This is a genomic window from Arthrobacter caoxuetaonis (genome assembly GCF_023921125.1).
Classification (GTDB): Bacteria; Actinomycetota; Actinomycetes; order Actinomycetales; family Micrococcaceae; genus Arthrobacter_B; species Arthrobacter_B caoxuetaonis.
Genome location: NZ_CP099466.1, coordinates 1,946,566 through 2,004,236 on the forward strand (window position 1 = coordinate 1,946,566; position 57,671 = coordinate 2,004,236).

General features: G+C 64.7%; 47 protein-coding genes (2 of these 47 only partly in view). 13 read left to right on the top strand and 34 right to left on the bottom strand.

What is annotated here, in order from left to right; translation table 11 throughout:
* The 8 genes from NF551_RS08900 to NF551_RS08935 all read right to left on the bottom strand — a co-directional run.
* A protein-coding gene (locus tag NF551_RS08900) for an isoprenyl transferase (protein ID WP_227895788.1) crosses the window boundary here: on the bottom strand, window positions 1-119 show its 5' end (the start). Its footprint begins 682 nt before the window's first position; only the first 119 of its 801 coding nucleotides appear in the window; its start codon is at window positions 117-119; its stop codon lies off the left edge, out of view.
* Between the two features lie 2 nt (window positions 120-121).
* The gene (recO, locus tag NF551_RS08905; protein ID WP_227895787.1) at window positions 122-874 is read right to left on the bottom strand and encodes a DNA repair protein RecO; all 753 of its coding nucleotides are present in this window, start codon (window positions 872-874) and stop codon (window positions 122-124) included.
* 83 nt (window positions 875-957) lie between these two features.
* A complete protein-coding gene (gene leuA / locus NF551_RS08910; protein ID WP_227895786.1) occupies window positions 958-2,709 on the bottom strand; it encodes a 2-isopropylmalate synthase in 1,752 nt (583 codons plus the stop codon).
* A 179-nt stretch (window positions 2,710-2,888) separates the two neighbouring features.
* Window positions 2,889-4,415, bottom strand: coding sequence for an LCP family protein (locus NF551_RS08915; protein ID WP_227895785.1), 1,527 nt, complete (start codon window positions 4,413-4,415; stop codon window positions 2,889-2,891).
* A gap of 96 nt (window positions 4,416-4,511) precedes the next feature.
* Window positions 4,512-5,441 (bottom strand): GTPase Era, encoded by a 930-nt coding sequence (era, locus tag NF551_RS08920; protein ID WP_227895784.1) that lies wholly within the window; start codon window positions 5,439-5,441, stop codon window positions 4,512-4,514.
* Window positions 5,434-6,744 carry a hemolysin family protein gene (locus NF551_RS08925; protein ID WP_423721696.1) on the bottom strand — a complete coding sequence of 437 codons (1,311 nt, stop codon included), beginning with the start codon at window positions 6,742-6,744 and terminating at the stop codon, window positions 5,434-5,436. The genes era and NF551_RS08925 overlap by 8 nt, the downstream gene beginning before the upstream one ends.
* Before the next feature lie 20 nt (window positions 6,745-6,764).
* The gene (ybeY, locus tag NF551_RS08930) at window positions 6,765-7,238 is read right to left on the bottom strand and encodes an rRNA maturation RNase YbeY (RefSeq protein ID WP_227895782.1); all 474 of its coding nucleotides are present in this window, start codon (window positions 7,236-7,238) and stop codon (window positions 6,765-6,767) included.
* Window positions 7,238-8,272, bottom strand: coding sequence for a PhoH family protein (locus tag NF551_RS08935; protein WP_252604960.1), 1,035 nt, complete (start codon window positions 8,270-8,272; stop codon window positions 7,238-7,240). Before NF551_RS08935 ends, ybeY begins: the two co-directional genes overlap by 1 nt.
* A gap of 406 nt (window positions 8,273-8,678) precedes the next feature.
* Between NF551_RS08935 and NF551_RS08940 the strand changes: the two genes are divergently transcribed.
* Entirely contained in the window at window positions 8,679-9,590 is a 912-nt protein-coding gene (locus NF551_RS08940; RefSeq protein ID WP_227895780.1) for a GerMN domain-containing protein, read from the top strand.
* Window positions 9,591-9,625: 35 nt separating this feature from the next.
* On the opposite strand, the gene NF551_RS08945 is transcribed toward NF551_RS08940, so the two are convergent.
* The 3 genes from NF551_RS08945 to hrcA all read right to left on the bottom strand — a co-directional run bounded on the left by NF551_RS08945 (window position 9,626) and on the right by hrcA (window position 12,661).
* The gene (locus tag NF551_RS08945) at window positions 9,626-10,405 is read right to left on the bottom strand and encodes a 16S rRNA (uracil(1498)-N(3))-methyltransferase (RefSeq protein WP_227895779.1); all 780 of its coding nucleotides are present in this window, start codon (window positions 10,403-10,405) and stop codon (window positions 9,626-9,628) included.
* Window positions 10,406-10,422: 17 nt separating this feature from the next.
* Window positions 10,423-11,559: a molecular chaperone DnaJ gene (dnaJ, locus tag NF551_RS08950; RefSeq protein WP_227895778.1), complete on the bottom strand. Its 1,137-nt coding sequence runs from the start codon at window positions 11,557-11,559 to the stop codon at window positions 10,423-10,425.
* Window positions 11,560-11,647: 88 nt separating this feature from the next.
* Window positions 11,648-12,661 (bottom strand): heat-inducible transcriptional repressor HrcA, encoded by a 1,014-nt coding sequence (gene hrcA, locus NF551_RS08955; protein ID WP_227895777.1) that lies wholly within the window; start codon window positions 12,659-12,661, stop codon window positions 11,648-11,650.
* Between the two features lie 166 nt (window positions 12,662-12,827).
* On the opposite strand from hrcA, the gene NF551_RS08960 reads away from it, so the two are divergent.
* Both NF551_RS08960 and NF551_RS08965 read left to right on the top strand, forming a co-directional pair.
* A complete protein-coding gene (locus NF551_RS08960; RefSeq protein ID WP_227895776.1) occupies window positions 12,828-13,670 on the top strand; it encodes a DUF3097 domain-containing protein in 843 nt (280 codons plus the stop codon).
* Between the two features lie 152 nt (window positions 13,671-13,822).
* The gene (locus NF551_RS08965) at window positions 13,823-14,251 is read left to right on the top strand and encodes a DUF4870 domain-containing protein (RefSeq protein ID WP_227895775.1); all 429 of its coding nucleotides are present in this window, start codon (window positions 13,823-13,825) and stop codon (window positions 14,249-14,251) included.
* A 120-nt stretch (window positions 14,252-14,371) separates the two neighbouring features.
* On the opposite strand, the gene hemW is transcribed toward NF551_RS08965, so the two are convergent.
* Complete coding sequence (gene hemW / locus NF551_RS08970; protein ID WP_227895774.1) at window positions 14,372-15,601, bottom strand: radical SAM family heme chaperone HemW; 1,230 nt, start codon at window positions 15,599-15,601, stop codon at window positions 14,372-14,374.
* Window positions 15,598-17,451, bottom strand: coding sequence for a translation elongation factor 4 (gene lepA, locus NF551_RS08975; RefSeq protein WP_227895773.1), 1,854 nt, complete (start codon window positions 17,449-17,451; stop codon window positions 15,598-15,600). The genes hemW and lepA overlap by 4 nt, the downstream gene beginning before the upstream one ends.
* Window positions 17,452-17,647: 196 nt before the next feature.
* Between lepA and NF551_RS08980 the strand changes: the two genes are divergently transcribed.
* The 3 genes from NF551_RS08980 to NF551_RS08990 all read left to right on the top strand — a co-directional run bounded on the left by NF551_RS08980 (window position 17,648) and on the right by NF551_RS08990 (window position 19,758).
* Complete coding sequence (locus tag NF551_RS08980) at window positions 17,648-18,199, top strand: type II toxin-antitoxin system PemK/MazF family toxin (protein ID WP_227895772.1); 552 nt, start codon at window positions 17,648-17,650, stop codon at window positions 18,197-18,199.
* 199 nt (window positions 18,200-18,398) lie between these two features.
* A complete protein-coding gene (gene rpsT, locus NF551_RS08985) occupies window positions 18,399-18,659 on the top strand; it encodes a 30S ribosomal protein S20 (protein WP_227895771.1) in 261 nt (86 codons plus the stop codon).
* A 115-nt stretch (window positions 18,660-18,774) separates the two neighbouring features.
* Window positions 18,775-19,758: a Rossmann-fold NAD(P)-binding domain-containing protein gene (locus NF551_RS08990; RefSeq protein WP_227895770.1), complete on the top strand. Its 984-nt coding sequence runs from the start codon at window positions 18,775-18,777 to the stop codon at window positions 19,756-19,758.
* Between the two features lie 39 nt (window positions 19,759-19,797).
* Here NF551_RS08990 and NF551_RS08995 read toward each other — a convergent pair whose 3' ends face one another.
* Both NF551_RS08995 and holA read right to left on the bottom strand, forming a co-directional pair.
* On the bottom strand, window positions 19,798-20,457 hold the full coding sequence (locus tag NF551_RS08995) for a pentapeptide repeat-containing protein (protein WP_227895769.1): 660 nt from the start codon (window positions 20,455-20,457) through the stop codon (window positions 19,798-19,800).
* A gap of 23 nt (window positions 20,458-20,480) precedes the next feature.
* Window positions 20,481-21,500 (bottom strand): DNA polymerase III subunit delta, encoded by a 1,020-nt coding sequence (gene holA, locus NF551_RS09000; RefSeq protein ID WP_227895768.1) that lies wholly within the window; start codon window positions 21,498-21,500, stop codon window positions 20,481-20,483.
* A gap of 298 nt (window positions 21,501-21,798) precedes the next feature.
* On the opposite strand from holA, the gene NF551_RS09005 reads away from it, so the two are divergent.
* Window positions 21,799-23,157: a TetR/AcrR family transcriptional regulator gene (locus NF551_RS09005; RefSeq protein ID WP_227895767.1), complete on the top strand. Its 1,359-nt coding sequence runs from the start codon at window positions 21,799-21,801 to the stop codon at window positions 23,155-23,157.
* Between the two features lie 36 nt (window positions 23,158-23,193).
* Here the strand turns inward: NF551_RS09005 and NF551_RS09010 are convergent, their stop codons facing one another.
* Both NF551_RS09010 and NF551_RS09015 read right to left on the bottom strand, forming a co-directional pair.
* Window positions 23,194-25,725, bottom strand: coding sequence for a ComEC/Rec2 family competence protein (locus NF551_RS09010; RefSeq protein WP_227895766.1), 2,532 nt, complete (start codon window positions 25,723-25,725; stop codon window positions 23,194-23,196).
* Window positions 25,726-25,897: 172 nt separating this feature from the next.
* Window positions 25,898-26,779 carry a ComEA family DNA-binding protein gene (locus tag NF551_RS09015; RefSeq protein WP_227895765.1) on the bottom strand — a complete coding sequence of 294 codons (882 nt, stop codon included), beginning with the start codon at window positions 26,777-26,779 and terminating at the stop codon, window positions 25,898-25,900.
* Between the two features lie 605 nt (window positions 26,780-27,384).
* Here NF551_RS09015 and NF551_RS09020 point away from each other — a divergent pair.
* A complete protein-coding gene (locus tag NF551_RS09020; protein WP_227895764.1) occupies window positions 27,385-30,060 on the top strand; it encodes a LysM peptidoglycan-binding domain-containing protein in 2,676 nt (891 codons plus the stop codon).
* A 469-nt stretch (window positions 30,061-30,529) separates the two neighbouring features.
* On the opposite strand, the gene NF551_RS09025 is transcribed toward NF551_RS09020, so the two are convergent.
* The 3 genes from NF551_RS09025 to leuS all read right to left on the bottom strand — a co-directional run bounded on the left by NF551_RS09025 (window position 30,530) and on the right by leuS (window position 36,536).
* Window positions 30,530-31,948 (bottom strand): hypothetical protein, encoded by a 1,419-nt coding sequence (locus tag NF551_RS09025; RefSeq protein ID WP_227895763.1) that lies wholly within the window; start codon window positions 31,946-31,948, stop codon window positions 30,530-30,532.
* 1,000 nt (window positions 31,949-32,948) lie between these two features.
* On the bottom strand, window positions 32,949-34,031 hold the full coding sequence (locus NF551_RS09030) for a DegV family protein (protein ID WP_252604961.1): 1,083 nt from the start codon (window positions 34,029-34,031) through the stop codon (window positions 32,949-32,951).
* Between the two features lie 3 nt (window positions 34,032-34,034).
* Entirely contained in the window at window positions 34,035-36,536 is a 2,502-nt protein-coding gene (gene leuS, locus NF551_RS09035; protein WP_423721694.1) for a leucine--tRNA ligase, read from the bottom strand.
* A gap of 390 nt (window positions 36,537-36,926) precedes the next feature.
* On the opposite strand from leuS, the gene NF551_RS09040 reads away from it, so the two are divergent.
* Window positions 36,927-37,982 carry a sigma-70 family RNA polymerase sigma factor gene (locus tag NF551_RS09040; protein ID WP_227895761.1) on the top strand — a complete coding sequence of 352 codons (1,056 nt, stop codon included), beginning with the start codon at window positions 36,927-36,929 and terminating at the stop codon, window positions 37,980-37,982.
* 78 nt (window positions 37,983-38,060) lie between these two features.
* Here NF551_RS09040 and NF551_RS09045 read toward each other — a convergent pair whose 3' ends face one another.
* The 5 genes from NF551_RS09045 to NF551_RS09065 form a co-directional block, all read right to left on the bottom strand.
* Window positions 38,061-39,011, bottom strand: a complete 951-nt coding sequence (locus NF551_RS09045; protein WP_227895760.1) for an SDR family oxidoreductase — start codon at window positions 39,009-39,011, stop codon at window positions 38,061-38,063.
* A complete protein-coding gene (locus NF551_RS09050) occupies window positions 39,008-39,943 on the bottom strand; it encodes a bile acid:sodium symporter family protein (RefSeq protein ID WP_227895759.1) in 936 nt (311 codons plus the stop codon). The genes NF551_RS09045 and NF551_RS09050 overlap by 4 nt, the downstream gene beginning before the upstream one ends.
* Entirely contained in the window at window positions 39,943-41,304 is a 1,362-nt protein-coding gene (locus NF551_RS09055) for a flavin-containing monooxygenase (RefSeq protein WP_227895758.1), read from the bottom strand. The genes NF551_RS09050 and NF551_RS09055 overlap by 1 nt, the downstream gene beginning before the upstream one ends.
* A gap of 149 nt (window positions 41,305-41,453) precedes the next feature.
* Complete coding sequence (gene glpK, locus NF551_RS09060) at window positions 41,454-42,980, bottom strand: glycerol kinase GlpK (RefSeq protein ID WP_227895748.1); 1,527 nt, start codon at window positions 42,978-42,980, stop codon at window positions 41,454-41,456.
* A gap of 48 nt (window positions 42,981-43,028) precedes the next feature.
* Window positions 43,029-43,772: an MIP/aquaporin family protein gene (locus NF551_RS09065; RefSeq protein ID WP_227895747.1), complete on the bottom strand. Its 744-nt coding sequence runs from the start codon at window positions 43,770-43,772 to the stop codon at window positions 43,029-43,031.
* Window positions 43,773-44,013: 241 nt separating this feature from the next.
* Here NF551_RS09065 and NF551_RS09070 point away from each other — a divergent pair, with 241 nt between their 5' ends.
* The 3 genes from NF551_RS09070 to NF551_RS09080 are packed head-to-tail and all read left to right on the top strand — an operon-like array spanning window position 44,014 to window position 46,897.
* A complete protein-coding gene (locus NF551_RS09070; RefSeq protein WP_227895746.1) occupies window positions 44,014-44,850 on the top strand; it encodes an aldo/keto reductase in 837 nt (278 codons plus the stop codon).
* On the top strand, window positions 44,850-45,776 hold the full coding sequence (locus NF551_RS09075) for an alpha/beta fold hydrolase (protein ID WP_227895745.1): 927 nt from the start codon (window positions 44,850-44,852) through the stop codon (window positions 45,774-45,776). Before NF551_RS09070 ends, NF551_RS09075 begins: the two co-directional genes overlap by 1 nt.
* Window positions 45,773-46,897: a glycosyltransferase family 4 protein gene (locus NF551_RS09080; RefSeq protein ID WP_227895744.1), complete on the top strand. Its 1,125-nt coding sequence runs from the start codon at window positions 45,773-45,775 to the stop codon at window positions 46,895-46,897. The genes NF551_RS09075 and NF551_RS09080 overlap by 4 nt, the downstream gene beginning before the upstream one ends.
* Here NF551_RS09080 and NF551_RS09085 read toward each other — a convergent pair.
* A complete protein-coding gene (locus NF551_RS09085) occupies window positions 46,894-47,907 on the bottom strand; it encodes an NADP-dependent oxidoreductase (protein WP_227895743.1) in 1,014 nt (337 codons plus the stop codon). The genes NF551_RS09080 and NF551_RS09085 overlap by 4 nt on opposite strands.
* A 167-nt stretch (window positions 47,908-48,074) precedes the next feature.
* On the opposite strand from NF551_RS09085, the gene NF551_RS09090 reads away from it, so the two are divergent.
* Window positions 48,075-48,518 carry an Hsp20/alpha crystallin family protein gene (locus tag NF551_RS09090; RefSeq protein WP_227895742.1) on the top strand — a complete coding sequence of 148 codons (444 nt, stop codon included), beginning with the start codon at window positions 48,075-48,077 and terminating at the stop codon, window positions 48,516-48,518.
* 4 nt (window positions 48,519-48,522) lie between these two features.
* Here NF551_RS09090 and NF551_RS09095 read toward each other — a convergent pair whose 3' ends face one another.
* The 8 genes from NF551_RS09095 to carB form a co-directional block, all read right to left on the bottom strand.
* The gene (locus NF551_RS09095; RefSeq protein ID WP_227895741.1) at window positions 48,523-50,691 is read right to left on the bottom strand and encodes a primosomal protein N'; all 2,169 of its coding nucleotides are present in this window, start codon (window positions 50,689-50,691) and stop codon (window positions 48,523-48,525) included.
* A gap of 5 nt (window positions 50,692-50,696) precedes the next feature.
* Window positions 50,697-51,920 (bottom strand): methionine adenosyltransferase, encoded by a 1,224-nt coding sequence (gene metK, locus NF551_RS09100; protein ID WP_227895740.1) that lies wholly within the window; start codon window positions 51,918-51,920, stop codon window positions 50,697-50,699.
* 90 nt (window positions 51,921-52,010) lie between these two features.
* Window positions 52,011-53,255, bottom strand: a complete 1,245-nt coding sequence (gene coaBC / locus NF551_RS09105; protein ID WP_227895739.1) for a bifunctional phosphopantothenoylcysteine decarboxylase/phosphopantothenate--cysteine ligase CoaBC — start codon at window positions 53,253-53,255, stop codon at window positions 52,011-52,013.
* Window positions 53,256-53,294: 39 nt separating this feature from the next.
* The gene (gene rpoZ / locus NF551_RS09110; RefSeq protein ID WP_055241005.1) at window positions 53,295-53,555 is read right to left on the bottom strand and encodes a DNA-directed RNA polymerase subunit omega; all 261 of its coding nucleotides are present in this window, start codon (window positions 53,553-53,555) and stop codon (window positions 53,295-53,297) included.
* Window positions 53,556-53,594: 39 nt separating this feature from the next.
* On the bottom strand, window positions 53,595-54,164 hold the full coding sequence (gmk, locus tag NF551_RS09115) for a guanylate kinase (RefSeq protein ID WP_227895738.1): 570 nt from the start codon (window positions 54,162-54,164) through the stop codon (window positions 53,595-53,597).
* A gap of 60 nt (window positions 54,165-54,224) precedes the next feature.
* Window positions 54,225-54,542 (bottom strand): integration host factor, actinobacterial type, encoded by a 318-nt coding sequence (gene mihF / locus NF551_RS09120; RefSeq protein ID WP_227895737.1) that lies wholly within the window; start codon window positions 54,540-54,542, stop codon window positions 54,225-54,227.
* Window positions 54,543-54,680: 138 nt separating this feature from the next.
* Window positions 54,681-55,547 (bottom strand): orotidine-5'-phosphate decarboxylase, encoded by an 867-nt coding sequence (gene pyrF, locus NF551_RS09125; protein WP_227895736.1) that lies wholly within the window; start codon window positions 55,545-55,547, stop codon window positions 54,681-54,683.
* Window positions 55,540-57,671, bottom strand: partial view of a carbamoyl-phosphate synthase large subunit gene (gene carB / locus NF551_RS09130; protein WP_227895735.1) — the 3' portion only. 1,165 nt of this gene lie beyond the right edge of the window; only the last 2,132 of its 3,297 coding nucleotides appear in the window; its start codon lies beyond the right edge, outside the window; the stop codon is at window positions 55,540-55,542. Before carB ends, pyrF begins: the two co-directional genes overlap by 8 nt.

The window sequence follows — 57,671 nt, forward strand, 5'->3', positions numbered from 1 at the left end:
TTGCCGTCCATGACGATTGCCACGTGGGCAGGGACGAGTTCCCGCGGAAGCGGCGGGGGAACCGCACCGGAGGGGTGCGGCCAGGGCGCAGCGGCCGGACTCTTGCGGGAAGACCTCAAAGCTATACACGCTCCACATGTTGAAGGGATTTCACAACGCGTTCCAGGTGCCACTGAAGGTAGCTCGCTACCAGCCCGGCCGATTCGCGCCTTGGTTGTGGTCCTGCCGCATCCGCCGACTCCCAGTCTCCGGTGAGCAGCGCAGACAACAGCGACATGGTTTCGGCCGACGGGGAAGCCGAGCCGGGCGGCCGGCAGGCCGGGCAGACCGCTCCGCCCAGCGGGGCCGAGAACGCCGTATGCGGTCCCGCTGCGCCGCAGCGGGAACAAGCCGTGAAACTTGGCGCCCAGCCGGCAGTGGACAGTGCCCGCAGCAGGTAGGAGTCCAAAATGAGTTCTGGAGCGTGCGCTCCCCTGCCCAGTGCTGCCATCGCACCGATCACCAGGTGGTAGTGGGCGTTGGCTGATTCGCCGTCGACGTCCGTCAGCCGCTCCGCTGTCTCGGCGATGGCGGCCGCTGCCGTGTAACGCGCGTAGTCTGCTGCGATTCCGGCACCGTAGGCACCTTTGGTCTGGGCCTGGGTAACGATGTCCAGGCTACGCCCGTGGGAGAGCTGCAGGTCCACCACCATAAAGGGCTCAAGCCGCGCACCGAATTTGCTCGAGGTACGCCGGACCCCTTTCGCGACGGCCCGGACCTGCCCGTGGTTGCGGGTCAGCAGGATTACGATCCGGTCCGCTTCACCCAGTTTGTGGGTGCGCAGGACAACGGCTTCGTCCCGGTAGGTCCGCGAAGCGAACGATTTGGTGGCCACTTCCCTATTTTCCCACGCACAGGCGCGCCCGGGTGCAGTTGCGGCCGGGCGCGCCCTTTCCGTGCGGTGCGAGAAGAATAAGGCTAGGCGCCGGCGCTGTCGCGGATCGCCCGGTTGACCGCAGAGATCACTGCCTTCAGGGCAGAAAGGGTGGTGTTGGAGTCGATGCCAACACCCCACAGCACGCGCTCACCGACGGCAAGTTCAACATAGGCCGCAGCCATGGCGTTGCCGCTGGCAGACAGGGCGTGCTCGCTGTAGTCGAGCAGGCGCACGTCCACGCCGTCCTGGCTGAGGATCTGCAGGAGCGCATCGATCGGACCGGTGCCCGAGGCAACCCGGCGCTGCGGGATGCCGCCGCCTGCGCGAAGGCTGGCGGTGAGCAGGAACGACCCGTTCTCAGCGGTGTCTGCAGTGACGGAGGTGAGTGCGTAGTGCCCCCAGGCCTCGCCGTCGGATTCGGGCGTGATCGGCAGGTACTCATCCTGGAACACACGCCAGAGCTCGGCTCCGGTGACTTCGCCGCCCACGGTGTCGGTGCGGCGCTGGATGACACCGGAGAACTCGATCTGAGCCCGGCGCGGCAGGTCCAGGTTGTGCTCGCTCTTGAGCAGGTAGGCAACGCCGCCCTTGCCGGACTGGGAGTTTACGCGGATCACGGCCTCGTAGCTGCGGCCAATGTCCTTGGGGTCGATGGGCAGGTAGGGGACGCCCCACTGCAGCTCGTCAACAGACTTGCCGGCCGCAGCGGCATCCTTCTCCATGGACTCAAAGCCCTTCTTGATGGCGTCCTGGTGGGAGCCGGAGAAGGCAGTGAAGACCAGGTCTCCGCCGTAGGGCGAGCGTTCCGGCACGGGCAGCTGGTTGCAGTATTCGACCGTACGGCGGATCTCGTCCATGTTGGAGAAATCGATCTGGGGGTCGATTCCCTGGCTGAACATGTTCATGCCCAAGGTGATCAGGTCAACGTTGCCGGTGCGTTCGCCGTTCCCGAAGAGGCAGCCCTCAATCCGGTCGGCGCCTGCCAGATAGCCCAGTTCTGCCGCGGCTACTCCGGTGCCCCGGTCATTGTGCGGATGCAGGGAAAGGATGATGGAGTCGCGGTTGGCGAGGTTGCGGTGCATCCACTCGATGGAATCTGCGTAGACGTTCGGAGTCGCCATCTCCACCGTTGCGGGGAGATTGAGGATCATCTGCCGGTCAGGGGACGCTTCCAGCACCTCGGCGACGGCGTTGGAGATCCGCAGCGCGAAGTCCAGTTCGGTGCCGGTGTAGGACTCAGGCGAGTACTCGTACGTGACGTCGATGCCGCGCAGCTGCTCTTCGTACTTCTTGCAGAGCCGTGCACCGGTGAGCGCGATGTCCACGATGCCGTCCTGGTCGGTGTTGAAGACCACTTTGCGCTGCAGGACGGAGGTCGAGTTGTAGAGGTGGACAATCGCCCGGTCGGCGCCTTCGAGCGCATCGTAGGTCCGCTCGATGAGGTGTTCGCGGGACTGGGTGAGGACCTGAATGGTGACATCGTCCGGGATCCGGTCGCCTTCGATCAGCTGGCGGACGAAATCAAAGTCGAGCTGGGACGCGGACGGGAAACCGACCTCGATTTCCTTGTAGCCCATGTTCACCAGCAGGTCGAACATCTTGTGCTTGCGCTCGGGAGTCATGGGGTCGATCAGCGCCTGGTTGCCGTCGCGGAGATCCACCGCGCACCAGCGCGGAGCCTTGGTGATGGCCTTGTCCGGCCAGGTGCGGTCCGGAAGGTCCACGACAATCTGGTCCTGGAAAGGAACGTACTTGTGGATCGGCATGCCGGAGGGCTGCTGTGCGTTTCGCATAATGTCTGGGGTGGCCTTTTCTTTGGAGAGCTTCAGAAATGGTGGCCGGGCAACACAAACTCCGCAGCGAGGGTTCGGCCTAAACAGTTGTTTGTGTGGCCTCGCCGCGGCAGCTAAGAAGGAGGATCTCTGCGCGCACGTGCCCAGACTAACACGGTGGTGCCGGGGCTACTGAAAGCTCAGTAACCGAAGGCGCTCTGGCACGTAACCTGCGCCGCCGTCTGTCCCGTGAGTCCGCCAAGGTCGCCGGTCTCATCCATGGCGGTGCCGGTCGTGAAGTCCGCACCAACCTGAACGACGACGCCGCTCACCACGGCACTGAGTGCCACCTGGGAAGCTGGGATGTTCAGCTCTGCGGCAACCTGGTTGGCCATTTCCTCGTAGCCGTAGGCGTAGAAGATCTGGGTTCCGGGAGTCGTGCCCTGGGAGAGCCCGCCGGCCACAGCCTGGGTGAATCCCTCGCTCAGGAGGTACCGCGCCAGCTCAGCGTCACGGCCGGTGGGCTCGCCGCTGATTCCGTCCAGGAAGGTCACCGGAATAGTTGCCGGGTCAATGGTTTCGGGTGCCTGCGCGGGCGTGGCCGAAGGGGTGCCTGGCGTGGCGGTTTCTGAAGCCGGAGCCTCAGCCTCTTCCCCGCCGGTGACCGACTGGTCCGAGACGAGCCTGTCGAAGAGCGGCTTTGCCGCCGCCTCGTCGAGTACCAGGCGGTTGGGGTCCAGCGCGTAGGGTGCCACGGGCACGGTCACGAAGGCTACATTGCCGAGGTCGACGTCCTTGAGGCGGCCGGCCAGGGCAATCAGGGTTGAAACATCGGTCAGTCCCTCGTCGACCGTCAGGTTTTTCGTCACCGTCTCCGCGATTGAGTAGAGCCGGGGAAGGTTGTTCAGCGTACCTTCGCCCTGCACCTTCCGGACCATGGAGGCCATGAAGCTCTGCTGTGCCTTGATACGGCCCTCGTCGCCGCCGTCGCCGAATCCGTGGCGGGTGCGGAGGAAGGCGAGGGCCTGGTCGCCCTGGACGCTGGACACACCCGCCGGGATGTTCAGGCCGGACAGCGGATCGTCCACCGGCTGGTTGACGCACACCTCCACCCCGCCGAGCGTGTTGGAGAGTTCCTTCACGGCATTGAAATCGGCCATCATGAAGTGGTCGACGTTCAGGCCGGTGAGTTCGTTGATCGCAGCGACGGTGCAGCCGGGTCCGCCGTTTCCAAGGGCGCCGTTGAGCTGCCCCAGGGCCATTTCCTGGTACTGCATCCCGGACTCCGGATCCGTACAGGCGGGCAGCGGCACCAGCAGGTCGCGGGGAAAGCTGACCACCGTGACGTGGGAGCGGTCCGCAGCCATGTTCACCAGCATCATGACGTCCGAGTTGTTGGAGTCCTGGCCCTCGCGGTTGTCCGTTCCGAGGACGAGGATCTGCATGGCGTCAGTGTTTGTGTCCGCCGGGAACTGATCCTGGCCCTGTCCGATGTTCAGCGGCTTGGTATCGAAGTTGCTCTGCAGCCGCATCAGCTGGATACCTGCGAACGCGAGCCCGGAGACCAGGGTGAGGGAAAGCAGCACCGCGAGGGTGGCCAGGACAGGGTGGCCTCCCCTGGCGGCGCGGCTGCCGAGGTGCCGGCTGCCGGGCACGGCCTGCCGCCGACGGCGGTTCCCTGAGGGCGCGGAGGGATGAGGACCTGTTGCGGCACGGCGTGCTGTCATGGCCGGTCCCTCCCACGGATCAGTAGTATTCGGGCAAGCGAAAATGGATGAACAAAGTGTACGGGGCGCTCCTGTGAAGAAGCTGGCTTGGTGCTTCTAGAAGCCCAGCTTCACCAGCTGCTTGGGATCACGCTGCCAGTCCTTGGCGATCTTGACGTGCAGGTCCAGGTAGACCCTGGTTCCCAGCAGTGCTTCGATGCCGCGGCGGGCGTTCGTTCCGACCTCGCGCAGGCGTGCTCCGCCCCGCCCAATGATAATCGCTTTCTGCGAAGACCGTTCAACGTAGAGGTTCACGCGCACGTCAAGAAGGGGGTTTTCCGCGCTGCGCCCCTCACGCGGCACGATTTCCTCCACGACGACGGCCAGGGAGTGCGGAAGTTCATCGCGGACCCCTTCAAGGGCGGCTTCGCGGACCAGTTCGGCCACCATGACGGCTTCGGGTTCGTCGGTGAGTTCACCGTCGGGGTACAACGGAGGCGAGGCGGGCATGTGGGAGGCCAGGACGTCGGCCACCGTGTCCACCTGGAAACCGTCAGCTGCGGAAACCGGCACCACATCGGCCCAGCCGGCCTCGCCGCGGACCTCGTTGCCCAGGGCTGTGACGGACATGAGCTGTTTGGCCAGGGCGGCACGGTCCACCAGGTCGGTCTTGGTGACCAGCGCGATGATGGGCTTGCCCTTGAGCGCGGCCAGCTGGTTCGCGATGTAGCGGTCACCGGGGCCCACTGCTTCGTTGGCAGGGAGGCAGAAGCCGATCGCATCGACTTCAGCGAGCGTGTCAGCCACGAGGTCGTTGAGGCGCTGGCCCAGCAGCGTGCGCGGCCGGTGGAGCCCCGGGGTGTCCACCAGGATCAACTGTGAATCCTCGCGGTGCACGATTCCCCGGATGGTGTGGCGGGTCGTCTGCGGCTTGGCTGAGGTGATCGCCACCTTTTGCCCCACCAGCGCGTTGGTCAGGGTGGATTTGCCGGCGTTGGGCCGTCCTACCAGGGAGACGAATCCGGCGCGGAAAGTTGGCTCAGTCATTTCGGGGTACCAGTTCTGTTGATTTCGTTCCGGCCGGATGCTTCTCCGGCGTTGAGTTCTCGGGCTGCTGCCCGTTCGGCTGCTTCCAGGCGAGGATGTGGGAGACCCGGTTGCGGCGGCCTTCCAGCCGCTCGGCGTGGAGGACGATTCCTTCGACGACTACTTCGCTGCCGACGATCGGCACGCGGCCGAGCGCCTTCGCGAGGAGACCGCCTACTGTGTCGACCTCGTCATCTTCCAGGTCCGTTTCGAAGAGCTCGCCAAGGTCGTCGATGCCTGCCTTGGAGCTGATCCGGAACCTGCCCCCGCCCAGGTTTTCGATCTCGGGGCGTTCGGAGTCGTATTCGTCCACGATTTCGCCGACGATCTCTTCAATGAGGTCCTCAAGCGTCACCAGGCCCGCGGTTCCGCCGTACTCATCGATGACGATCGCCACATGGGTGGATTCGCGCTGGAGCTCCTGGAGCAGTTCACCCACTGCCTTGGATTCGGGCACGTACCGCACGGGGCGGCAGAGTCCGTCGACCGGCTGGGAGGACGCCTCGGGTGCACGTCCGTGCAGCTGCGCCGCCACATCCTTGAGGTAAAGGATTCCGACGATCTGGTCTGCACTGTCCTCGATGACCGGCACCCGGGAGTAGCCGGAGCGGAGGAACAGTGACATCGCCTGCCGGAGGGTGGAACCGGAGTCGATGCAGACCATGTCCGTGCGCGGCACCATCACGGACCGGACCTTGGTGTCGCCGAGTTCGAAGACGGAGTGGATCAGCTCCGCCTCATTGTTCTCGATCATGTCGGCCTCGGAGGCCCGGTCCAGCAGTTCCCGGAACTCCTCTTCCGTGAAGAAGGCTGCATCCGGACCCTGGGTTCCCGGAGCCACTGCGGACCCGATCTTCACCAGCCAGCCCGGGATGGGGCCGAGGATGATGCGCAGCAGGCTCACCAGGCCGGCAGTCAGCACAACGACGCCGGTAACGTGCCTGCGCCCGATCTGGCGCGGAGAAACACCCACCAGCACGAACCCGACACCGGCCATGGTCACGGTTGCCAGGAGCCCTGCGAGCCACAGGTTGTTCACCATCAGCTGGAAAGCCATGGCAACGGACACGGCGGTCGCCATTTCGAACCACACGCGCCAGAACCGCAGGGCGTGCATGTGGGCGACCGGCGCCTTGAGGATCCGCTGCAGTGGTTTCCCGGCCCTGCCGGTCAGCAGTGCCTCGGCCTCGTGGCGGGGAAGGTAGCCGTAGGCAGCTTCGGCGGCGGTGAGGAGTCCGGCCAGGACCGTAAAGGCTATGGCCATCACCAGCAGCACGCCTACGCTCAACTGCGTGTCTCCTTCGGGGCGTCCTTGCCCAGATAGCCGGAAAGGAGCTGCCGCTGGAGACCGAACATTTCGGCTTCCTCTTCAGGTTCGGCGTGGTCGTACCCCAGCAGGTGCAGGACACCGTGCGTGGTCAGCAGGGCAAGCTCATCGTCAGTGCTGTGGCCGGCCGTCTCCGCCTGGCGGGCGGCAACCTGCGGGCAGAGGACTATGTCGCCCAGGACACCTGCGGGAGTCGGCCGTCCGGGGGAACCGGGGCGGAGTTCATCCATGGGAAAGGAGAGGACATCGGTCGGACCGGGCAGGTCCATCCATTCGATGTGCAGCTTCTCGATGGCGTCTTCGTCCACCAGGATGATCGACAGCTCAGCCTCGGGATGCACGTACAGGGCGTCCAGCAGGTAGCGGCCCAGCCGCGCGAGTGCTTCCTCGTCGGCTTCCAGGGCGGACTCGTTGTTTACTTCAATGCTCATTACTTCTTCTCCTGGCCCGCACTGCGGGAGGCTGTGCGGGAACGGCGTTCCTCGTCCCATTCGCCGTAGGCCGTGACGATGTCGCTGACAAGGCGGTGCCGGACCACGTCCGTGGCTGTGAGCTCCGAGAACTGTACGTCCTCGATCCCGTCCAGGATTCCATGGACGATCCGCAGCCCCGAAACGGTGCTGCCGGGAAGATCCACCTGGGTGACGTCGCCGGTAACCACCATTTTGGAACCGAAGCCCAGGCGGGTCAGGAACATCTTCATTTGTTCCGGCGTCGTGTTCTGCGCCTCGTCCAGGATGATGAACGCGTCGTTGAGGGTACGGCCGCGCATGTAGGCCAGCGGTGCCACTTCAATGGTGCCGGCGGCCATCAGGCGGGGAATGGATTCAGGATCCATCATGTCGTGCAGGGCGTCATAGAGGGGCCGCAGATAGGGGTCGATCTTGTCGTTCAGCGTTCCCGGGAGGAAGCCAAGCCGCTCCCCCGCTTCGACAGCAGGACGCGTGAGGATGATCCGGTTGACTTCCTTTTGCTGCAGCGCCTGTACGGCCTTCGCCATGGCAAGGTAGGTCTTGCCCGTACCTGCCGGACCGATCCCGAAGACCACGGTGTTGCGGTCGATCGCGTCAACGTAGTTCTTCTGGTTCAGCGTCTTGGGCCGGATGGTGCGTCCGCGGGTGGAAAGGATGTTCTGCGTCAGCACCTCGGCCGGACGTTCGGCGGTCTGGTCCCTGAGCATGGTGATGAGCTGTTCCAGCACCTGCGGCGTGACACGGGTCTGGTGGCGCGCCAGGACCCGGACCTCATTCACCAGGCGGACGGTCCGGTCAACGGCAGGCGCCGGGCCTGAGACAGAGAGTTCGTTGCCCCGGACGTGGAGGTTGACCTCGGGGAAGGCGGACTCGATGACTCTCAAAGCCTCGTCATTCGCGCCCAGAGACTGGACCATATGCTCCGTGGAGTCAAAGACAATCGTCTGCTGGTCCTCGCGGATGGTGCCGATTCCTGCTGAAGATTCGGTCATATATACGGCCCCTCGGCCTCTCATCGCCCCTTATCAGGTCATCTTGGTCTAAAGCTGAAAACGGAATGCTTCCCCCGGCAGGCTCCCGGAGTAATTCCGCGCGCACACCTCATTTAATCTTACTTGATCTGCGCCACGCCGTGCCGCCATGGCAGCAGGAGTGTAGCCGCAACGGGCACGGGAAGGGTCCGTGACGTGGATTACGCGGTTTGTCTCGGCTTTGCATCGGCTCGGTCTCAATCAGGTTTCAGTCCCATCCCAGAACAGTTAACTCACCGTTTTCGGGCCGCGGGCTGTGCCAAGCTGGGGGTCGTGCTGCGACCGGATCCCCGCTCCGGACGCTCCCCCACATGCACCGCCCGGTCCCCGGACTGCGGGCACTGAGCAACGGAAGGCAGGGACGGCTATGGCAAAACAACGGCAGACCCGCGTCCGTGTCCTCCTCCTCGCAGCGGCAGTTCCGTTCATCCTCCCCGGCTGCGGTGTCGTCGCAGAGCTGCCGACCACATCGATGCCCGATTCGTTCAGCAAATCCTCGGCGTCCGAGGGGCTGCCCATGGCGGTTTCGGCTCCCGCGGAGGCAACGGCGTCGAAAGTTGTCATGCCGGTCTACTGGCTGGCCCAGAACGAGTCCGACATCCAGCTGTACCGGGAATTCCTGCCGTCCGAGAACACGGGCGACCCGATTGGCGAAGCAGTACAGGCCATGACGGCGCAGGTCCCCCGTGACAGCGACTACTTCACACCCTGGCAGCCGGCGTCTGAAGTGACCGCCTCGATTTCGAGCAAGAACATCATCACCGTGGACATCACTTCCGACGCCTTCAAGGCCTCACTTGACGCAGGCATGGCCCACCGGGCCGTTCAGCAGCTGGTGTACACCGCCACCGCTGCTGCGGCCAACGCCGGGCTCACGACGGCGGGGTACAGCACCAGCGTGATTGTCCTGGTGGACGGCAAGGCAGGCTACCAGGCCTTCGGCCACGAGCTGCTGGAAAAACCGCTCGAGCGGGACAAGTTGCTGCCCGCGCCGATCTGGATCATCGATCCCCAGGAAGGCGACGGCGTCGAAACCTCCGTCACCGTCACCGGTTCCGCCGTGGTCCGGGAGGAGAAGCTTTCCTGGAGCGTCGAGCCGATCGTGAAGGGACGTCCGGATACGTCAGCCGCCACCACGGGCAGAGTCGCACTCGACGCCGCTACCGGCGAAACGGCACTGTTCGAAGTCAGCATCAAACTGGAACCGGGCGAATACAACCTGCGGGTCTTCCACGGCGATGGTGCCAACGAGGATTCGAAGCGCATTACTGTCTACTGACCCGCGCGCTCCGGCCTGCCCGGCATCTGGAGCAGTTAGGACCAGCGGCCCAGCAAATAGTTCAGCAGCACCAGTGCTGCCGGGCCGGCGCTTGAAGAGCGGAGCACGTGCGGCCCAAGGCGCACGGTGAGGGCACCGGCAGCGCGCAGGGACTCGAGTTCCGCGGGAGAGATCCCGCCCTCGGGGCCCACCACCACGGCAATGGAAACCCGGTCCCCCGGTGCACGATCCTGCCCCTGCAGCTCCAGCGACTCCACCGCGTTGACCAGTCCAGTGTCCGCCTCTTCGTGCAGGACGAGCACCAGGTCCATCCCTGCCAGCCGCTGCGGCAGCATTTTGGTATCAGCGACGTCCAGGACGACGGGCAGCCGGGAACGGCGGGACTGCTTGGCTGCTGACGTTACGACCGATTGCCACTTCGCCCGTCCCTTCGCTGCCTTCTCGGCCCGCCACCGCACAATGCTGCGTTCTGACTGCCACGGAATGACGGCGTCGACCCCGAGCTCGGTAGCTGCCTCGATGGCCTGCTCATCCCGGTCCCCTTTGGCCAGGGCCTGGACCAGGATGAACTCGTGAACCGGGGCCGGCTCGGACTGGACTTCGCTGACCTCGATCTCCAGCAGGGCAGGCTCAGCGCAGCGGACAGTTCCGCGCAGCCGGATCCCGGCGCCGTCGACAATGTCAACGTCCTCGCCCGGAGCCAGCCGCTTGACCGACACGGCATGCCGCGCCTCCGGGCCGGTCAGCGTGAAGACGCCTCCCGGTGCCGCCGCTGCCACCTGTTCGGGGTCGCCAAAAAAGATCGGGTTGGTCATGAAGTACCCGTCTGCGGCTAGTGGTTGCCGAGGCGGTCGCGGAGCTTGGCGAAGACACCCGGGCTGCTGGTGCCCCCGACGCGGCCTTCGGCGAACTGTTCGCCGCGCAGTTCGGCGAGCCGGCGGAGGAGTTCTTCCTGCTCGGCGTCGAGCTTCTGCGGCGTCTCGACCTGGACGTGGACCATCAGGTCCCCTCGGCCGTAGCCGCGCAGGTGGGTGACGCCCAGGCCCTTGAGGGTGGTCACTTCGCCGGACTGGGTGCCCGGCTTGATGCTGATTTCCCGGGCGCCGTCGAACGTTTCCATGGTGATGACCGTTCCCAGCGCTGCCGCGGTCATGGGGACGGTCAGCGTTGCATGCAGGTCGTCGCCTTCCCGGACGAACACCGGATCCGCGTTGACGCGGATTTCCACGTAGAGATCACCCTGGGGCCCGCCGGCCGTGCCGGCCTCACCCTGGCCGCTGAGCTGGATGCGGGTGCCTGTGGCCACGCCGGCGGGGACCTTGATCGTCAGCGTGCGGCGGCTGCGGACCCGGCCTTCCCCGGCGCACTCGTGGCAAGGGTCGGGAATGATGGTGCCGAACCCCTGGCAGGAACCGCAGGGAGCAGTGGTCATGACCTGGCCGAGGATGGACCGGACCGCACGCTGGACCTGACCCGTGCCGTGGCAGATATCGCAGGTGCGCGGGGAGGTGCCGGGCTGGCAGCACGAACCGTCGCAGGTTGGGCAGAGGACAGCGGTTTCGACGTCGATCTTCTTGTTGGTGCCGAAAACGGCGTCCTTCAGGTCGATGCGGACGTTGATGAGCGCGTCCTGGCCTCGGCGGGTACGCGAAGCCGGTCCCCGCCCGCCGCCGGCGCCGCCGCCGAAGAACGTGTCGAAGATGTCCTGGAAGCCGAAGCCCTGGCCGCTGAAGCCGCCGCCGAAACCGTTGTCGGTGCCGTTCTCCTGGCCGGTGGTGTCATAGATCCGCCGCTTCTGCGGGTCGGAGAGGACTTCGTAGGCGTGGGACACTGCCTTGAACTCGTCAGCGGCTCCGGGAGCGGTGTTGACATCAGGATGCAGCTTGCGGGCAAGCTTGCGGTACGCCTTTTTGATTTCCTCGCCGGTGGCATCCCGGCTGACGCCGAGTACCTGGTAGTGATCACTCACTCGTGCACATCGCTTCCTGTATTGCGTACCCCGTTATAGGGGCGGGTTTTGTCTTTTCGACGGCACCCCGAGGGGCTGCCGCTCCGGGTCACTCGTTCAGGACCCGGGAAAGGTAGCGGGCGACGGCGCGGACCGCAGCCATGGTATTGGGATAGTCCATTCGTGTGGGACCAAGGATTCCTACCATAGCGGACGCGTCCGGGCCGTACCCAGTGGCTACCACGGAGGCCTCGGAGAGAGAGCCGTAGGGGTTCTCCGAACCGATGCGGACGGAGACGCCCCTGGCGTCCTGCTCCATCTCTGAAAGCAGGCGGAGCATGACCACCTGTTCCTCAAGTGCTTCAAGGATCGGTCCGATGGTCAACGGGAAATCTCCGGTGGCACGGGCCAGGTTCGCCGTTCCTGCCATGACCATCCGGTCCTCGCGGTTGATGCCCGCAAGCTGTTCCAGGCAGCGGCCGAGCGCCCCCGCGGTGCCGCGCAGCTGCACCGGCACCGTTGCCAGGCAGTCGGCGAGGTGGCTGGTGATACGCGTCAGGGTGGTTCCGGCCAGTCCCTGCAGGAAGTGCTGGCGGAGTTCGTGCAGGGCAGGCTCGGTGACCGGGGAGGGAACGGTGATGACCCGCTGCTCAACCCGGCCCGTGGTGGAAATCAGGACTACCAGCACCTGTGCCGGTGCCAGCAGGACGAACTCGATATGCCGCACCTTGGCGTTGCCCAGATGCGGGTACTGGACGACGGCGACCTGGTTGGTCAGCTGGGCCAGCAGGCGCACTGTCCGGTCCAGGACGTCATCAATGTCCTCGGCGCCCTCAAGCAGGTTCTGGATGGCACGGCGTTCGGCGCTCGACAGCGGCTTCAGGTCCGATAGCTGGTCAACGAAGAGCCGGTACCCCTTGTCAGTCGGGATGCGTCCGGCAGAAGTATGCGGCGCAACAATCAGGCCCTCTTCTTCGAGGACCGCCATGTCGTTGCGGATGGTGGCGGAGGAGACGCCGAGCTGGTGCCGCTCTACCAGGGCCTTGGAACCCACAGGTTCCCGGGAATGGACATAATCTTCAACAATGGCCCGGAGCACCTCGAGCCGTCGTGGTTCACTCATGGTTTTCCCTCCCTCGTTGAAGCTCCTGCGGCACTTTCGCGCGGATTAGCACTCGGCATACTCAAGTGCTAAGTCTAATACGTTCCGATGCCGTTGCTAGCATTGAATCTCCCGTGCCTGCGAGACCGCCGGCGCTCCGCCCCGTGTCCAGGAACGAGGAAACCCCGTGCCGAACTTTGAATGGGGACCGAGGGATATCTCTGCCCCGGTCCGGAAAGCGCTCCGGCAGGTCGGCGCCGAGAAGGGCCTTGTGCTGGAAGATGTCCAAACCGGCTGGGTAGGCGCCGTCCTGCGGACGGAAAAGTCCGGGGGCCTGTACCTCATGGTGCTTGAAGACGCCCGGGGTCGCACTAAATCCTTTGAACTGGGTTTCGGCTTCCTCCTTGAAGGCGAACCCGTGGAAGTGGTTCCGGCAGTAAAGTCCTCAGCCCCGACAGTGCAGCGAACGGCGTCCGGCTCGGTCGCCGTCGCGAACCAGCGGGCCCGGACCGCGCGGGCCAGCCGCATCTGGGTTGAGGGCAAACACGACGCTGAGCTGGTGGAAAAAGTCTGGGGAGACGATCTGCGCGTTGAAGGCATCGTCGTCGAGCCCCTCCACGGCGTGGATGACCTGGCTGCGGCGGTGCGGGACTTCTCCCCCGGGCCAGGACGGCGGCTGGGAATCCTGGTGGACCACCTGGTGCCGGGGTCAAAGGAATCCAGGATCGCGGCCGCAGCGATGGCCGTTCCCGGTGCGGCAGCGAACGTCCTGATCGTTGGCCATCCCTACGTAGACGTCTGGCAGGCGATCAAACCCCACGTCATCGGTCTGCAGGCCTGGCCCGTGGTCCCGCGTTCGGAAGACTGGAAGACCGGCATCCTGAAAGGACTCGGCTGGCCGCACCGTGATCACACCGACGTCGCCATGGGCTGGAAGAAACTCCTGGGCGCCGTGCGGACCTATGCGGATCTGGAGCCGACCCTCCTGGGGCGGGTCGAAGAGGTCATCGATTTCCTCACCGTGCCCTAGCGCGACAGCCGTCCGCGGCGCTCTCCGCCCGCTGCGGCGCTCCGCCGCAGGTGTGTTTGCCTGTGTACGCCGCTGAACCCAGTACCCTTGATGAACAACAGGTACCCGTGGGTGCGAACCCTGCGTCATCTGAGAGTTAAAGGAATGCAACTGTGTCCAACACACGCCAGAACCATCCGCAGCGACCGGAAAACCACGGTTCCCCAGCGCGCCCGGACTACCAGGGTGCACCCGCCAATGCCCTTCCGCTGACTGCTTCCGAAGACCGTCAGTGGGCCACGCTGTCCCATTTCGGCGGCATCCTGGGCTTTGTGCCGTCCCTCATCATTTACCTGGTCTTCCGCGACCGCGGCCCGTTCACTGCGCAGGAATCCAAGGAAGCGCTGAACTTTACCCTGCCTCCCACCATCCTGGCGCTGGTGGCCTGGCTGCTGTCCTTCATCCCCGTCGTGGGCGGCTTTTTCGCGGTCTTCAATGCCCTTATCTGGATTGCCGTCGCCGTGGCTTCGGTCATTGCGGGCATCGAATGCAACCGCGGGCGTCCGTACCGCTACCGCTTCAACCTGCGCCGGATCCGCTGACGCATCCAGCGCTGACGGCTCCGGCCGCGCACTAAAAGACCCACCGCACCAAAAAGACCCGCCGTCCCTTGAGGGGACGGCGGGTCTTTGCGTTGGGCGGGCGGGCCGTGTTGGGCGGGCTTAGGGCAGCAGGCGGCGCACGACGGCGTCAGCCAGCAGGCGCCCCTTCAGCGTCAGCAGGACGGTTCCGGCTATGGCCGCCCGGGGATCAACCAAGCCGTCGGCGATGAGTCCGGCCACCGCAAGGCGGCCCTCCGGGCGCAGCCGGTCACGGGAAATTCCTTCGGCAAGCCGGGCGCGGAGCATGACGTCTTCGAGGTAACGGGTGTCCGCATCCAACGTTTCCCGGCCGACTGCAGGGGATTCCCCCGCCGCGATCCGGCCTGCGTAGGCAGTGGGGTGCTTTGCGTTCCACCAGCGGATACCGCCGACGTGCGAGTGTGCACCGGGACCTACACCCCACCAGTCATCGCTGCGCCAGTACGCCATGTTGTGCCGGCATTCATCCGACGGCGTCCGCGCCCAGTTGCTGACCTCGTACCAGCCGAGTCCAGCTGCTCCGAAGAGTTCATCGGCCAGCAGGTATTTGTCCGCATGGTCGTCGTCGTCGATGGGCGGAATCTCGCCGCGGCGGATCCGTGCCGCCAGCTTGGTGCCGTCTTCGATGATCAGGGCATAGGCCGAAATATGGTCCGGTTCGTAGCTGAGCGCTTCCTCAACGGAGTGTTTCCAGTCAGCCAGGGACTCCCCCGGTGTGCCGTAGATCAGGTCCACGCTCACCTTGAGGCCGGCGTCGCGCGCCCACTTCACGGCCTGCGGCACCCGCGACGGCGTGTGCGTCCGGTCCAGGACCGCCAGCACATGAGGGACGGCGGACTGCATCCCGAAGGACACCCGGGTGAATCCGGCGGCAGCGAGCAGTTGCAGCGATTCCGGCGTGACTGAATCCGGATTGGCTTCGGTGGTCACTTCGGCGCCCGGGGCGAGTCCCCACTGTTCGACGGCGGTGCCAAGGATGGCTGCCAGGTCTTCGGCCGGCAGCAGGGTCGGTGTTCCTCCGCCGAAGAAGACAGTTTCGATCGGCCGGTGCGGAACGCCGGAGGCCTTCAGGGCACCGGCGGCGAAACGCACTTCCTGCTGCGCCGTCGCCGCGTACTCAACCTGCGAGGCACCTCCGCCAAGTTCCGTGGCGGTGTAGGTGTTGAAATCGCAGTAGCCGCAGCGGACGGCGCAGAACGGGATATGGACGTAGAGACCGAACCGGCGCCCGGCTGCCTCGGTGGCAGCCTGGGCCGGCAGGATTCCGTCCTTTGGCGCGGGATCCCCGAGGGGCAATGCGCTGGGAGTCACTTCTTGGATTTGTCCTTGGACTCGTCGGAGGACAGTGCGGCGACGAAGGCTTCCTGGGGAACCTCGACGCGACCCACCATCTTCATCCGCTTCTTGCCTTCCTTCTGCTTCTCCAGCAGCTTGCGCTTACGGCTGATATCGCCGCCGTAGCACTTGGCAAGCACGTCCTTGCGGATGGCCCTGATGGATTCACGCGCAATGATCCGCGAGCCGATGGCGGCCTGGATCGGCACCTCGAACTGCTGCCTCGGGATCAGCTCCCGGAGCTTTCCGGTCATCATGACGCCGTAGGAGTAGGCCTTGTCCTTATGGGTGATGGAGCTGAAAGCATCCACCTGCTCACCCTGGAGCAGGATGTCCACCTTGACCAGGTCGGCCACCTGATCGCCGTCGGCCTTCCAGTCCAGCGAGGCATAACCGCGTGTCTTGGACTTCAGGATGTCGAAGAAGTCGAAGACGATTTCGGCCAGCGGCAGGCGGTACCGGATCTCGACCCGGTCCTCAGAGAGATAGTCCATGCCGCCCAGGACGCCGCGGCGGGCCTGGCACAGCTCCATGATGGCGCCAACGAATTCGTTCGGTGCCAGGATGGTCGCGGACACCATCGGCTCGCGGACCTCTTTGATCTTGCCTTCCGGGTACTCGCTCGGGTTGGTCACTGTGACCACCTTGTTGTCCTCGAGCGTCACCTCGTACTCCACGTTCGGTGCGGTGGAGATGAGGTCCAGGTTGTACTCGCGCTCGAGCCGTTCGCGGGTGATTTCCAGGTGCAGCAGGCCAAGGAAACCCACACGGAAACCGAAGCCCAGTGCCGCCGAGGTCTCGGGTTCGTATACCAGCGCGGCGTCGTTGAGCATCAGTTTTTCCAGCGCATCGCGCAGCACCGGATAGTCGGCGCCGTCGATCGGGTAAAGCCCCGAGAACACCATTGGCTTGGGATCGGCGTAGCCGGGCAGCGATTCGGCTGCCGGTTTGGCGAGGTTGGTGACCGTGTCACCAACCTTGGAGAGCCGGACGTCCTTCACGCCGGTGATGAGGTAACCCACCTCGCCGACACCCAGGCCCTTGGAGGGTGTGGGTTCCGGCGAGCTGACACCGATTTCCAGCAGTTCGTGGCTGGCGCGGGTGGACATCATCTGCACGCGTTCGCGGGGCGAGAGCTTGCCGTCAACCACGCGAACGTACGTGACCACGCCGCGGTAGGTGTCGTAGACCGAATCGAAGATCATGGCGCGTGCCGGTGCGTTGGGGTCGCCGACCGGTGCGGGAATGTCACGGACGATCTGGTCCAGCAGGGCTTCAACGCCGACGCCGGTCTTGCCGGAGACCTTCAGCACGTCCGCCGGATCACCGCCGATCAGGTGCGCCAGCTCCTCGGCGTACTTTTCCGGCTGCGCTGCCGGGAGGTCGATCTTATTCAGGACCGGAATGATGGTGAGGTCGTTCTCCATCGCCAGGTAGAGGTTGGCCAGCGTCTGGGCCTCGATGCCCTGGGCGGCGTCGACCAGAAGCACTGCACCCTCACAGGCTGCCAGTGACCGGGACACCTCGTAAGTGAAGTCCACGTGGCCCGGGGTGTCGATCATGTTCAGGGCGTAGGACGTGTCGTCCAGTTCCCAGGGCATCCGCACGGCCTGGGACTTGATGGTGATCCCGCGTTCGCGTTCGATGTCCATGCGGTCCAGGTACTGCGCCTTCATGTCGCGCTGCTGGACAACCCCGGTGAGCTGGAGCATGCGGTCAGCCAGGGTGGACTTGCCATGGTCGATATGGGCGATGATGCAGAAGTTCCTGATGATCGCCGGATCCGTCGCGGCAGGCACCGGTGAGAAGCGGGCCAGAGGTGACACTGTGGCGGTTCCTTTACTGTTTGCGCCGGCCGTCCATAAACCCCGCACTGCAGCTGTTGTGCTGCCCGGAGGGCGGGTTGTCCTGGACCTTGCGCAGGGATTGTTCGGAGTGGATTCGTTTCTAAGTTAACAGTCTCCCACGTTTGGCCTGCCGGTCCCGAACTCCGGCGCAGGCCGTGAAGCCTAAGATGCAGGCATGGCTTTTTCCTCCCGAAACCTCCTCGGACTCGCCCGCATGGCACTGCGGGCAGCACGGCACCTTTCCCCCGGTCCGACCCGCCCGGCACCGCCCGCCCCGACCTCCCGCCGCGTGCCGGCTTCGGCGCCGGTACAGGCCTCCACCAGCGCCGCCCGGAGTGGACCCGGTGATTACCAGGGCCCGCTCTCCCCCGTCTACGACCCCCACCCGGACGGGAGGCCCGATCCCGGTGAGGTGGTCTGGGCCTGGGTCCCGTACGAAGATGATCCGAGCCAGGGCAAGGACCGTCCGGTGCTTCTCATCGGCCGGCACGGGGAGAAGCTGCTGGCGCTGATGATGACCACGCGGGACCGCAACAACTCGGCGGAAACTGATCCGGACTACCTCGACATCGGATCCGGCCCGTGGGACAGCCGTGGCCGTCCCAGCGAAGTGAAGCTCGACCGGGTCCTGCAGCTGGACCCGTCAGCGATCCGGCGGCAGGGCGCCGTCGTCGACCGTGCAGTGTTCGGGAAAGTGGCTGCACGCCTCGCCGCGCGTCGCCGATAGCTTTCCTCCGTCCGGAGCCGGACTGCTGTGCGGATCACGCATCCGCGCCAAAGTTCTGCTAACATTTATTGCTGTGTGTCCGCGCAGGTCGACGGGCACTTCAGGCCGGGCGCCATTACGGTATCCCCACGCCGCTCAGTCAATGTCTGGTCTGAAATTCCCTCACCGACCAAGTCCGCAATACAAAGAGAGTTTATAAGTGGCCAATATTAAGTCCCAGAAGAAGCGCATCCTCACCAACGAGAAGGCGCGCCAGCGCAACAACTCGGTGAAGTCCGAGCTGAAGACGCTGATCCGCAACGTGGATACCGCTGTCACCGCTGCTGACAAGGATGCCGCTCAGGCAGCACTCCAGGCTGCTACCCGCAAGCTGGACAAGGCTGTCAGCAAGGGCGTTATCCACAAGAACAACGCGGCTAACCGCAAGTCGGCCATCTCCAAGAAGGTCAACGCGCTCTAAGCGGTGAATTCTTAGTCTTACCAGTGTGGCCGGTCCTTCGGGGCCGGCCACACTGCTTTAAAGTCGTGCACAACCCGCCTCCCCCACCTCAGTCCCGCAGTGCTTTACTGGCTCCATGCGCAGAGTACTGATTCTCGGAGGGACAGCCTGGCTCGGCCGGGAAATCGCCCGGCAGCTGCTGGACCGGGGCGACGCCGTAACGTGCCTCTCCAGCGGCACCTCGGGAACCCCGCCCGCCGGCGCTGAACTCATTGTTAGGGACCGCCTGCTGCCGGACGCTTACACGGAAGTGGAAGGCCAGCCATGGGACGAAGTGATCGAACTGGCGTACGAGGCCACGCTTGTCTCCGGCGCGTTGCGGGCACTCGGCCCGACGGCAGCCCACTGGACACTCGTATCCTCCGTCTCTGTCTACGCTGACGATTCGGTTCCCGGCGCGGATGAGTCTGCCGCGCTGGTGGAGTCCGTCGGGGCGGAAGACTATGCCCAGGCAAAAGCCGCCGCTGAGCGTCTCAGTTCCCAGGCGCTCGGGGACCGGCTGCTGATCATCCGGCCCGGGCTCCTTGCCGGAGCGGGAGATCCGAGCGACCGCTTTGGCTACTGGCCGGCCCGCTTCGCGCTGGCCGGCAGTGGTCCGGTCCTGGTGCCGGAACTCGATGAATTCTCGGTGCAGGTCCTGGAGGCCGGTGACCTGGCGTCCTGGCTGGCAGCTGCGGGGGCCCGCGGACTGACCGGGGTATTCAACGCCACGGGAGACAGCCACCCGTTTCGCGAAGTCCTGGAGCTCGCTGCCGAAGCCGCCGGTTTCAGCGGTGAAATGATCATCGCGCCGGAGGCCTGGCTGCTGGGCAGGAACGTAAGGTACTGGTCGGGACCGAGGTCGCTGCCGCTGTGGCTGCCCGCGGCCGACGCCGGCTTTGCCCTGCGCAGCAACAGCGCTTTCCACGCTGAGGGCGGAGAGCCGGCACTGCTCAGCCACACGCTGGACCGGGTCCTGCAGGACGAGAGGGACCGCGGACTGGACCGGCCCCGCAGCTCCGGGCTCAGCCGCGCCGAAGAGCTGGAACTGCTGGGGATGCTGGCCTCGGAGCACAGCTGAAACCATCAGCCGGCGGGGCCCTGCGGCTCTACGCCCGCGTTAGCCCTCCACCCTGATCCCCAGATGGTCGGCAAGCATGGCTGCCATCTCTTCCAGCTGCAGCGCGCTGAGAGTTGCGCCGCGGAGGAACCCAACGCCGGAGATGCCGCGGATCGCTGCCCCTCGGAGATCAACATGTTCAAGGACTGCCTGGTCCAGCACCAGGGTGTCGATCCGGGAGCCTTCAAAAGAGGCACGGGTGAGTTTGGCTCCGCTGAGATCGAGTTCTCCGATGACGCAGTCGTTAAAGGACACGTCCCTGAGCACCGATCCGCGCAGGTTCAGGAAATCGAGTTTGCTGCCGGAAATGCGGACTGAATTCCATTGCGAGGAGAAGGCCTCGGCGGAACCTATGCGGGAGCCCTCAACGGCGGCGTCGCGAAGAACCAGGCCGGGCGCGGTGAGGACGGGGGCGTTGAACCGCTCGATCCTGGTATCCAGGAACCGGGCATTCCGAAGACTGGCCTCGTGTCCATAGATGCTGACCAGCTCACACTCGCTGAAGGAAATGCCGTCAAGGACGCGTCCGCTGAGGTCACCGCCGGTGTAGCTCTCGCCGTCGTAACGCCCGTGCGGCCGGAGCCCCTCTGGATCGCCCGCTTCCAGCACGGGAAGGGTGATGCGGCCAATTCGCGGAGCGGCAAGTGCTTTCCCAGCCATGGTGTCCTTCGTTTGGGGCTGCGCTACCGGCCGGAGGCAGCCAGTGCGATGACGGTGACGGCACGCTCGACGGCGTACACCGGGTCCCGGCCGGCGCCTTTGACCTGCGCATCGGCTTCAGCCAGCACCTGGACAGCCCTAATGAGGGACTCGGAGGAGAACCGCTGGGCGTCCCGCCGGGCCTGATCCACCTGCCAGGGCGCCATGCCAAGGTCCTTGGCGAGCGATGCGGAGGAACCGCGGAGGTCCGCGACCCTGGCAACGCCGCGGACCTTCATGGCCAGTGCCGCCACCAGCGGAACGGGATCCACGCCCGTGGCCAGGGCGTGGCGCAGCATGGACAGGGCTGCGCCCGCGCGCCCGGCCAGTGCGGCGTCGGCCACTTTGAAGGCCGTAGCTTCAACCCGGCCGCCGTAGTACTTTTCGACCGTCTCTTCGGTGATCTCGCCGGGTGCATCGTTTATGAGCTGCTGGCACGCGGCCGCCAACTCGGAAAGGCTGGAACCGACCGCACTGACCAGGGCCCGCACAGCCCCGGCGTCGATTCGCCGCTTGGCAGTGCGGAATTCCTGAGTGACGAAGTCAGCCTTGTCCGCATCCTTCTTGAACGGCTGGCAGTCGATAACCGGAGACTTGGCCGCTTTCACGGCATCGAGCAGCTTCTTGCCGCGGTTGCCGCCCGAGTGGTGGAGGACTAAGACGGTGTCAGGTGCGGGATCCCGAAGGTAGGCCAGCGTGTCAATGAGGAATTCCTCGCTCATGTGGGCCAAGTTGCTGGCTTCGATGAGCTTGGCTTCACCAAAAAGCGAAGGGCTGGCAATCAGCGTGAGTTCCCCGGCAGTGTAAGCAGCGGCGTCGACCCGGATGACCTCGGTGTCAGGTGCCTGGCTGCGCTGCTGCAGCCGGATGTTCTCCATGGCGCGTCCGGCCAGGTATTCCTCCGGTCCGGTGAGCAGGACAACCGGTGCCGGAGCAGCCTGCCGCCAGGAGACTGTCCCCGCCGCCGGCTTCGCGGAAGACTTCTTGGGTACGGCCGGATTCACGGATGCACTGCTCCTGAACTGGGAACGGGGAGGGTCACTCCCAAGATTGCCATGCGGCACGCCCGGGACCAACTCTCAGCAGCGTCGTTTCAACCACACGTCGGCCGAAGCGCGGGCCGCTGGCCGGGCGGTGGCCGGCCGGTCCCGGCACTGCGGCCACGCCCGGGTCGGATTACCGGGAAGCACGCCCGGCTCGGATTACCGGGAAGTCCGGATAAACTCGGGTGGGGCCAAATCCTGGACACCATCCACTCAGCCTGCTTTTATGTCCGGGCCGCCCCCCGGCTAAGGTAGCGAAGTGATTGAGAGGAACGCGATGGGCAAGGCCGCAGACGGACATCCTGTTTCGGCACGCGTGCGCCGGCGGAAGGCGACGGACCAGGCCATCGCCGCCGCCGCCGTGGAAGCCGCCCTCGAACTTGGTTTTGACCGCGTCACGGTCGAAATGATCTGCTCGGCTGCAGGTGTTTCGCGAAGCACCTTTTTCAACTACTACTCGTCGCGGGATGCTGCGATTATCGGGCGAACCATCGCCGCACCCACCCCGGAGCAGACAGACCGCGCAATGTCGGGGCATCCGGGCTCCCCTGTCGATGGCCTGCTGGACCTGGTGGTCCCGGCCGTAGCGAGCTTCGCCACCGGTCCCGAACTCCGCACCGCCCGTGCGCGGCTGCTGGCTGGGCAGCCCGCCGCCCTCCGTCAGTATTCGGCCGGACTGATCCTGGTGCAGAACAACCTGACCGAAGCTGCGGAGGCCTGGCTCACCGCGCATCCCGAGTCAGCACGGCTGCCCGGCAGGCCGCGCGTTGAAGCGACCCTGGCGGTCACTGCTGTCTATGCAGCCATGCAGGCGGTGACCGGTGGCTGGAGCATCCCGCTGCGCGAGGTCCCGGACCCGCTGGCAGCCTGCCATTGCGTCATCGAGTCCCTGCGGACGCTGGTCGGCCTGCGGGAGCCCACCCCTCCCGGTCCTGCGGAAATCCTAAAGCTTCCGGTGCCGGCGGAGGAGGTGCCGGCCACGGGCCTGCGCGAGCGTAAACGCCGCGACACGGAGAGCCGCCTTGAACTCGCGGCAGTGCGGTTTGCCCTCGAGCGCGGTTTTGCGGGAGTGACGGTAGACGAGATTTGCCGGGAGGCGGTGGTCTCCCGCAGCACTTTCTTCAATTACTTCCCGGCCCGGGAAGCTGCGATCGTTGGCCGGCCTCTCGAAGTTCTCACCGGCGCCGCAGCGGCGGATGTGCTCGCTCCGCACGGCAACGATCTTCCGACGGGCGTGTTCGCACTCATGGCCGAGTCTTTGATGCGGGCCAGGGTGAATCCCGACGTGGCCCGCCTGCGCACTGAACTGGCGCTCAAGGAGCAGGCTGCACGTGATGCGGGGACCGCCACGCTCGTCGACGCCGGGGAAGCGCTTATGAACGTTGTGCGAGACTGGCTCATCGCCAATCCGCAGCATGCCCGGCTTCCGGGCCAGCCTGCAGCTGAAGCAGTGCTTGCTTCGAATGCGGCCTACGCCGGAGTCTCGGTTCTTCGTGCCGGCTGGCTCGCAGTTGCCGGGGATCCGGAAGCAAGTGCAGCGACGTTCGCAGCCGCCATGGACGACCTGCGTACCGTTCTCGAAGACCGCGCGCCGGACAATACCGCGGAATCTGCCTGACCTCCTCGCCCGGCACGGCCGGACTATCCGGCCTTCTCACCGCAGTTCCTCAACCACCAGCCGGGCATCGGCCAGTCGCAGGATGAACGTACCCAGGTCGTCTGTCCTGACGACGGCGCTGCCGGACGCCTCCAGTCCTGCAAGGGTTTCCGGTGCCGGATGACCGTACGTGTTGTCTTCGCCGACGGAGATCAACGCCAATGGAGCCCGTACCGCCGCCGGCACCGCTGTTCCGCCGTTGCGGGCGCCGTGGTGGGCCACCTTGAGGACGTGGACTTGCGTCCGGCCCAATATGTCGTTAGAACGCAGCATCCGCGCGGCGGCCTCCTCCTCAATATCGCCGGTGAACAGAAGGTTTATCCCCGCTGTCCTGACCAGCAGCACGGCACTGGCGTCGTTTTCAGATGGCAGTGGTGCCTGACCCGCCCGGCCCGCAGGAGGCGGCCACAGGACCTCCCAGCGCACGCTGCCGGATTCCCCCAGCATCCCCTGCTCCAGCCGCAGGGCCTGGAGCCCATGGGCAGCAGCGATCCGGCCAATCTCCGGAGGGGTCTGGCGCTCCGCCGACGAAAAAGCCAGTTCCCTCAGCAGCCGGTCCTGGCCTGCACCGGCTGCTCCCCCATAGTGATCCGCGTGGACGTGGCTGATCACGAGCAGGTCTACGGTGTCTACGTCCAGCAGGTCCAGGCAGGCATCAAGGGCAGCGGGGTCCGGGCCGGCGTCGACCAGAACGGCTGACCGCGGTCCGGACCGCAGGGCCAGGGCATCACCCTGCCCTACGTCGCAGGCCGCAGCCACCCAGTCATGAGGCACCGGTGCGGAGGAATCCGGCTGGCACCGCATCACCAGGAACACCACGGCCAGCAGCAAGGCTGCCCCGGCCCAAGCCCGTTTCCTAAACCCTGGTGCTCCTGTTTCTGTCCTTCCTCCTGCTCCTGTCTTTCCTGATGCTCCTCCCGCGGTGCGGCGCCCGTACGGTGTGCTTCCCGCCGTCCGGACCAGGCGGAACATACCAGCTGCCAGCCCAGCACTGGCGGCTGCCATGGCTGCCGCACCGCCCGGTCCGGACATCCAGGGGAGCAGCGCCCCGGGTGCTTCGGCAAAAAACCGTGCAACGGCCGCAACCCACCCCGCCCCCGCACCGGCGGTCCACACCAACGGCAGTGCCAGCCCGGGGAGAACGTGAGCAACAACGACCGCGGCCATACCGAGGACCGTGACCAGCGGCACCGCGGGCGCCGCAGCCATATTGGCCGGCAATGAGTACATCGGTACCTGGGGCTGCAGCAGGACAAGCACAGGGGCGCACGCCACTTGCGCCGCCAGCGGGATCGCAGCGAGCACCGCAACCGGGTGGGGCAGGAACCGTTCCAAGGCAGCAGAGAAAACCGGTCCGAGAACGACGAGGCCGGCGGTCGCGCAGACGGAGAGGATGAAGGCATAGCTGCCGCTAAGCCACGGATCGACAACCAGCAGGATGGCGGCACACAGGCAGAGGAGCGAGGCGGGCATTTTTCCGCGTCCGCTCAGCACGGCGGCCGTTCCAATGGTTCCCATAACGGCTGCCCTGAGCACGCTGGCATCGGGGCGGACGATGAGGACAAACGCTGCCAGTGCGCCCAGCCCTGCAGCCGCCGCCCAGAACCTGGACAGTTTCAGCATGCGTGCCAGCAGGAAAACAAACGCCAGGAGATAACTGCAGTTCGCACCTGAGACCGCCGTGAGGTGAGTGAGCCCGGTGTCCTTCATGGCAGCAGCCAGGTCCTCTGGGAGGGAGGCCCTGTCCCCCAGCACCATGCCCGGCAGCAGGCCGGCGGCATCTGTTTCACCCAGGCCGGCCGCGTGCGCGGCAAAGTTGGTGCGCAGGCCGGAAGCAACTCCGTACAGCCCGCTGGCCGGGACCACGTCAGGAGCCTGCCCCGCCCGCAGGAGAGCGGCAGCCCGGTCTCCGGGCCGCGCGGCCTGCAGCTGGCCGGAGGTGGTGAACGTGTCGCCAAGCCGAATCCCGGCGTAAGTGTCGCCGCCAATTACCAGGACGGGTGCTGCGGCGCCTGATCTCGTCCCTTCCCGGGTGAAACTGAGCAGCATCCCTTCCACGAGATAGCGTGCTTTTCCGCTGAAGCGGTCGGGGGTGCCGGCACGTGCATCGGAAAGTGCCCGGAACTCTCCGGAGATCACCGCTTCCCGGTCAATTGCTTCCCCTACGGGTCCTGCCGTCCGGTCGATCAGGCTGGTCCCGGCGCTCATGGACACCAGAACTGCCACGGCAACGGGCGGAAGCAGCATCGACAGCACCGCCCTCGCTCCCCTGCGCCGGCGGGGTTCATCCCCTGTGGCAGAGGCCGCATGCCGCGCGTGGAGAACGGCAGCAGCGGCCAGCACCACCACCAGCAGCGTCATCGCTGCGACAACTGCGGGGAGAAGGAAGGACGCAGGTAACCGGATCGCCACCGCTGCAGCCACCCACGCAGTTCCAGCCACGGGTACCAGCCGAAGTTCGATCAGCCGCGGCGGAACATCCGCCTTAGGATCCCTGTCCTTGTCCCTGTCCCGAAAGACGGCTGCCACCAGTGTTCCTGTTGCCTTGCCCCATGACTTTGCGCTGTCCGTACGGGCGTCCTCCCCAGGCCCGGGGAAAGGTCCGTCGGCCGTTTCCGGCGCACGCGGCCGCACCGCGGCTGTGATGTAACGGGACCAGGGACTGGGGCGGATCATGGCCTGGCCGGGGAGAACACGCGGCTTAGACCGTAACCAGTGGAAGGAGAGCGCTCAGCATGGCCTCCCCGATTCCGGGAACGGCGTCCAGGTCTTCAGGACGGGCAAACCTGCCGTGGTCGGTACGCCATGCGACGATGCGGGCTGCCAGAACCGGACCGATCCTGGGCAGTGTCTGCAGTTCAGCTTCCCCGGCGGTGTTGAGGTTGACCGTTCCCCCCTCGGTACCCGCATCGCCCGAAAGTTCACCGGCCATCCCGCTGCCCGGATCAGCGACGGCTCCCGCCACTCCTGTTTCTGCGGCGGGCGAGCCGCCGGCACCACCTGCCGTGTCGCCCTGTACCGGCACCACCACCATGTTGCCGTCTTCCAGCGTGGCAGCGAGATTCACTAGCCTCAGGTCGGCGTCCGGGGTGGCGCCGCCGGCAGCCTCAACGGCATCGGCGACCCGGCTGCCGGGCCGAATCCTGACGATGCCGGGCGAGACGACCGAACCTGCCACATGAACCACCAGCTCAGTTCCGGCTTGTCCTTCACCCGCATTGCCAGCGGCCGGAGTGCCTCCTGGCAGGACCTTGCCCGGAGGTTCTTCCGGATCTGTGGAAACCCCTGCTGCCGCGCTGCCGTCCCCGCTCTCTCCAGTCCCGGATGTCTCCCCGGCGTCCGGAACATCGAGCTCGATGGAGACTGCCTCATGGGGTGTGCGGTCGCCCATCAGCGGCAGTGCAATGGCTCCGACCAACAGCAGGCAGGAGGCCAGTACTGCCGCCCGAAACGGAAAACCCCACCGGCGGCGAGGCGGCTCGGCGTTGACGCCATCGGTACCGGCTGACACCGCCTCCCTCCGCGCCGCCAGACGGGTCGTCAGAGTATCCGGGGTTTCAGTGTCCCAACGGTGTGCAGCCATGCCGCTAAACCTATTGCCCGTCCGGCAACCTCGGGCAGGCCACTGGCCGCCGTTGTGGACCCGGCTAGCTGGTCGCTGCCGTCATGCCGGGTGTGAAGGGGTATTGGTCCCCAAGCGCCACGGCAGATGACCCGTCCGGCCCTCAACCGACAGCTGGAGCAATTGGCAGCCGCTACGCCTCGACCGGCGAAGCCGGTGTCGATATCTGTTTCATGATCATCGTCAGCCTCAACAGCCGGACCATTTAGCGTCGTAGGAACGCCGCGCGCCGTGGGCGTTCCCGAGGCAGAATCCGCAGCGCCGGAATCTCCGGCCCCGGCGGCGCCCGGAACCTCAACAGCGCGCGGAACCGCCACCGCCAGACGGAGAGGATACATACAAGATGATTGGCGCCCTCGCACTGGCCGTGGCACAGGGCCAGTGCGAGGGCGGGGAACTGGTTCAGCAACCCCGGCTGTCCAGGATTTGAACCACCGTCCGCGGTTGTGTATAGGTTCGGCCAGCCTGGGAGTGAAGATACGAGCTGTTCCCTATCCAACCGTTGCTCTTAGGCGTACTGTTCCTGCTGGTACTTCTTTAATAGTTCGTGGACATGTGAGACAGCCATGGCGAAAATACATGAAGTCGTAGCTGGTGATACGCTCTCCAATCTTGCGGAGAGCTACTACGGAGATGCCACTCGTTCCCTGCTTATTGCGGTCGCGAACAGAATTGATGAACCCTTCGACCTTCCTATTGGAGAAATACTCGTTATCCCGGATGTAGTTCCGGAAGGGGCCAATGGTCTGTGGTCTGCTCCAGGATTGCCACCTTCTCGTCCCCTCCCTTACGCAAGCGAACTGTTCGGCATGTATCAGCCGCTTATCGGATGGCGGAGCAGGTTGCAAATCGAGGAACTGGCCGCCGGACTGGCTAGGCGCTTTGAAAATGCGACTAGCCACTTGCGCAACGTAACTGAAGTGAACCGGGAGAGCCCTGTCCCCGACGTGCTGCGGACGATGATGACCGACCGCACCGGCTCTCGCATCGGACGCGCTATTGTGACACACGCTGGCAGCCAGTCCTTAGATGCCGAAGGGTGGCAGAGAATGCTAGTCGGTGATGACGCACCGCTGATTTCTCTGACCGGCGAACTTCTTTCTGATGTAGACCCCAAGCGTCTCCCTGGCGCAGAACTTAGCCGCGAGGTTGCTGCCGCCGGGCTCCTGCGCCATCTTGCAGAGAACTCACCCCGCGCACTTGAGTTGCTCTTTGAGCATTCGATGCAGCCATGGGAAAGATCCGCAGCCGCCATCGAGTTCCTTTCTGCTCAGCATCCTGCGCAGGATATCTTTCTCTCACCTATCGGTATCCTGCACCGCTTCCGAGAGTACTTCTTCGAACTCGGCAGCTTCCTCGGCCCACCAGTGGGCCACGTCTGGCTCAGCCCTGGAGGCACGGTCGAACTCGTCGAGGTCAACACTAGACGCACCCTAGTGGAGGAGTCTTCTGAACAATCCGTCCAAACCGTTCAAAAGACCGAGCTCAATGAAGGAGGTCAGGACGAGTTGTCAGACGCGGTGAAGGTCGAGAACATGAACGACGTCAAGCTAGGGGCTACCGCGACGGCCAGCGGCGGCGTCGCCTCAGTCTTTCAAGCAAGCGGCAGCGCAAGTTTCAACCTCGACACATCCCGGAAACAAGCGCAGGAACAAACACACAAGCACATGCGAGAGCAGAGTTCAAAACTTTCCAGCGAAGTTCGACAGGACTTCAAGACCACGTTCCGCACGGTCTCGGAGACGACCGACACCTCAAGCCGGCGTTATGTGCTGCAGAACACGACGAACAGGCTCGTCAGTTACGAACTCAGCCGCAAGATGCGCAAGGTGGCCGTGCAAGTACAGGATCTCGGTCAACAGCTCTGCTGGCAGCTCTACGTCGACAACCCTGGGGACCCTCTCGGAATCGGCGAGTTCGTTCATGAGGCGGCCGCCGCGGCTGCCGCCGGCATCAAGGAACCGGACGTGAAACCCACGCCGCAGGATCAGGACAAGACACATCAGCTCGCTGTACCTTTCATCCTTATTCACGGAGCAGACGACGAGGCCGAGAATACCTACACAACATCACCGGATCACGGAGGACATGGAATCTTCGTCCCAGATGTGGGGGCGGATGACATCATCCAGTTCGACCACACATTTACTCTGGAGGCACCGCCCGCGGGCACGGTCCCCAACAACAACACATTCCGCCTCCTGCTGACTTACGCGAACTTCGAAGGCAAACCCAATATCCCGTTCGAAGCCACCTTCATCTACAAGCCGACCCCAGCTGCGATTGCCGCAGTCGAAGCGGCGAACGATAAATCCCAAAAAGCTTATGACGACGAAGTCGCTGTAAAGAAGGAACAGCTCTTCTTCACAACACTGCGCAAGCGACTCAAGCTCTCGGGGCAGGTCACGCCGCGTAATGCCGAGCACCTGCGGGAGGAGGAACGATCAGTTATATATAGGAAAGTTGTTTCCCGTCTGTACGGCAAGCAGGAGAGTTGGGCGAGCGACGACTTTCACGTGACATCTGAACTCATCCGATACTTCTTCGACATTGAGTCGATGCTCTACTTCGTCGCACCAGACTGGTGGCGACCGCGGACGCAGAAACTTGTTCCTGTCACGAAGGCGGGAGAATTTCAGCCGACCACGATTGTCGAGCCCAAGGCTGTGGCGTTGGGAAAGGTCAAACTTGGGTCCAGCGCTACAGAGGCGACCGGGCACCGCCCCTACTATCTGATTACTGAGGAAACTGCCCCCGCTCCGTTAGGAGCCTCGCTCGGCTGGTTGATTCAGCTCGACGGTGATGTCAACCGCAACGCGTTTCTAAATTCTCCCTGGGTGAAAGTAGTTCTTCCGATTCGCCCAGGTCGTGAACGCGATGCGATCGCTTGGCTTCGCCGTCCTGAAGTCGCTGGTTCTGACGGATTGAACGAGCCATATCCGTTTGATGAGAATCAAGATCCCCCGGAATATTTAGGCCTCACGATGGAACAGGTGCTTCTGAAGATCGCGGGCAAGATCGCGAAAGACCAGGCCGACTCACTCACCCCGGTCCCTGTTGAGCCCAGCGACGTCAATTCAAAGGCCGCACTCCCTGCAGAGATGGTATTCTCTCGCGGATTCGATCCACTCGCTGGCGGTGTCGAGTTCGGGAGCAAGCCTTTTTCGGTGTTTAGCGAGTGGACCGAGATACTGCCGACAGATCAGGTGGTAGCCACCGAGTACAGGCTCGAAGGCCTCTGAGTTGCGTCCCTCCAATTCAGTCAGACCGTGAAGTACCTAAGAGGTGCTCGGAGGGGACGAACGACACCCTGCGTAGCGGCTCCAAAGGAGCGCTCATGCATTGCCCTGAAAAACTACGCTCCGCCATTCCCATGAAGCCAGAGACGTGTGGATCCGTCTCTCAGAACACGATTGATGCTGGCACTCAACGACATGCACCATGTTCTCCTGGTCCTGAATGATGCCGAAGCCGTTGCTGACTATACGGCCGAGCTAGGTCGGGGAGGGCTAACCCAAAGTACTGCACTGAAAAGTCGTGAGGCGCTGGAGCGACGGCTTCACCGGAACAACTTGCGAATACCCATGGTCGAGGTGAATCCCCCCGGCCTCTTTACCCCTGAATCAGTTCCGATTCGACTTCACGATGGTAGGAATTGACCAGATCATCTGGAAACGGCATACCATGGAGCACATGGCTGGTTCTGTCTCCTCAAGGGGTATATACGACATTTATTGGTAGTTTCTTTACATTCATAAATTCCTGGAGCATTCTCGTAGACTCAGGGTGGCTAACCGGCCATTTTATTTGTCGACCGTTCGCCACATGTACTTGAATCAGAGCCCTCTCCTCAAGCTTGGCCGCAAATCTATCAAAGGCACGCAACCCGAAATCACCTCGCATGAGCGCGACCTGCTTTCCATTATCCGTCCAGTGCTTAGCGTCCACCAATACTTTGCCAGCATTTTCCTCCCCGTCAAACTTGTAAGCTATTCCGTTGCGTTCCGCCCGATAAATCAGACCCTCATCCTTCTTGCACACCCTGGCCTCGTATTTGGAATCCTCGGTACCCGTGCGTGAGGGAAACTCCGGTTCCCACCGTCCCGGCTGCTTCGCTGCTGCGTCACTGACCGGCCGCTTTAACCCTTTGTAGGGCGGGCGCCTACCCGTGCCTGGCTCAACGTTTGCTGAACCTCCTGCAAGATAAATGAACATCTCGACCCCTTGCCATGATTGAAGGACGAAATCGAAGTTCATAACACTGATTTCAGCCAGTCTTTCCCTTTTTGCCATGACCATTCGTGGAATCGAGTTTGCCGCGAGCTGAGGTGGAAACAACAATCCTATTGTTCCGAAGTGCGAGTTCTGCAGCGCCTCGCCCTTCGACGGCCCTCCTGTGTCCAAAATTTCACGCGAGGGAACACAAAGCAGACGCTTAGGTGAAAGATCGTCATATAAAAAGATCAAAAGGGTGTCGGCATTTCCGTTTTGGTCGATGTAGGGGTGGTCTCCATAGCTGTCCGGGTGCACATAGCACTTCGTGAATGAGTCTATGTACAACTTTTCAGGAGGGACAGCAAAGCACTCCAGCGCATGAAGTACGACTTGCATCTCTTCATGCTCCGTTTTGGGAAAGTAGTTGAAGTATTCCAATAGTTTGTAGATGGTACCTTGCCCCTTTTCGGGATCCGACCATAATTCGTCGATCATGTCGTAAAGATCCACCCCAGGCAAGCCGACTATGGAATCATAAATTTTACCTGTTGAAACTTCGGCCTTGTCATAGACAGAATCGATCAGGCGTGTCTCAATTTTCTCAAATTCTCTTGTTTCCAATGGTATCCCCTTGTGCACAAGGAGGGCCACTTTATCCGTGTAGGTGAGGTTGAAAGGATTCTCAACGCCAACTAAATCCACAGCAAAACGCTGCCCAATCTGCACTTGCGGTCCACTTATATTCCACTGCTCTCGAGGCTGATCAACCGTGAGTACATAAAGGCCTACCGCAAGGTCGGTTAGTACATTCCCCCGGATCGGAGCAAACCCGTCTGTTGGCCACAGAGCAACACGCCTCGCGTCCACATCAATAGTTAACATAAAAATGACGCGGTTGGTTTTTTCTACGGTCACTGAGCTCTTACGGGGTCCGGAAGGGACTATTGTTTGGGTGGACGTACCTGGTCCGTTACGGGGCGGACGTGCAGGCGGCGCAATCTTCAATATCGGAGTGGGTCTAACGACATTCGGCGCTACGGGTTGACGCAAACTGGACTGCGTCGGCAACTTTTGAGGTGAAGGTGGGTCGACCATGTGCTCTCCTCCTGGAGGCCATTCTCTTAGAGACACTTGCACCGTGTCACCTTCGGTGACCGACACACGGTACAAACGCACTCGGTGTATAACACCGATCCGAAGCGCATATCCAGGTGTTGCTACTGCAATTGTCAGTGGACATCCGCACCCATGACAAGTATTGGTCCTGTCGGTTCATCAGCCGCACAGTTCAAAAGCTGCCTAAGTGGTGGGGCTGAGGCCGATCTTCAACTCTTCAGCATTCGGATTAGGACCCAAATCGGATCAATGCGCAGATATTCTCCAGGATCCTTGGCCGGGCCGTTGGCGGCGTACACATTGCTGTCAGGATCATCGACGGTGGCCATTTGGTGACTCCGTCCGCCGGTGACGCTCTCACACCGTGCGACAACGTACGGACTGTCAACGGCCATTCGTCTCCAAGATCGGTGCTGACCTGCAGGCCCAGCTCGCCGACCACCGCCGACTCTCGACATGGACCGGGGCTGCAGTTGCTGCACAGTTGCATAGTCTGCACAGAATCCGTCCATTGGCCGTCCCGACTCCATCTCAAGGAAACCGAGGATGACAAAGCAGACCTTGCCACCGAGCCACCGCTCCTCGGTCCAGGTGCGGGCGCCACAGACTTCCTTCTCATCCGCGACGACTGTATGCCTTCGACCGTTTGCGCTTTGTAATTTGACTGTGGGCCAGAGAGGCGGCCGCCTGGAGGCCATGCACGCCAGCGTAAGTGCCCGGAGCCTCTGGCAGCTCACGGCAGGGAGTGCTGTCCACCGGCGGCCCGGTTTCAGAAAACTGTGCAGGAAACTGTTTCCCGTCAGTCGATGTCCAGGTGACTATCAGCATCATTCAACGGCTTGGGCAGGGGGCCCGCATCGGGCGCCGGAGCCGTTTTGGCGGGGCCAAAAGCCGCACGGGGCTCTGTGCCCGCAGCGCCGGAATCCCCGGCACCGGCATCATCCGGAACGTCCACAGCGGGCGCAACCGCCACCGCCAGAACACCCAGCCCGGCATGTGCCGCCAGGACAGCCGGCAGCGGGCAGAGCATTACCTCGGCATCAGCACGGTCCCGTACAACGGCGGACGCAAGCTTTTCCGCTTCAGCTTCGTTTCCGAAGTGGTGCACTGCCACACGCACGGTCCCGGTCCGCCGGGCGATTTCCTCGCGTGAGAGCTCTTCCAGCCGGGCCAGTGCCCTGGGCGCGGTGCGGACCCGTTCCAGCGGAACCACCAGCCCGTCCCGGATCGCCAGGATCGGCTTGACGGCGAACAGGGTGCCGAACCAGCCGGCAGCAGCACCGAGGCGCCCGCCGCGGCGCAGCTGGTCGAGGCTGGGTACATAGAACAGGATGTGGGCCCCGGCAGCGCTGGAGACGGCGGCGTCAGCAACCCGCTCAGCGTCATCACCGGCCAGGGCAGCGGCTGCGGCAGCCTGCACGGCGAAGCCGAGGCCCATGGCCACCGACGCCGTATCAATCACGTGGACGGGAATGGGAGAGGCCCGCGCCGCCAGCCGGGCCGAATCCACGGTGCCGGAAAGCTTGGCAGAGAGGTGCACCGAGACAACTGCCTCAAACCCGGCAGCAGCAAGCTCGGCGTAGACGGCCTCGAACTGGCCCGGTGCAGGCCGGGAGGTGCGCACGTCCTGGCCCTGCGCCAGGGCCAGTGCAAGGGCACCGATCATCTTGTCGGTACCCTCGCCGTAGATCTGGTCACCGATCATCACCGGCATGGATACGACCCGGACCAGGCCACCCGCCGCGTCCGAAGCAACCCAGCCGTCAGGCAGGGAACAAGCGGAATCGGTGACGACGGCGACGCGCGGGCGGGGAGCTGGTTCAGCAACCCCGGCTGTCCGGGACTTGAACCACCGTCCGCGCATCGCCGCCCAGTCGACCATGGGCTAGGCAGGCACGATGTTCACGAGCTTGGGCGCCCGCACAATGACGGTTCGGATGCCGGCGCCGTCGAGCGTTTTCTGCACCTGCTCCGAAGCCAGCGCCAGTTCGCGCAGCGCGTCCTCGGTGATATCCGCCGGAACCTCCAGCCGGTCGCGGACCTTGCCCTTGACCTGGACGATCGCGGTGACGGTGTCCTGCACCAGCAGGGTCTCGTCGACCGCCGGCCAGCCTGCGTTGGCAACGGACGCCGGGTGGCCCAGCGCGTTCCACAGGTCCTCGGCCGTGTAGGGGGCGAAGAGGCTGAGGATCACGGCCACGGCTTCCGCTGCTTCACGGACGGCCGGATCGGCAGCACCGGCACCGGAATCGATGGTCTTGCGGGTCGCGTTGACCAGCTCCATCAGCTTCGCGATGACGACGTTGAACTTGCCGGCCTCGAGCAGCTCGGTGGCGTCGGCAATGGTCCGGTGCGTGACCGAGCGCAGTTTCTTGTCGCCGGCAGCGAAGTCCGCGCCAGGTTCGCTGGCAACGTCCTGGCCCAGGCGCCAGGCGCGGGCCAGGAACTTCGCGGAGCCCGACGGCGAGACGTCCGCCCAGTCGACGTCGTCCTCCGGCGGGGAGGCGAAGATCATGGTCAGGCGCACGGCATCGACGCCGTACTTATCGAGCTGTTCGCCCAGGTCGACGCCGTTGCCCAGGGACTTGGACATGGCCTTGCCGCCGTTGAGGACCTGGCCCTGGTTCAGCAGGGCTGTGAACGGTTCGTCAGCCTCGATCAGGCCCATGTCCTTGACCACCTTGGTGAAGAACCGGGAGTAGAGCAGGTGCAGGATCGCGTGCTCGACGCCGCCGACGTACTGGCCGACCGGCATCCAGTTCCGCACGGCCTCGGGATCGAACGGACCCTCGGTGTAGTGCGGGGACACAAAGCGCATGAAGTACCAGGACGAGTCCACGAAGGTGTCCATGGTGTCGGTGTCCCGCTTGGCCGGTCCGTCGCAGGACGGGCAGGAAACGTTGACCCATTCTTCAACCGAGGCCAGCGGAGAGGTTCCCTTGGGAGCCAGCGCCTCGCCCACCAGGTTCGTGGGCAGGGTGACCGGCAGCTGGTCATCGGGGACCGGAACTTCGCCGCACTTCTCACAGTGGATGATGGGGATCGGGGTGCCCCAGAAGCGCTGGCGGGAGAGCAGCCAGTCACGCAGGCGGAAGTTGACGAACTTCTCGCCCGTGCCCTTTTCTTCCAGGATGGCGACGGCGGCCGGGATGGCTTCGGACTTCGGCAGTCCGGAGAGCTCCCCGGAGTTCACCAGCGTGCCCTCGCCGACGGTGGCAGTGCCGCTGACGGCGGGGTCCTCCTCGCCGGTGTCCAGCACGGTCCGCACCGGCAGGTCGAAGGTCCGGGCGAAGTCCAGGTCGCGCTGGTCATGCGCAGGCACGGCCATGATGGCGCCGGTGCCGTAGTCAGCCAGGACGTAGTCTGCAGCCCACACGGGCAGCTTTTCGCCGTTGAGCGGGTTAACGGCATAGCGGCCGGTGAAGACACCGGTCTTGGTCCGGTCGGTGGCCTGCCGTTCGATGTCAGACAGCGCCTTGACCTGCTCGCGGTACTCTTCCAGCGCGGCGCGGTGCTCATCCGTGACCAGGTCCAGGGCCAGCGGGGCGTCCGCGGCGACAACGAAGAACGTGGCGCCGTACAGCGTGTCCGGGCGGGTGGTAAAGACCGTGACCTGCTGCTCGGGCTTGTTCCCCGCGGCTTCGATGTCGAAGCGGACGTGGGCGCCTTCGGAGCGGCCGATCCAGTTCTTCTGCATGGCCAGCACACGCTCGGGCCAGTGGCCCTTCAGCTGGTCCATGTCATCGAGCAGGCGGTCGGCGTAGTCGGTGATCTTGAAGTACCACTGGTTCAGGGACTTCTTGGTGACCTGGGTGCCGCAGCGTTCGCAGGCACCGTTGACGACCTGTTCGTTGGCCAGCACGGTCTGGTCCTTCGGGCACCAGTTGACCGGCGAGTTTTTGCGGTAGGCCAGGCCACGGTCGTAGAAGCGGGTGAACAGCCACTGGGTCCAGCGGTAGTACTCCGGGTCGGAGGTGTGCAGGCGGCGGGACCAGTCCACGCTGATGGCGTAGCGCTTGAAGGAGCCGGCCTGGGTGTCGATGTTGCGGTAGGTCCACTCGCTCGGATGGGCGTTGTGCTTGATCGCGGCGTTCTCGGCCGGCAGGCCAAAGGAGTCCCAGCCGATCGGGTGCAGGACGTCGAAGCCGAGCTGGCGCCAGTAGCGGGCAACGACGTCGCCCATCGCGAACGCCTCAGCATGGCCCATGTGCAGGTCCCCGGACGGGTAGGGGAACATGTCCAGGACGTAGCGGCGTTCCTTCGAACCGTCGTCGGCCGGAGTGAAGACGCCAAGGTCGTCCCAGACAGCCGGCCACTTCTTCTCCATGGCCGCGAAACTGTATACGGCCTCTTCCGACTGCTCAGTCTGTGACTGCGTGCTCACTATGCTTCGCCTCTGTCCTCAAAAATCCTGGTGATCCGCGGATGTCCGGCGTGCCGCCGGTTCCGCCTGCGCTGTTGACTCTTCCCAGACACACAAAAGCCCCTCGTCATATGCAAGGGGCTGCCGCGTTTGATACAAACGCGGCTATCTAAGGAGGAGCAAAGCGGTCATTTCTCCACTTTACAACAGGCAGCGCCCGACGGCAGTGCCCGCCACAGCGTTATGACGGACCGCGCCTAAGCGGCTTCCTGCGGCGATTCTGCCATGCTGCGGAACAGGTTCCGGCTGCGGCGTATCTTTGCGGGCTCCCTGTGCGTCTACCCGGTAAGAGAATGGCAAAGTGCCATGCTTATCATAGGCACCGCCGCGGGCGGGAGAGCGAGGGGAACCGCAATGACACTCGAAACGGGAACGGCTTTCGAAGCCGGCACGGCAGGCGAAACGGCGGCTTTGGCGGAGAACAGGGCGAATCTGCGGCAGGCACGCCGCGATTTCCTGGTGGCATTGGAACCGGTCCGGGCTTCGGTGTACGCGTACTGCCGCAGCCTGACGCCCACGGTGTGGGATGCTGAGGACCTGCTGCAGGAAACCCTGACGAAGGCCCTTGCGGAAGCATCGCAGCGGTATGAACCCATCCGCAATACCCAGGCATGGCTGATCCGGATCGCTACGAACACGTGGATCGACTCCCTGCGCCGCAGCAGCCGGGCGGCCCTTGAGTGGACCGATTCCGCCCCTGACTTTCCCGACGACGCGGCGCCGGATCCACTGGCAAACCTTGCGGTCGAGTCCGCGCTGCGTCAGCTGCTGCACCTGCTGCCGCCGCGGGAGCGCGCATGCGTGGTCCTCAAGGATGTGTTCTCCTATCCCCTGGCCGAGATAGCCGAGATGCTGGAGACGACTCCCGGCGCCGTGAAATCCGCCCTGCACCGCGGCCGGGCGACACTGCAGGCGGCACGTACCGCCACGGATCCTGCAGGACCATTCCCCAAAGCAGTGTCAGCGGGATCCCGGGACACCGTCCAGCCCGCCGGACACGAGGCGCTGCTGCGCCGGCTGGCCGCGGCATTCAACGCCTATGACATCGACGCCATGGTGTCCTTGTTCCTGACAAGCGGACGGTCCGAGGTGGTCGGCAACGCCACTGAAACCGGACATGAGGAAATCCGTACCGGATCCCTGACGGACACATTCGGCCCGGACGCCGCAGAAATCCACCGGTCAACCGTCCATCGATTCGACGGCGAGGACGTCATCCTGATGTGGGAGCGCCAGAAGGGTGCCCCCGGGGCATCGGAGGTCGTGTCCGACGTCCTGCGGGTTCGCCCTGCCTTCGGCGCCCCGCTGATCGCGGAATTGAAGTGGTACTTCTTCTGCCCTGAGGTCTTGGCGGAAGTGGCCGGCGGTCTGGGACTGCCGTTCAAGACCAATGGTGTGAGCTACTTCTAGCCCGGTTCAGGGTGGTTCTGCTGCCGGCTGCGTAAGCCAGTGCGGCCGGCAGCGGCGTCGTCATCGCCCCTGCCGGCCTCAAGCCTGCCTCGCCGCCCGGAACGCAAGGAAGGCCTCCCTGCTGCTGCGCGAGGGCGTGAAACCAAACTCGTCCTTCAACGCACTGTTGTCCAGGACGGGCCGGTAACGCAGGAAGCGCAGCTGCTCGGGGCCGTGGACGGTCAGCTTCAGCTTGTGCCCCAGCCAGAGACCGGCAGCCAGCAGCGGTGCGGGAACAGTGATGGTCCGTTTGCCCAGCAGGTCCGCGATCTCCCGCATGGTCAGGGCGCCGTCACCGGCTACGTTAAAGATGCCGCTGCGGCCGGTCAGCACTGCCTGCACCATGGCGTCAGCCACATCCTGGTCCCAGATGAACACAAACGGTGACTCGCTTCCGGCCACACGCAGCAGCCGGGGCGCATCAAAGAGGGCGGTGATCTGGTTGCGGACCCGCTCCCCCAGGATGGTGCCGATCCGGAAGATGGTCTGCTGCAGTTCAGGATGCTCGTCCCGGAACCTGGCGAGCTCTTCTTCAACCAATCGCTTATGGCGGGAGTAGGCGAACTCGTCGTTGCCGCGCAGCGGATCGGATTCGCGGAGCCAGTCCGGGTTGTCGGCGTGGTAGCCGTACGCGGCACCGGAGGAGGAGATCACCACGTGCTTCACACCGGACTGCGTGCACGCCGCCAAAACGGTCCGTGATCCCACCACGTCGACCTGGAACTCCTGCTCCCGGGTGGTGTCCTTGCCGGGATTCACAATCGCCGCCAGGTGGACCACGGTGTCGATCCTGTGCGCCTGCAGCAGGCGTGCGACATCGGGGGAACAAACATCCGCCAGGGCGTACTCGACGCCGTCGAGCCTGCGCTCTTCTGCCGGCTCCCGGATGTCGAGGCTGAGCACATGGCTGACACCGGGGTCTGCCGCCAGCCGCGCCACAACCGCACTGCCGAGAAATCCGTTGCCGCCGGTGACGCACACGCGGGTCACAGAGCTTCCTCCCGCTGTCCGTCCAGTCCCGCAGCCCGTTTCGCATCCCGGCGCCGCCACCACGCGGCGAGGACAAGTCCGGCCAGGATGTCCCAGATGCCCCACCAGGCCGCGACCATGGCCATTCCGCCGAGCCCGGCGAAGAACGTGAGGGTCAGACCGAGCCCCAGCCCGGTGTTGCGTGCCCCGACCTCGAAGGTAACCGCCCTGCGGCTGGGCTCATCCAGCCGGACCGCGGCCGCCGCCCAGTACCCGACGGCCAGTGCAACGGCGTCGTGCAGTAAAACGACCAGGAAAATCGTGCCGAGGTGTTCCCGGAGCGGGCCCAGGTTGCTTGCCGTTCCGGCCACGATAAACGCCAGGAGGGCGATCAGCCCGATGCGCTGGACCCAGGGCCGCAACCGGTCCGTGAGGCCGGGAAAGCGTCGGGCAAGAGGCATGCCCACCGCAAACGGAACACCGATGATCAGCAGGACCTGGATCAGCATCCCGCCCCGGTCCAGCGAGAAGTCGCGCATCAGTGTGGCCGTGGACGGACTCAGTGCCGCCCAAAACGCCACGTTGAGCGGCATCACGATGATCGCCACGAGGTTGGACACGGCGGTCATCGACGCGGACAGCGCTACGTCACCATGCGCACGGTGCGTCAGGACATTCGAGATCCCGCCCGGCGGGCAGCACGCCACCAGGATCATGCCGAGGGCGATGGAAGCCGGAACATTCAGCAGGAGGGCGATGCCGACGGTAACGGCCGGAAGGAGCAGGTACTGGGCCGCGATCCCCAGGACTACTGCTTTGGGGCTCCGCAGCACTGTCCGGAAGTCAGCCGGACGCACTTCCAGCGCAATGCCCAGAATGATGACCGCCAGCACCACGTTCAGGATGACCAGGGAGGCGGGGGAAAAATTAAGTACGACGTCGTCGATGGGCATCAGCTGTGTACCTCGCTCAGTGCGTCTTCGGGAGCGGGTTCGACAGCCAGCCGGTCTAGATGGGCAGCAAGCTCCGCGCGGTAGGCGTCCTTGTTCACGTAGTAGCTCATCCGGTCCAGCCCCAGGTAACGGTAGCCGCCCGTAACATCCGGCGACTCTCCGGCAACCAGTTCCTCAAACCTGCCGGCGGCAGCAGGATCGTCCCGCTGCGCGGCGAGGTAGGCGGCTGCGAGCTCTGCCTGCCGGTATCTGCCTTCCCAGCCAAGGCCGGAAGCTTCCACCATGCCGACCACCAGCAGGTTGCGTGCCTGCCGGCTGAAGATGTTCAGGTACAGCGACGGAGCAGCGCCGGTCCAGTCCAGCAGCTCCGGGCGGAGGTAGGGGTAGTCCAGCACATAGCCGGTAGAGCACAGGATCAGGTCGTACTCCCCCGAACTGCCGTCCCGGAAATGGACCGTGTGCCCCTCAAGCCGGTCAACGTCCGGCTTCACCGTGAGGTCGCCGTGTCCCAGATGATGCAGGATCAGTGAGTTCACCACCGGATGGGACTCATAGATGCCGTAGTCCGGTTTGGGAAAGCCGAACCGCACCGGGTCGCCCGTGAACATCCGCAGCAGCCTCTTATCGAGGAACTGCTTGAGCGGCCGGGGCAGCGGTTTGCCCTGGTTCAGTGTGTCCGTGGGCCGCCCGAAGACGTACTTGGGGACAAAGTAGTAGCCGCGCCGGACACTGATATCCACGGCGGCGGCATGGTGGACGGCATCGACGGCGATGTCGCAGCCGCTGTTGCCCGCACCGACAATCAGCACCCGCTTGCCGGCGAATTCGGCAGCGGACTTGTAACTGGCCGCATGCCGTATTTCCCCGTCAAAGCTGCCCCGGAACTCCGGCAGGCTGGGAGTGTGGAGCGTCCCTGAGGCCGCAATCACCGCACTGAACCTTCCGCTTCCGCTTCCGCCGGGAGACTCCCACTGAACGGTCCAGCCGCCGTCGTCCGGCACCGCGCTGGTGACCCGGGTGTTGAACCGGATCCGGCCGGTGAGGCCAAAAGCCCCGGCATAGTCCCGGAAGTAGCCCAGGAGGTGGCGGTGTCCCGGATAATCGGGGGTCCCGGCGGGCATGGGAAACTCGCTGAACTGGGTGGTGGTCTTCGAGGAGATCAGATGCGCCGACTCGTAGACCGTGCTGGCTGGATTCTCGATGTTCCACAGCCCGCCGACGTCGGAATGTGCCTCGAATCCCACTGCATCCAGCCCCCGCCTGGTCAGCGCCCTCATGGCCGCAAGGCCGCTCGGACCTGCACCAATGACGGCTACGGGCGCTTCCCCCCATACTGCGTCTGACTTTGATTCAAGAGACAACTGCTACCCGCTTCTGTGATCTGCATCACCCTTGATGCTCAGGGAACGCTACCGAGCGGACGGGGACCGGTCAAACACAACACACCGTTAAGACAGAAGTGCCGCCCCGGCAAGGGCGGCACTTCTGCAAGGAGACGACAGGGATCGGACTAGAGCACGTCCTCATCCACCCAGTCGAAGGTCCGGGTTACTGCCTTGTTCCACAGGCGCATCTGCCGGTCCCGTTCGGACTGCTCCATGTTTGGGGTCCAGCGCTTGCCTTCGTTCCAGTTGGCCGCCAGTTCGTCGGTGTCATTCCAGAACCCGACAGCAAGGCCGGCAGCATAGGCAGCACCCAGGGCCGTAGTCTCCACGACCTCGGGACGGACGACGTCCACACCCAGGATGTCCGCCTGGAACTGCATCAGTGCGTCGTTGGCGACCATTCCGCCGTCGACGCGCATTTCGGTCAGCGGAACTCCCGAATCAGCGTTCACGGCGTCGAGCACTTCCCGTGTCTGGAATGCCGTGGCTTCCAGGGCAGCGCGCGCAATGTGGTTCTTGTTCACGAACCGGGTGAGCCCCACGATGGCGCCGCGGGCGTCGGAACGCCAGTGCGGGGCAAACAGGCCGGAGAACGCCGGGACGATGTACACGCCGCCGTTATCCTCGACCGCGCTGGCGAGCTGCTCGATTTCCGGGGCGGACCGGATGATGCCGAGATTGTCCCGCAGCCACTGCACCAGGGAACCCGTGACGGCGATGGAGCCTTCCAGCGCGTAGATCGGCGCAGCATCGCCGATCTTGTAGGCCACCGTTGTGAGGAGGCCGTTCTCCGACATGACCTTCTCTTCGCCGGTGTTGAAGATCAGGAAGTTGCCGGTTCCGTAGGTGTTCTTCGCATCGCCGATACCAAAGGCCGCCTGTCCGAAGGTTGCTGCCTGCTGGTCACCCAGGATGCCGGCTACCGGCGTTTCGCGCAGCAGCTGGGAGCCGTGCACCTTGCCGTAGATCTCGGAGGAGGAACGGATCTCCGGGAGCATTGACGCCGGAACGCCGAAGGCGTCGAGGATGGACTGGTCCCAGGACAGCGTGTCCAGGTCCATGAACATGGTCCGGGACGCGTTGGACACGTCAGTGATGTGCACGCCGCCGTCGGTGCCGCCGGTGAGGTTCCAGGTGACCCAGGAGTCGGTGTTGCCGAACATCAGCTCACCGTTTTCGGCTTTCTCCCGTGCTCCTTCGACGTTGTCCAGGATCCATTTGATCTTGGTGCCGGAGAAGTAGGTTGCCAGGGGAAGGCCCACCGTGGCCTTGAACCGCTCAAGGCCGCCGTCCTTTGCCAGTTCGTCCACGATCGGCTGGGTACGCGTGTCCTGCCAGACGATGGCGTTGTACACGGGTTTGCCGGTGTTCCGGTCCCAGACAACTGCCGTCTCACGCTGGTTGGTGATGCCGACGGCGGCGATGTCGTGGCGGGTGAGGCTTGCCTTGGACAGTGCGGTTCCGACGACTTCGCGGACGTTGGTCCAGATTTCCATGGGATCGTGTTCGACCCACCCGGCGCGGGGGAAAATCTGTTCGTGCTCTTTCTGCCCCACGGAGACAATCTTGCCGTCGTGGTCGAAAACGATCGCGCGGCTGCTCGTGGTGCCCTGGTCGATCGCTATGACGTACTGCTGCTTGCTCTCTGACACGTTCTCTCTCCTTCGAGTGAATGTCTGGGTGAACCGGTGGGTACGGGCCTACAGAATTTCGGGCAGTGGAATATACGAGCCTATCCAGCCGCCGAGGGCACCGCCGACCAGCGGTCCGAGGACCGGAACCCAGGCGTACGACCAGTCGCTGTTCCCCTTGTTCCGGATGGGAAGCAGCGCGTGGACAATACGCGGGCCGAGGTCACGGGCAGGGTTAATGGCGTAACCGGTGGGTCCGCCCAGGGATGCACCGATGCCGACGACCAGCAGTGCGACGGCCAGCGGCCCAAGCCCCGAAGGCGTACCGGCGAAGGCCACGATGGTGAACATCAGCATGAATGTGCCGACAACTTCCGTCACGACGTTCCAGCCGTACGAACGGATCGCAGGACCGGTGGAGAAGACACCAAGGATGTTCGCGGGATCCGGCTCGTCGTCAAACTGCTTCTTGTAGGCCAGCCATGCGGCAACGGCGCCGATCATGGCTCCGAGCATCTGCCCTGCGAAGTAGACAAGCGTAGAGCCGATGGAAACCTCGACGCCGGGAACGAACTCGTCGGCGCCGCTGGTGATGATGCCTACGGTCACGGCCGGGTTGATGTGGGCGCCGGATATAGCGGCGGCGTAGACGCCGGCAAACACGCCGATGCCCCATCCCCAGTTGACCATCAAGAAGCCGCCGCCGTTGCCCTTCGTCTTGCCAAGGGCGACGTTGGCGACAACGCCGCAGCCAAGGACTATCAGTGCTGCGGTCCCCAGCATCTCGCTGAGGAATACCTGTCCAAGAGTCACCACGACTCTCCTCCGATCCGTTAGTTTCGCGCTAAGGGTGTAAGTGAGGATAAAAGCACTGCTCAGGCGGCTCTTCAAGCGAGATTCCCGATATGGGAGCCTCTCGGGGCGCACTGTAAGGCCCTATGCAATCAAGCTTTTCCCCAAAAGGCCATAAACCGGGGGAAACTCCCGTAGGGGTTTGCGACACCGGCCCGCCGCGGACGAAGTGCATGCCTGCTTCTCTCGGTAGAGTTGCAGCATGGAACCGGCAGCAAAAGTGACCCTGAACAACGGCGTACTCATGGACCAGGCAGGGTACGGGACCTACAAGGTTCCTCCGGCGGACACCGCGTCACTGGTCAGCGCGGCGCTCTCGCTCGGCTACCGGCATATCGACACGGCTGCCCTGTATGGAAACGAAGAGGGCGTCGGAGCAGCGGTCAGGAACTTTACGGACGCCGGGCATGTGGTCAGGGAAGACCTCTTCGTCACGTCGAAACTGTGGAACACCGACCAGGGATACGACGCCGCGTTCCGCGCCTTTGACACGTCCATGGAGAAACTCGGCTTCGATTACCTTGACCTGTACCTGATCCACTGGCCCTGCCCGGCCCGCGGCCTGTTCACGGAAACCTACCGTGCGCTCGAAGAGTTGTATGCGCAGGGTCGGATCCGGGCGATTGGCGTCTCGAATTTCCACCGGGAGCACCTTGAGGAGCTCATGGACGCGACCAGCGTGGTGCCCGCGGTGAACCAGGTGGAGGCTCACCCCTGGCTGAACCAGTCTGACCTGTTGAAATTCCACGACGCACATGGCATCCGCACCGTCGCCTGGAGTCCCCTGGGCCGCGGCGCTGTCCTTGAGGATCCGGTAGTCAAAGACATTGCCGTGGACACCGGGCGCTCCGCAGCACAGGTGGTCCTGCGCTGGCACCTCCAGAACGGCAACACCGTGATTCCCAAGGCCAGCAGCGAAGACCGAATGGCCGCCAACCTGGATATTTTCTCCTTCGAACTCAGTGCCGAACAGATGTCCGCGCTCAACGAACTCGATTGCGGCCGCCGCACCGGGTCTGATCCCAGCGAGGTGAACTAGTGCCCCTGCTTCACCGGCACGCAGTTTCCGGCGGAGTTCCGCTGCCCTACGAACGACAGGCCAATATCCGCACCCTTCCGGTGCAGGGAACAGCGCAGCGTTTCTGGGACTTCCCCGCTGCCGCGGACCTGGAGGAAGCCCCGGCAATTTTCATGGTGCACGGCTTCCGCGGAGACCACCACGGCCTGCTCCGCATCGTCGAGGCGCTGCCCGCGCACCGTGTGATCGTGCCGGACCTGCCCGGATTCGGCCAGGGCGCAGTCCTGCCGGGCACGCACGATGCGCAGGCCTACGCGGATTTCGTGCGCGAATCGTTCGGGTCCCTCGGACTCGGCCCGCACACCGTCCTGCTCGGCCATTCCTTTGGGTCCATCATCGCTGCCCGCCTGGCAGCCGGCTCTCCGGAGCTGATCAGTGAACTCATCCTGGTCAACCCCATCTGTGAACCCGCGCTGGAAGGTCCCAAGGGCATTACGAGCAAGATCGCCGAGCTGTACTACCTGGCCGCGGCCAAACTGCCGGAAGGCCCGGGACACGCACTGCTGACGAATCCGCTGATTGTCCGTGCCATGAGTGTGCTCATGGCAAAGACCCGCGTCCCGGGGCTCCGCCGCTGGATCCATGCCCAGCACGATGCCTATTTCAGCGCTTTTGCCTCCCGCGCCGTCGTACTGGAAGCCTTCCGGTCCTCCATTTCCGAAACGGTGCGGGATTCGGCAGCCCGGCTGGCGATGCCCGTCCTGCTGATCGCGGCGGACCGGGACGACCTCGGTTCAGTCCCGGCCCAGCAGCGCCTGGCCTCGATGATTCCGGATGCAGAGCTGGAGATCATCGAGGGAGCCGGCCACCTGGTGCACTACGAGGCACCCGATACGGCTGCGGCACTCATCACCGATTTCCTGAAGCGGAGGCACGCCACCTCATGAAAATCGTCTTCGATGCCCGGTTCACCCGAACAGACCAGCACGACGGGATCAGCCGCTACGGCGCAAGCCTCATTGAAGCGGTCTCCCGCCGCGCCGAGGTTCACATGCTCATCAGTGATGAGCGGCAGCTCGCACTGCTGCCGGACGTGCCCTGGACCAAGATCAATTCCCCGCTCTCCCCCGCCGAGCTCTTCGTGGCCCGCCAGGTGAACAAGCTGGGCGCCGACGCCGTCGTCTGCCCGATGCAGACCATGGGGTCCTGGGGCCGGCGGTATCCGCTGGTCCTGACCCTGCACGACCTGATCTACTACCAGAACCCCACACCGCCGGGTTTCCTGCCGGCACCGGTCCGCCTGCTGTGGCGGCTCTACCACCTGGCCTACTGGCCGCAGCGCCTGCTGCTCAACCGTGCCGACGTCGTCGCCACCATCAGCCACACCACAAAGGACATGATGACGCGGCACCGGCTGACCAGGCGTCCGGTGCGCCTGGTCTCCAATGCTCCGCAACCCGGCGCTGTTCCGCGGGATGCCGGCAGTCCGCCGGAGAAGATCCTGCTGTATATGGGATCGTTCATGCCCTACAAGAATGTCGAAACGATCGTCCGCGGCATGTCCGGCCTTCCCGGATACACGCTGCATCTGCTCAGCCGGATTAGTCCGGAACGGCGTGCGGAGCTGGAAGCGCTCACCGACGACCCCTCGCGCCTGGTGTTCCACAACGGCGTGAGCGACGAGGAATATGATTCCCTGCTGCGGCGGGGAACGGCCCTGGTCACGCTCTCCAAGGCGGAAGGCTACGGCCTGCCGGTGATCGAATCCATGGCCGCCGGGACGCCGGTGATTGCCAGCGACATTCCCATCTTCCGCGAGGTATCCGGCGGAGCTGCACTCCTGGTGGACCCGGACCGTCCCAAGGCGTTCGCCTCGGCAGTGGATGAACTTTCGACGCCGGAACGCTGGCAGGAGGCATCAGCCGCCGGGGTACGGCGGGCAGCCGAGTACGACTGGGACAATTCCGCGGCACAGCTGGTGCAGGCGGCGGAAGAAGCGTCGCGCCTCTTCGCCGGCAAACGCCGGGACCGGCGCCGCCCGCCGGTCCGGCTGCACCGGCAGGGCTAGGCCAGCCGGACGATCATCTTGCCCCGGTTGGCACCTTTCATCATGTCGATAAAGGCCCGGGGTGCGTTCTCCAAGCCGTCAACGAAGGTCTCGTCATAGCTGACCTTCCCGTCCCGCAGCCATCCGGCCATCAGGCCGGCGAATTCACCGGCGTACCGGTTGTAGCTGTTGGCAATGAAGCCGCGCAGCGTGAGCTCCTTGCCGATCGCCTGGAAGAGGTTCCGCGGAGCGCACTGCGGCTCGGTGCTGTTGTAGGCAGAGATTGCTCCGCACATGGCCACCCGGCCGTATTTGTTCAGGACGGAAATCGCAGCTTCCAGATGCTCACCTCCGACGTTGTCGAAGTAGACGTCAATGCCGTCCCCGGCAGCGGCTTCCTTGAGCTGCTCCTTCACGGGACCGTCGTGGTAGTTGAACGCGGCGTCGAACCCCAGTTCAAGCAGCCGCTCCACTTTCTCCGGGGACCCGGCACTGCCGATAACGCGGCCGGCACCCAGCACCTTGGCGATCTGTCCAGCCAGGGAGCCGACCGCCCCGGCAGCTCCGGACACGAAGACTGCGTCGCCCTCCTTGAATCCCGCAACCTTGGTCAGCCCTGCCCAGGCCGTGAGTCCGGTCAGCCCCAGCGCACCGAGATAGGCGCTGGCCGGTGCCAGCCCGGTGTCGATTCCCCGGGCCCTCTTCCCGTCGACCACGGCGTAGTCCCGCCAGCCGAAGCTGTGCAGCACGGTGTCCTCCGGCTTATGCGCCTCGGAACGTGATTCCACGACTTCACCAACCGCACCGCCTTCCAGCGGCTGGTCGAGCTGGAACGGCGGCACGTAGGACTTTGCGTCATTCATTCTCCCGCGCATGTACGGATCCACGGACATGAGCGTGTTGCGCACCAGAACCTGGCCGTCCTGCAGCTCCGGGACCGGCACCTCCGTGAGCCGGAAATTCTCATCGGCGGGCCACCCTTTGGGGCGCGACGCCAGCTGGATTTCACGGCTCTTCCCGGGATAGGACATGGATCTCCTTTCAGGTGTGCTCCCCCGGACACACGAATGAACTATCAGCATCCTGTCTATCACGAGCGTTTCCCCGGGCCTACGCCGACGGTTTGGCGTAACTCACACCGTTTCAATTGGGGAAGGCAGAAAGGCCGGACCTAAAATTGCTACACCAAAGAACGACTTTGCAGGAGTTGATCGACATGCCCATGGGGGACCTGCCCCGGGATCCCGAACATCTCAGGGCGGTACTGCAGGCGCGCAGCGCGGCGCGCGGAGGCACCGCCGTCGACCTTTACCGGAGCGATGGCTACCTGGTGCTCAATGCAGACCTGCCGGGAATTGATCCCGGTTCCCTCCAGGTGGAAATAGACGGACCGGCAGTCGTGATCCGTGCCTACCGCACGCTGCGGGGCATGGACCGGGATACCCGCTGGGATGTCCGTGACCGCGAAGCCGGGCAGATCCTCCGCCGGGTGATGGTCGGCGAGAGTGTTGACGCTGCCGGGATTGCACCGCATTATGCCGCCGGAGTCCTGAGCCTGTATCTCCCCGTGAAGGCAGGGCGCCGCCGGCGCAGCGTCCCGGTCGCGTTTCCCCGGCAGGAGCTCCCCGGCGAAGCTGCCTAGGCGGCTACAGGATGTCTTGTCCGTCAACCCTGATATAGACGGGATCGCCTGTGCGCCGGGCCGACAGGGCAGCCTTGGCGGCGCGCATGGCCGCGGTGAGTGCGGCGGCGTCGGCATAGGGGAAGAAGCACAGGGTGCGCCAGCGCACCGCACCGTTCAGGTTCCCTTGTTCCTCGCTGCGGTACGACGCCGTGTCCTCCACCGGCGCCGGTCCCACGATCCGTGCCGTGTCCGGCACCTCCAGCCGGGAGATGAATCCCTCGAGGCCTTCCCGGGAACCGGTGAGCTCCGCAAACCTGACCGCCGGAGGCAGGCCGAGTTCCCGGCGGAGGCCGAGCTCCCGCTCCGCTGCACCCGCCGGATCCCACCGCAGCAGGTGTCCCACGGTGGCAGAGTCGTCCGCAGTCACCACCACCACTCCCCCGTCGCCCGCAGGCCGAACCAGCGCGGCGGCAGTCAGCCAGCGCCGCAGGGTTTCTTCCTGCGCGTGCAGTGACTGTCTCGAGAGCATGGCCGTGCCGTCCAGCAGCAGTCCGGCCGCGTAACCGGACGGCGCAACGGGCTCGGCTCCCGGCGTTGCCACTACCAGCGCCGGCGCATCCGGAACATCGGTGCGGATATGGTCTCCGGCGGAGGAAATGACGGGCACCGACGGAAAGGCCCGCCCCAGCTCTTCGGCAGTGCGGCCGGCGCCGGCAGTCGAAGCACGAAGCCGGAAGCTTCCGCAGGAAGGGCAATGCCACCGCGGCTCCGGCCGCGCGCACCAGCGGCAGGCAGGCAGGGCGTTGCGGCCGGCCTGCGCCAGCGGTCCCTGGCACTGCCTGCAGCGTGCGGGTTCACGGCAATCCTGGCAGGAAAGGGCAGGTGAAAACCCGGTACGTGCCACCTGCACAAGCACCGGCCCGCGCTTGAGGCCATCCTGTGCAGCTTTCCAGGCAGCGTGCGGGATCCGGGCCCGCGCGGCAAGCGGGTCGCGTTCCATACTGAAGCTATCCGCGGTGCTCACCACCCGCGGCGTCGACTTCCGGACCAGCGGACGCTCGGCGCCGAGGGCGGCCGCCCACCCGGACTCGACAAGCCGCTGGGCTTCGGTACTGCGGGCATGGGAGGCGACGAGCATGCCTGCACCCGCAGCCTCTGCCCGCAGCAGCAGCACGTCACGGGCATGCTGGTAAGGGGCTCGCTGCTCGGCATGCAGGCCGTCAGCGTCATCCCAAATGCAGACCAGCCCCAGGTTCGCCACCGGGGCATAAGCGGCAGAGCGGGTGCCGACGGCAACAGACGCATCCCCGTAGAGGAGCTGAAGGAAGCTGCGGTAGCGCGGCGTCGGCCCGTCTTCACCGGTCAGGCGGACGGCGGTACCTTCGGGTACGCGGGCCTGCAGGGCTGCCATGACGCGCGCCAGGTCCTTTTGGTCCGGCACGACGACGACGGCACCGCGCCCGGAAAGCACAGTAGCCTCGACAGCAGCCGCGATTTCCTCCGGCCATGCGTCGGGGCCGTAACCCCGCAGCGAGGCCAGGACCGCACGCGGGCTGTGTCCGGCGGCAAGATGCCCCAGGAACCGTGGACCATGCGGGTAGAGACGGAAGGGACTGGTGGTCTCCGGGACGCTCCCGGTTTCAGCCCCGCTTTCAGAGCCGGGGGTATCGGCGCTGGTTGCGGGCCCGCTGCCGGGGAGATCGGTCTTCAGGGCCCCGTCAACTGTCCGGCCGGCGAATTCCTTCTCTACGCGGGCAACGCGGGGCGGTACTGCTACGCGCAGCACGTCGTGGACCGATCCGGCATACCGTGCCGCCACGGCCTCGGCCAGTGAGAGGATCTCCGGGCTGAGGACGGGGACCGGTGACACCACCTTGCCGAGGTACACCAGCCGGGCGGTGGTCTCGGTGGATTCCAGCCGCGCGGTGAGGAAACCGGGCAGCTCCTGGCCCCCGAACCGGACTTTAACGCGCACGCCGAGACGTGCATCGCCGTCGAGTTCCGCCGGAACCAGGTAATCGAAAGGGCGGTCCAGGTGCGGAAGCGGTGAATCCAGCAGGACCCGTGCAATCGGCAGGGCCGGTGCAGTTTGGGCCTTGCCCACCGGAGCTGCCGGCTGGGCGAAGCCGTGCAGCAGTGAAAGCTGGACGGCCTCGCTTTCCGGGGTGCCGTGGCCGGCCCGCTCTCCCATGGGGGCTAGGCGTTGAAGTAGCTGCGCAGGTCCTCGACCTTGTCGAGGCGCTCCCAGGTGAAGCCTTCCTCTTCACGGCCGAAGTGGCCGTGTGCCGCAGTCTTCTGGTAGATGGGCCGCTTCAGGTCCAGGGCGTTGATGATGCCCAGCGGACGCAGGTCGAATACGTCCTCAATGGCGGCCGCGATGCGCGCCGGGTCCACCTTTTCGGTGCCGAAGGTTTCGACGTAGATACCCACGGGATGGGCCATGCCGATTGCGTAGGCGATCTGGATTTCCACCCGGCGGGCCAGGCCGGCGGCAACCACGTTCTTGGCAACCCAGCGCATGGCGTAGGCAGCTGAGCGGTCCACCTTGCTCGGGTCCTTGCCGCTGAAGGCTCCGCCGCCGTGGCGGGAGAAACCGCCGTAGGTGTCGACGATGATCTTCCGGCCGGTCAGACCGGCGTCCCCAACGGGACCGCCGATCACGAAAGGCCCGCCGGGATTGATGATGTGCCGGACGTTCGAGGTATCCAGGTCGGTGCCGGCCAGGACCGGCTCCACCACCTGGGAAATCATGTCAGCGTGCAGCTTCTCCTGGTCCAGGTCTGCGGCGTGCTGGGTGGAGACGACCACGGAGTCTACGGAAACCGGACGGTCGCCGTCGTACCCGATGGTCACCTGCGTCTTGCCGTCCGGACGCAGGTAGGGCAGCATGCCGTTCTTGCGGACCTGGGTCAGGCGCTCGGAGAGCCGGTGCGCCAGCCAAATGGGCGTGGGCATGAGGACGCTGGTCTCGTCACTGGCGAAACCGAACATGATGCCCTGGTCGCCGGCTCCCTGCGCATCGAGGGGGTCAACGGAGGTGCCGGAGCGGTTCTCCACCGAGTTGAAGACCCTCGAGGCGATTTCCGGGGACTGCTGGCCGATCGAGACGGAGACGCCGCAGCGGGCACCGTCGAATCCGTTGGCAGACGAGTCATAGCCAATTTCCAGAATCGTGTCCCGGACCAGCTGGGGAATCTCCACGTAGCCTTCCGTGGTCACCTCACCGGCGACGTGCACCAGTCCGGTGGTCACGAGGGTCTCCACGGCTACCCGGGATTCGGGATCTGCCTTGAGCAGCCCGTCCAGGATCGCGTCGCTGATCTGGTCACAGATTTTGTCCGGATGTCCCTCCGTCACAGACTCGGAGGTGAACAGCCGGAGGGTGCGCTCGGCGCTGGCAGGCGTATTGCTGGAAGTCACGGGTTTACTCTACTTCGTTCCGGGGACACTCCCCTTCGGTGGACGTGCGGTGCGACTCGGGGCACAGCAGCGTCAGTTGTCTTCTTGCGGTTAAAGGGACGGCAGGGGCGCGTCAAGCTCGCCGGCAATGCGGTCCAGGATATGCCGGGCGATCTCTGCCTTGGTGCCGGCGACGGCAACCGGCTCGGTCCCGGGGGCGTCCTGCGGGGAGAGGATGCGCACCTCCGTGGTGTCCTGGCCGAAAACCAGCGAACGGCCCACCTGGTTCAGGACCAGCAGGTCACAGCCCTTGCGTTCCAGTTTTCGGCGGCCGTATTCCAGGACAGAGGACGTACCGTCACCGGTTTCGGCCGCGAAGCCGACGATCAGGGCCGGGCCGCTGCCGAGTTCGGCACGGCGCTGCACAGCCTCAGCCAGGATGTCGGGGTTCCGCACCAGGGTGATGACCGGATCGGCTCCGTCGTCGCGCTTCTTGATTTTGTTTTCGGCCAGCTCGCCGGGGCGGAAGTCGGCGACGGCGGCAGCCATCACCAGGATGTCCGTCTCCGCTGCGGCCTGATGCACCGCGTCCCGCAGTTCCAGGGCGGTCTCCACCTGCACCAGCTCAGCGCCGGCCGGAACGGGGACCTCCATATGGGCGGCGATCAGCCGGACGCGGGCGCCCTCAGCCAGGGCAGCTTCGGCGACGGCAGCGCCCTGTTTTCCGGAGGAGCGGTTGCCGAGGAAGCGGACCGGATCCAGGGGCTCCCGGGTACCTCCGGCGGTGACAGTTACGGTTTTTCCGGCCAGCCTGCCCGCAGCGGCCCCTACAGGCGCGGCAGCAGCCAGGGCGGCGGCAAAAATCTCCGACGGTTCCGGCAGCCGGCCGGGACCTGAATCCTTGCCGGTGAGCCGGCCCGATGCCGGTTCCATGACGACCGCCCCGCGCGACCGTAGGGCGGCCACATTTGCCTGCGTAGCGGGATGATTCCACATTTCCGTGTGCATGGCCGGGGCGAAGAACACCGGCCCGCGTGCCATCAGGAGAGTGTTGGTCAGGAGGTCGGAGGCCAGTCCTGCCGCGGCCCGCGCCAGCAGGTCCGCGGTAGCCGGTGCCACCACGATCAGGTCAGCCTCATGGCCGAGCCGGACGTGGTTCACCGTGTCCACGGCGTCGAACACCGAAGTGCTGACGGGGTGGCCGGACAATGCCTCCCATGTGGCGATGCCGACAAAACGCGTCGACGCCTCCGTGGGCACCACCTGGACGGTGTGGCCGGCTTCAGTGAACAGGCGCAGCAGCGATGCCGACTTGTAGGCGGCGATGCCGCCGCCTACCCCCAGGACAATGCGCACGCCTGCCCTACCTCCCTTGCGGTGGTTCCGCTATTCGGCTTATTCCGCGGTTTCGTTCGCGCGGACCACCAGCATGCCGTCGTTGATCTCGCGCAGGGCGATGGACAGCGGCTTCTCGTTGAGCTTGGTTTCCACCAGCGGGCCAACGTATTCGAACAGGCCTTCGTGCAGCTGGGAGTAGTAGGCGTTGATCTGGCGGGCGCGCTTGGCGCCGTAGATGACCAGGGCGTACTTGGAATCAGCGGCCGTCAGCAGGTCGTCGATCGGCGGGTTGATGATGCCTTCAGGCTGGGTAGACAAAAGATCTCCAAAGTTTTCGTGCGGATCAAGAACAGCAGCTCAGCGTTGGCGAGGGCTGATCCCCATGAGTGAAACGAGCTCTGCTGCAGCCCGCTGAACGTCATCATTGATGACAGTGTGATCGAACTCGGGCTCGGCAGCAAGTTCCAGTTTAGCGGTTTCCAGCCGGCGCTGCTGCTCTTCGGGTGTTTCCGTGCCCCGGCCGACCAAACGGCGGACCATTTCGTCCCACGACGGCGGTGCCAGGAACACGAAATTGGCCTCGGGCATGGACTCCTTGACCTGGCGCGCTCCCTGCAGATCGATCTCCAGCAGGACGGACCGGCCCTCTGCCATCGCTGCCTCGACCGTCCGCCTCAGCGTCCCGTACCGGTTATGGCCGTGGACGACGGCCCACTCCAGCATCTGGCCGTCGGCGACCAGCTGGTCGAACTCCTCGCCGCTGACGAAGAAGTAGTGGACGCCGTTTTCTTCGCCCGGGCGCGGAGCCCTGGTCGTGGCGGATACGGAAAGCCAGACATCCGGATAGTTGTCCCGGATATAGGTGGACACAGTGCCTTTGCCAACGGCGGTGGGACCTGCCAGAACTGTCAGCCGCGGTTGCGACACGTAGACCTCACTTGGTTTGTTGAAGGTCCGACGCCGCCGCCCGCGGTGCGCGGAACAGGCTCAGTCGGACTCGAGCAATTCAATCAGCGCCTTGCGCTGGTGGACACCGAGACCCCGCACGCGGCGGGTCGGGGCGATACCCACGGTAGCCATTATTCCAGCTGCGCGCCGCTCCCCCACACCGGGCAGTGCACGCAGCAGGTCCACTACCTTCAGGCGCCCCACGGCTTCCTCACTGGAACGCGAAACGATGACCTCTTCGATGGAAAGCTCACCGGACTTGATCCTGGACTTAATCTCAGCCCGCACAGTGCGGGCGGCGGTGGCCTTTTCCCGCGCCCTGGTGCGCTCTGCTTCGGTCAGTGGTTTGAGGTTCAATTGACTCTCCCGGACGAAGTCAGCCCGCCCGGTCCCTGTTTGGCCCGGCGGTCAGTCGGTTACTTGGCTAGTGTCCGAACCTATCCGCAAGGTGTCCGCTTTGCAACGGATACCGGCTTCGAAAGCCACTGCGAACCCCTACGCGCGGGGCAGCCCTTCCAGCGTCCGCTCCGCTGCGGCCTGCAGCGACGCTTTGTCCGGCCCCGCTTGGAGAATCTCCCGGCTGGAGGTGGCCAGGACGTTGCGGTAGGCGCCGCCGAACGTGGACTGCAGGTCCCGGCCAGTGGCGCCCTGGGCGCCGAGGCCCGGAGCCAGGATCGGTGCGTTGGCAGCTTCCAGGTCAATGCCCAGATCCGCCAGCGCCGTGCCGACGGTGGCGCCAACCACGAGGCCGGTGGAACCCAGCGGCAGCTCGCCGGCATTTTCGGCAGCCACGGCATCCACGATGCGCGCTGCGACCGAGCGGTCCCCGCCGACGTGCTGGACGGAGGCGCCTTCCGGGTTCGACGTCAGGCCCAGTACGAACACCCCGCGGCCGGTGGCGGCCGCCAGGTCCAGTGCCGGACGCAGCGATTCGTAACCCAGGTACGGGCTAAGCGTCACCGAGTCCGCCGCCAGGGGTGACCCCTCTCGCAGCCAGGCATCAGCGTAGGCCGCCATGGTGGAGCCAATGTCCCCGCGTTTGGCGTCGGCAATGGTCAGGACGTCCGACTCAGCGCAGGCTGCCAGCAGCTTCTCCAGCACCGCAATGCCGGCGGAGCCGTGGCGTTCGAACAGCGCCACCTGGGGTTTCAGGGCAGCAGCCCGCTCCCCCACCGCCTCCAGGACGGTGAGCGAGAAATGCTCGAGGCCGGCGGCGTCGTCGTTCAGTCCCCAGGCAGCCAGCAGGCCAGGATGGGGATCAATTCCGACGCAGAGCGGGCCGCGCGCGTCCATCGCCGCCCGCAGGCGCGCACCAAACGGTGCGCGCCTGCGGGCAGAGTTACCGGCCTGATCCTCAGGCAACGGTGGAGGCCTGGAGCTTGGCCGCGTATTCCTGGAGCGAGCAGACATCCCACTCGTAGGAACGCATCGCTTCGATGGCCTGCACGGCTGCGGTGAACTCGGACACCGTTGTGATGACCGGGCAGCCGATCGATGTCGCGGCGGCGCGGATCTCATAGCCGTCGCCGCGGGCCTGACCGCCCGAGGGGGTGTTGATGACCATGTTGATGTCCCCGGCGGTGATGAGGTCAACCACGGTGCCTTCGCCGTCCGGTCCGGTGCCCTCGCCGACCTTGCGGACGGTGGTGGCCTGGATGCCGTTGCGGCGCAGCACGTCGGCCGTGCCGCCGGTGGAGAGGATCTCGAAGCCGAGGTCGCTCATGAGCTTGACCGGCATGATGATCGCGCGCTTGTCCCGGTTGGCGACCGAGACGAAGACCTTCCCCGCCGTGGGCAGGGCCGAGTTCGCTGCGGCCTGGGATTTGGCGAAGGCGGTGTCGAAGTACTTGTCGATACCCATGACTTCACCGGTGGAACGCATTTCCGGACCCAGCAGGGAGTCGACGACCGTACCTTCCGGGGTGCGGAAGCGGCTGAAAGGCAGCACGGCTTCCTTGACCGCCACCGGAGCGTCCAACGGCAGGGCCGAACCGTCGCCAGTGGCCTTGAGCTTTCCGTCGGCGCGCAGCTGCGCGATCGTGGTGCCCATGCCGATCAGCGCTGCGGCCTTGGCCAGCTGCACGCCGGTGGCCTTGGAGACGAACGGCACGGTGCGGGAGGCACGCGGGTTGGCTTCGATCACGTAGAGCACATCCGAGGCCAGCGCGAACTGGATGTTGATCAGGCCGCGGACTCCGACGCCGGAGGCGATGGCACGGGTGGCTTCCACCACGCGGTCCACCACATCGGTGCCGAGCGTGATGGGCGGCAGCACGCAGGCCGAGTCACCGGAGTGAATGCCGGCTTCCTCGATGTGTTCCATGATCCCGCCGACGTACAGGTCGGTTCCGTCGAAGAGGGCGTCGACGTCGATCTCGATGGCGTCTTCGAGGAAGCGGTCCACCAGGACGGGGTGGTCCGGGGTGATTTCCGTCGCGTTGGCGATGTAGCGGGAGAGGTTGGCCTCGTCGTAGACGATTTCCATGCCGCGTCCGCCCAGGACGTAGGACGGTCGGACCAGGACCGGGTACCCGATCTCGTCGGCGATCTTCTTGGCGTCCTCGAAGGAGACAGCGGTGCCGTTCTTCGGGGCGATGAGCCCGCCTTCGTCCAGGACCCGCTGGAAGGCACCGCGGTGCTCTGCCAGGTCGATTGCCTCCGGGGACGTGCCCAGGATCGGGATGCCGGCGTCGGCCAGCGACTGCGCCAGCTTCAGCGGGGTCTGCCCGCCCAGCTGCACGAAGACGCCCAGGACGCCGCCGGTGCGCTGCTCGGCGTGGATAACCTCGAGGACGTCCTCAAGGGTGAGCGGCTCGAAGTACAGACGGTCCGAGATGTCGTAGTCCGTGGACACCGTTTCGGGGTTGCAGTTGATCATCACGGTCTCGTGCCCGGCTTCGCGCAGCGCCATGGTGGCGTGGACACAGGAGTAGTCGAACTCGATGCCCTGGCCGATGCGGTTCGGGCCCGAACCGAGGATGATCACGGACGGCTTGGCGTGCGCCGCAACTTCGTCCTCCTCGTCGTAGGAGGAGTAGTGGTAGGGCGTGTAGGCCGCGAATTCCGCGGCGCAGGTGTCCACCGTCTTGTACACCGGACGGATGCCCAGCACGTGCCGGACACCGCGGACCACGGACTCGGGCTGGTTGGTCAGCTTGCCGATCTGTTCGTCGGAGAATCCGTGTCGCTTGGCCAGGCGCAGCAGCTCTTCGGTGATCTGGCCGGCGGCGGCGATTTCCTGCGCCACCTCGTTGATCAGTTCCAGCTGGTCGAGGTACCAGGGGTCGATGCCGGTTGCTTCGTAGAGCTGTTCGGCGGTGGCGCCGCCCAGCAGGGCCTGCTGGACCTGGGCCAGGCGCTGTGTCGTGGGACGCTTGGCAGCTTCGATCAGCCCCGGCACCGCGGCGGGGTCCACCGGGTCGAAGGAGAGCTGGGAGCCCTTCTGTTCCAGGGAACGCAGGGCCTTCTGCAGCGCCTCGGTGAAGT

What these genes read in the sequence shown, in the direction of transcription:
- leuA (WP_227895786.1), bottom strand. Translation starts at nt 2,709, where the DNA reads ATGCGAAACGCACAGCAGCCCTCCGGCATGCCGATCCACAAGTACGTT.
- NF551_RS08915 (WP_227895785.1), bottom strand. Translation starts at nt 4,415, where the DNA reads ATGACAGCACGCCGTGCCGCAACAGGTCCTCATCCCTCCGCGCCCTCA.
- era (WP_227895784.1), bottom strand. Translation starts at nt 5,441, where the DNA reads ATGACTGAGCCAACTTTCCGCGCCGGATTCGTCTCCCTGGTAGGACGG.
- NF551_RS08925 (WP_423721696.1), bottom strand. Translation starts at nt 6,744, where the DNA reads ATGGCCATAGCCTTTACGGTCCTGGCCGGACTCCTCACCGCCGCCGAA.
- ybeY (WP_227895782.1), bottom strand. Translation starts at nt 7,238, where the DNA reads ATGAGCATTGAAGTAAACAACGAGTCCGCCCTGGAAGCCGACGAGGAA.
- NF551_RS08935 (WP_252604960.1), bottom strand. Translation starts at nt 8,272, where the DNA reads ATGACCGAATCTTCAGCAGGAATCGGCACCATCCGCGAGGACCAGCAG.
- NF551_RS08940 (WP_227895780.1), top strand. Translation starts at nt 8,679, where the DNA reads ATGGCAAAACAACGGCAGACCCGCGTCCGTGTCCTCCTCCTCGCAGCG.
- NF551_RS08945 (WP_227895779.1), bottom strand. Translation starts at nt 10,405, where the DNA reads ATGACCAACCCGATCTTTTTTGGCGACCCCGAACAGGTGGCAGCGGCG.
- hrcA (WP_227895777.1), bottom strand. Translation starts at nt 12,661, where the DNA reads ATGAGTGAACCACGACGGCTCGAGGTGCTCCGGGCCATTGTTGAAGAT.
- NF551_RS08980 (WP_227895772.1), top strand. Translation starts at nt 17,648, where the DNA reads ATGGCTTTTTCCTCCCGAAACCTCCTCGGACTCGCCCGCATGGCACTG.
- NF551_RS08990 (WP_227895770.1), top strand. Translation starts at nt 18,775, where the DNA reads ATGCGCAGAGTACTGATTCTCGGAGGGACAGCCTGGCTCGGCCGGGAA.
- NF551_RS08995 (WP_227895769.1), bottom strand. Translation starts at nt 20,457, where the DNA reads ATGGCTGGGAAAGCACTTGCCGCTCCGCGAATTGGCCGCATCACCCTT.
- NF551_RS09015 (WP_227895765.1), bottom strand. Translation starts at nt 26,779, where the DNA reads ATGGCTGCACACCGTTGGGACACTGAAACCCCGGATACTCTGACGACC.
- NF551_RS09020 (WP_227895764.1), top strand. Translation starts at nt 27,385, where the DNA reads ATGGCGAAAATACATGAAGTCGTAGCTGGTGATACGCTCTCCAATCTT.
- NF551_RS09030 (WP_252604961.1), bottom strand. Translation starts at nt 34,031, where the DNA reads ATGGTCGACTGGGCGGCGATGCGCGGACGGTGGTTCAAGTCCCGGACA.
- NF551_RS09040 (WP_227895761.1), top strand. Translation starts at nt 36,927, where the DNA reads ATGACACTCGAAACGGGAACGGCTTTCGAAGCCGGCACGGCAGGCGAA.
- NF551_RS09050 (WP_227895759.1), bottom strand. Translation starts at nt 39,943, where the DNA reads ATGCCCATCGACGACGTCGTACTTAATTTTTCCCCCGCCTCCCTGGTC.
- NF551_RS09070 (WP_227895746.1), top strand. Translation starts at nt 44,014, where the DNA reads ATGGAACCGGCAGCAAAAGTGACCCTGAACAACGGCGTACTCATGGAC.
- NF551_RS09080 (WP_227895744.1), top strand. Translation starts at nt 45,773, where the DNA reads ATGAAAATCGTCTTCGATGCCCGGTTCACCCGAACAGACCAGCACGAC.
- NF551_RS09085 (WP_227895743.1), bottom strand. Translation starts at nt 47,907, where the DNA reads ATGTCCTATCCCGGGAAGAGCCGTGAAATCCAGCTGGCGTCGCGCCCC.
- NF551_RS09095 (WP_227895741.1), bottom strand. Translation starts at nt 50,691, where the DNA reads ATGGGAGAGCGGGCCGGCCACGGCACCCCGGAAAGCGAGGCCGTCCAG.